Origin of the sequence: Pseudoalteromonas gelatinilytica (genome assembly GCF_001641615.1) — a bacterium.
In the GTDB taxonomy this organism is placed as follows: Bacteria; Pseudomonadota; Gammaproteobacteria; order Enterobacterales; family Alteromonadaceae; genus Pseudoalteromonas; species Pseudoalteromonas gelatinilytica.
Genome location: NZ_LRRU01000004.1, coordinates 288,358 through 346,028, shown reverse-complemented (window position 1 = coordinate 346,028; position 57,671 = coordinate 288,358). Strand labels below are relative to the sequence as shown.

The 57,671-nt window shown below is 40.4% G+C and carries 53 protein-coding genes (2 of these 53 only partly in view); 22 read left to right on the top strand and 31 right to left on the bottom strand.

The window, feature by feature from the left end; all coding sequences use genetic code 11:
* A protein-coding gene (gene zigA, locus NH153_RS02110) for a zinc metallochaperone GTPase ZigA (protein ID WP_063700489.1) crosses the window boundary here: on the bottom strand, window positions 1–336 show its beginning. The gene continues 861 nt to the left of window position 1, outside the view; 336 of the gene's 1,197 nt are visible here — the first part of the coding sequence; it begins with the start codon at window positions 334–336; its stop codon lies beyond the left edge, outside the window.
* Between the two features lie 172 nt (window positions 337–508).
* On the opposite strand from zigA, the gene NH153_RS02105 reads away from it, so the two are divergent.
* Complete coding sequence (locus tag NH153_RS02105; RefSeq protein ID WP_082873968.1) at window positions 509–1,498, top strand: Kelch repeat-containing protein; 990 nt, start codon at window positions 509–511, stop codon at window positions 1,496–1,498.
* Window positions 1,499–1,543: 45 nt separating this feature from the next.
* Here the strand turns inward: NH153_RS02105 and NH153_RS02100 are convergent, their stop codons facing one another.
* The 3 genes from NH153_RS02100 to NH153_RS02090 form a co-directional block, all read right to left on the bottom strand.
* Entirely contained in the window at window positions 1,544–3,721 is a 2,178-nt protein-coding gene (locus NH153_RS02100) for a hypothetical protein (RefSeq protein ID WP_063700487.1), read from the bottom strand.
* A gap of 133 nt (window positions 3,722–3,854) precedes the next feature.
* Complete coding sequence (locus tag NH153_RS02095) at window positions 3,855–6,653, bottom strand: TonB-dependent receptor (RefSeq protein WP_063700485.1); 2,799 nt, start codon at window positions 6,651–6,653, stop codon at window positions 3,855–3,857.
* Window positions 6,654–6,967: 314 nt separating this feature from the next.
* Entirely contained in the window at window positions 6,968–7,753 is a 786-nt protein-coding gene (locus NH153_RS02090) for an IclR family transcriptional regulator (RefSeq protein WP_063700483.1), read from the bottom strand.
* A 432-nt stretch (window positions 7,754–8,185) separates the two neighbouring features.
* On the opposite strand from NH153_RS02090, the gene NH153_RS02085 reads away from it, so the two are divergent.
* From NH153_RS02085 to NH153_RS02070, 4 genes are all read left to right on the top strand, one after another.
* Window positions 8,186–9,328 carry a Gfo/Idh/MocA family protein gene (locus NH153_RS02085; RefSeq protein WP_063700481.1) on the top strand — a complete coding sequence of 381 codons (1,143 nt, stop codon included), beginning with the start codon at window positions 8,186–8,188 and terminating at the stop codon, window positions 9,326–9,328.
* Between the two features lie 19 nt (window positions 9,329–9,347).
* A complete protein-coding gene (locus NH153_RS02080; RefSeq protein ID WP_063700480.1) occupies window positions 9,348–11,123 on the top strand; it encodes a sodium:solute symporter family protein in 1,776 nt (591 codons plus the stop codon).
* A 262-nt stretch (window positions 11,124–11,385) separates the two neighbouring features.
* A complete protein-coding gene (locus tag NH153_RS02075; RefSeq protein ID WP_063700478.1) occupies window positions 11,386–12,882 on the top strand; it encodes a hypothetical protein in 1,497 nt (498 codons plus the stop codon).
* A 269-nt stretch (window positions 12,883–13,151) separates the two neighbouring features.
* Window positions 13,152–14,153 carry a family 43 glycosylhydrolase gene (locus tag NH153_RS02070; protein ID WP_058585593.1) on the top strand — a complete coding sequence of 334 codons (1,002 nt, stop codon included), beginning with the start codon at window positions 13,152–13,154 and terminating at the stop codon, window positions 14,151–14,153.
* A gap of 67 nt (window positions 14,154–14,220) precedes the next feature.
* On the opposite strand, the gene NH153_RS02065 is transcribed toward NH153_RS02070, so the two are convergent.
* Window positions 14,221–15,033: a DUF2306 domain-containing protein gene (locus NH153_RS02065; protein ID WP_240494344.1), complete on the bottom strand. Its 813-nt coding sequence runs from the start codon at window positions 15,031–15,033 to the stop codon at window positions 14,221–14,223.
* Window positions 15,034–15,257: 224 nt separating this feature from the next.
* On the opposite strand from NH153_RS02065, the gene NH153_RS02060 reads away from it, so the two are divergent.
* Entirely contained in the window at window positions 15,258–16,394 is a 1,137-nt protein-coding gene (locus tag NH153_RS02060) for a helix-turn-helix domain-containing protein (protein WP_240494343.1), read from the top strand.
* Window positions 16,395–16,397: 3 nt separating this feature from the next.
* Here the strand turns inward: NH153_RS02060 and NH153_RS02055 are convergent, their stop codons facing one another.
* On the bottom strand, window positions 16,398–18,125 hold the full coding sequence (locus NH153_RS02055) for a response regulator (RefSeq protein ID WP_063700474.1): 1,728 nt from the start codon (window positions 18,123–18,125) through the stop codon (window positions 16,398–16,400).
* Window position 18,126: 1 nt separating this feature from the next.
* Window positions 18,127–18,666, bottom strand: a complete 540-nt coding sequence (locus NH153_RS02050) for a heme NO-binding domain-containing protein (RefSeq protein WP_063700472.1) — start codon at window positions 18,664–18,666, stop codon at window positions 18,127–18,129.
* 192 nt (window positions 18,667–18,858) lie between these two features.
* Between NH153_RS02050 and NH153_RS02045 the strand changes: the two genes are divergently transcribed.
* Both NH153_RS02045 and NH153_RS02040 read left to right on the top strand, forming a co-directional pair.
* Entirely contained in the window at window positions 18,859–20,463 is a 1,605-nt protein-coding gene (locus NH153_RS02045; protein WP_063700470.1) for a sensor domain-containing diguanylate cyclase, read from the top strand.
* 116 nt (window positions 20,464–20,579) lie between these two features.
* A complete protein-coding gene (locus NH153_RS02040) occupies window positions 20,580–22,166 on the top strand; it encodes an RICIN domain-containing protein (RefSeq protein ID WP_082873965.1) in 1,587 nt (528 codons plus the stop codon).
* Window positions 22,167–22,223: 57 nt separating this feature from the next.
* Here the strand turns inward: NH153_RS02040 and NH153_RS02035 are convergent, their stop codons facing one another.
* The gene (locus NH153_RS02035; protein WP_063700466.1) at window positions 22,224–23,372 is read right to left on the bottom strand and encodes a PA0049 C-terminal domain-containing protein; all 1,149 of its coding nucleotides are present in this window, start codon (window positions 23,370–23,372) and stop codon (window positions 22,224–22,226) included.
* Window positions 23,373–23,531: 159 nt separating this feature from the next.
* Complete coding sequence (locus NH153_RS02030; protein WP_063700464.1) at window positions 23,532–24,302, bottom strand: AraC family transcriptional regulator; 771 nt, start codon at window positions 24,300–24,302, stop codon at window positions 23,532–23,534.
* A gap of 156 nt (window positions 24,303–24,458) precedes the next feature.
* Between NH153_RS02030 and NH153_RS02025 the strand changes: the two genes are divergently transcribed.
* A complete protein-coding gene (locus tag NH153_RS02025) occupies window positions 24,459–24,707 on the top strand; it encodes a hypothetical protein (protein ID WP_054560719.1) in 249 nt (82 codons plus the stop codon).
* A gap of 44 nt (window positions 24,708–24,751) precedes the next feature.
* Here NH153_RS02025 and NH153_RS02020 read toward each other — a convergent pair whose 3' ends face one another.
* Window positions 24,752–25,402 carry a tellurite resistance TerB family protein gene (locus NH153_RS02020; protein ID WP_063700463.1) on the bottom strand — a complete coding sequence of 217 codons (651 nt, stop codon included), beginning with the start codon at window positions 25,400–25,402 and terminating at the stop codon, window positions 24,752–24,754.
* A gap of 182 nt (window positions 25,403–25,584) precedes the next feature.
* On the opposite strand from NH153_RS02020, the gene NH153_RS02015 reads away from it, so the two are divergent.
* From NH153_RS02015 to corA, 5 genes are all read left to right on the top strand, one after another.
* Entirely contained in the window at window positions 25,585–25,968 is a 384-nt protein-coding gene (locus NH153_RS02015; protein ID WP_063700461.1) for a hypothetical protein, read from the top strand.
* Window positions 25,969–26,135: 167 nt separating this feature from the next.
* On the top strand, window positions 26,136–26,348 hold the full coding sequence (locus NH153_RS02010; protein WP_054560716.1) for a helix-turn-helix domain-containing protein: 213 nt from the start codon (window positions 26,136–26,138) through the stop codon (window positions 26,346–26,348).
* A gap of 31 nt (window positions 26,349–26,379) precedes the next feature.
* The gene (locus tag NH153_RS02005; RefSeq protein ID WP_063700460.1) at window positions 26,380–26,994 is read left to right on the top strand and encodes a hypothetical protein; all 615 of its coding nucleotides are present in this window, start codon (window positions 26,380–26,382) and stop codon (window positions 26,992–26,994) included.
* A gap of 28 nt (window positions 26,995–27,022) precedes the next feature.
* Window positions 27,023–28,252 carry a serine hydrolase domain-containing protein gene (locus NH153_RS02000; protein ID WP_063700458.1) on the top strand — a complete coding sequence of 410 codons (1,230 nt, stop codon included), beginning with the start codon at window positions 27,023–27,025 and terminating at the stop codon, window positions 28,250–28,252.
* 121 nt (window positions 28,253–28,373) lie between these two features.
* A complete protein-coding gene (gene corA / locus NH153_RS01995) occupies window positions 28,374–29,330 on the top strand; it encodes a magnesium/cobalt transporter CorA (protein ID WP_063700455.1) in 957 nt (318 codons plus the stop codon).
* 60 nt (window positions 29,331–29,390) lie between these two features.
* On the opposite strand, the gene dps is transcribed toward corA, so the two are convergent.
* The 7 genes from dps to NH153_RS01960 form a co-directional block, all read right to left on the bottom strand.
* Window positions 29,391–29,909 (bottom strand): DNA starvation/stationary phase protection protein Dps, encoded by a 519-nt coding sequence (gene dps / locus NH153_RS01990; protein ID WP_063700453.1) that lies wholly within the window; start codon window positions 29,907–29,909, stop codon window positions 29,391–29,393.
* Window positions 29,910–30,136: 227 nt separating this feature from the next.
* Window positions 30,137–30,556, bottom strand: a complete 420-nt coding sequence (locus NH153_RS01985; protein ID WP_054551886.1) for a CBS domain-containing protein — start codon at window positions 30,554–30,556, stop codon at window positions 30,137–30,139.
* A gap of 79 nt (window positions 30,557–30,635) precedes the next feature.
* Window positions 30,636–31,541 (bottom strand): substrate-binding domain-containing protein, encoded by a 906-nt coding sequence (locus NH153_RS01980; protein ID WP_234003577.1) that lies wholly within the window; start codon window positions 31,539–31,541, stop codon window positions 30,636–30,638.
* A 213-nt stretch (window positions 31,542–31,754) separates the two neighbouring features.
* On the bottom strand, window positions 31,755–32,903 hold the full coding sequence (locus NH153_RS01975) for a GGDEF domain-containing protein (protein WP_082873964.1): 1,149 nt from the start codon (window positions 32,901–32,903) through the stop codon (window positions 31,755–31,757).
* 65 nt (window positions 32,904–32,968) lie between these two features.
* Window positions 32,969–33,439 (bottom strand): CC0125/CC1285 family lipoprotein, encoded by a 471-nt coding sequence (locus tag NH153_RS01970; protein ID WP_063700446.1) that lies wholly within the window; start codon window positions 33,437–33,439, stop codon window positions 32,969–32,971.
* A gap of 11 nt (window positions 33,440–33,450) precedes the next feature.
* Complete coding sequence (locus tag NH153_RS01965; protein ID WP_063700444.1) at window positions 33,451–34,143, bottom strand: RT0821/Lpp0805 family surface protein; 693 nt, start codon at window positions 34,141–34,143, stop codon at window positions 33,451–33,453.
* Window positions 34,140–34,631, bottom strand: coding sequence for an RNA polymerase sigma factor (locus NH153_RS01960; RefSeq protein WP_063700442.1), 492 nt, complete (start codon window positions 34,629–34,631; stop codon window positions 34,140–34,142). The genes NH153_RS01965 and NH153_RS01960 overlap by 4 nt, the downstream gene beginning before the upstream one ends.
* A gap of 170 nt (window positions 34,632–34,801) precedes the next feature.
* Between NH153_RS01960 and NH153_RS01955 the strand changes: the two genes are divergently transcribed.
* Entirely contained in the window at window positions 34,802–36,088 is a 1,287-nt protein-coding gene (locus NH153_RS01955) for a S8 family serine peptidase (protein WP_063700441.1), read from the top strand.
* Here NH153_RS01955 and NH153_RS01950 read toward each other — a convergent pair.
* Window positions 36,085–36,999, bottom strand: coding sequence for a surface lipoprotein assembly modifier (locus tag NH153_RS01950; protein ID WP_063700439.1), 915 nt, complete (start codon window positions 36,997–36,999; stop codon window positions 36,085–36,087). The two genes, NH153_RS01955 and NH153_RS01950, sit on opposite strands and share 4 nt — an antisense overlap.
* A gap of 47 nt (window positions 37,000–37,046) precedes the next feature.
* On the bottom strand, window positions 37,047–37,790 hold the full coding sequence (locus NH153_RS01945) for a hypothetical protein (RefSeq protein WP_063700437.1): 744 nt from the start codon (window positions 37,788–37,790) through the stop codon (window positions 37,047–37,049).
* 176 nt (window positions 37,791–37,966) lie between these two features.
* Between NH153_RS01945 and NH153_RS01940 the strand changes: the two genes are divergently transcribed.
* The gene (locus NH153_RS01940) at window positions 37,967–38,638 is read left to right on the top strand and encodes a penicillin-insensitive murein endopeptidase (RefSeq protein WP_063700435.1); all 672 of its coding nucleotides are present in this window, start codon (window positions 37,967–37,969) and stop codon (window positions 38,636–38,638) included.
* A gap of 31 nt (window positions 38,639–38,669) precedes the next feature.
* On the opposite strand, the gene NH153_RS01935 is transcribed toward NH153_RS01940, so the two are convergent.
* On the bottom strand, window positions 38,670–39,260 hold the full coding sequence (locus NH153_RS01935) for a LysE family translocator (protein ID WP_063700433.1): 591 nt from the start codon (window positions 39,258–39,260) through the stop codon (window positions 38,670–38,672).
* Window positions 39,261–39,359: 99 nt separating this feature from the next.
* Between NH153_RS01935 and NH153_RS01930 the strand changes: the two genes are divergently transcribed.
* Window positions 39,360–39,809, top strand: a complete 450-nt coding sequence (locus NH153_RS01930; protein WP_054551870.1) for an Lrp/AsnC family transcriptional regulator — start codon at window positions 39,360–39,362, stop codon at window positions 39,807–39,809.
* 98 nt (window positions 39,810–39,907) lie between these two features.
* On the top strand, window positions 39,908–40,717 hold the full coding sequence (locus NH153_RS01925) for a hypothetical protein (RefSeq protein WP_063700430.1): 810 nt from the start codon (window positions 39,908–39,910) through the stop codon (window positions 40,715–40,717).
* A 24-nt stretch (window positions 40,718–40,741) separates the two neighbouring features.
* On the opposite strand, the gene NH153_RS01920 is transcribed toward NH153_RS01925, so the two are convergent.
* The 9 genes from NH153_RS01920 to NH153_RS01880 all read right to left on the bottom strand — a co-directional run bounded on the left by NH153_RS01920 (window position 40,742) and on the right by NH153_RS01880 (window position 51,176).
* A complete protein-coding gene (locus NH153_RS01920; protein WP_063700428.1) occupies window positions 40,742–41,443 on the bottom strand; it encodes a (2Fe-2S)-binding protein in 702 nt (233 codons plus the stop codon).
* Complete coding sequence (locus NH153_RS01915) at window positions 41,418–43,817, bottom strand: GNAT family N-acetyltransferase (RefSeq protein WP_063700426.1); 2,400 nt, start codon at window positions 43,815–43,817, stop codon at window positions 41,418–41,420. The genes NH153_RS01920 and NH153_RS01915 overlap by 26 nt, the downstream gene beginning before the upstream one ends.
* Before the next feature lie 19 nt (window positions 43,818–43,836).
* A complete protein-coding gene (locus NH153_RS01910) occupies window positions 43,837–45,024 on the bottom strand; it encodes an MFS transporter (RefSeq protein ID WP_063700424.1) in 1,188 nt (395 codons plus the stop codon).
* The gene (locus NH153_RS01905; RefSeq protein WP_063700423.1) at window positions 45,021–46,313 is read right to left on the bottom strand and encodes a lysine N(6)-hydroxylase/L-ornithine N(5)-oxygenase family protein; all 1,293 of its coding nucleotides are present in this window, start codon (window positions 46,311–46,313) and stop codon (window positions 45,021–45,023) included. Before NH153_RS01905 ends, NH153_RS01910 begins: the two co-directional genes overlap by 4 nt.
* The gene (locus NH153_RS01900) at window positions 46,306–47,850 is read right to left on the bottom strand and encodes a pyridoxal phosphate-dependent decarboxylase family protein (RefSeq protein ID WP_063700421.1); all 1,545 of its coding nucleotides are present in this window, start codon (window positions 47,848–47,850) and stop codon (window positions 46,306–46,308) included. Before NH153_RS01900 ends, NH153_RS01905 begins: the two co-directional genes overlap by 8 nt.
* Before the next feature lie 467 nt (window positions 47,851–48,317).
* Entirely contained in the window at window positions 48,318–48,887 is a 570-nt protein-coding gene (locus tag NH153_RS01895) for a PepSY-associated TM helix domain-containing protein (protein ID WP_082873961.1), read from the bottom strand.
* Complete coding sequence (locus NH153_RS01890) at window positions 48,880–49,350, bottom strand: DUF4920 domain-containing protein (RefSeq protein ID WP_054560702.1); 471 nt, start codon at window positions 49,348–49,350, stop codon at window positions 48,880–48,882. The genes NH153_RS01895 and NH153_RS01890 overlap by 8 nt, the downstream gene beginning before the upstream one ends.
* A gap of 89 nt (window positions 49,351–49,439) precedes the next feature.
* A complete protein-coding gene (locus tag NH153_RS01885; RefSeq protein WP_054560701.1) occupies window positions 49,440–50,075 on the bottom strand; it encodes a response regulator in 636 nt (211 codons plus the stop codon).
* 3 nt (window positions 50,076–50,078) lie between these two features.
* Window positions 50,079–51,176: a sensor histidine kinase gene (locus NH153_RS01880; RefSeq protein WP_063700419.1), complete on the bottom strand. Its 1,098-nt coding sequence runs from the start codon at window positions 51,174–51,176 to the stop codon at window positions 50,079–50,081.
* Window positions 51,177–51,379: 203 nt separating this feature from the next.
* Here NH153_RS01880 and NH153_RS01875 point away from each other — a divergent pair, with 203 nt between their 5' ends.
* From NH153_RS01875 to NH153_RS01865, 3 genes are all read left to right on the top strand, one after another.
* The gene (locus tag NH153_RS01875; RefSeq protein ID WP_063700417.1) at window positions 51,380–52,192 is read left to right on the top strand and encodes a MipA/OmpV family protein; all 813 of its coding nucleotides are present in this window, start codon (window positions 51,380–51,382) and stop codon (window positions 52,190–52,192) included.
* 15 nt (window positions 52,193–52,207) lie between these two features.
* Entirely contained in the window at window positions 52,208–52,861 is a 654-nt protein-coding gene (locus NH153_RS01870; RefSeq protein WP_063700414.1) for a hypothetical protein, read from the top strand.
* Between the two features lie 111 nt (window positions 52,862–52,972).
* Window positions 52,973–54,340 (top strand): alkaline phosphatase PhoX, encoded by a 1,368-nt coding sequence (locus NH153_RS01865; RefSeq protein WP_063700412.1) that lies wholly within the window; start codon window positions 52,973–52,975, stop codon window positions 54,338–54,340.
* 760 nt (window positions 54,341–55,100) lie between these two features.
* On the opposite strand, the gene NH153_RS01860 is transcribed toward NH153_RS01865, so the two are convergent.
* Complete coding sequence (locus NH153_RS01860; protein ID WP_063700410.1) at window positions 55,101–55,964, bottom strand: SH3 domain-containing protein; 864 nt, start codon at window positions 55,962–55,964, stop codon at window positions 55,101–55,103.
* A 385-nt stretch (window positions 55,965–56,349) separates the two neighbouring features.
* Between NH153_RS01860 and NH153_RS01855 the strand changes: the two genes are divergently transcribed.
* Window positions 56,350–57,426 carry a hypothetical protein gene (locus NH153_RS01855; RefSeq protein WP_063700408.1) on the top strand — a complete coding sequence of 359 codons (1,077 nt, stop codon included), beginning with the start codon at window positions 56,350–56,352 and terminating at the stop codon, window positions 57,424–57,426.
* Here the strand turns inward: NH153_RS01855 and NH153_RS01850 are convergent.
* On the bottom strand, window positions 57,423–57,671 hold the 3' portion of the coding sequence (locus tag NH153_RS01850; protein WP_063700406.1) for an ATP-dependent Clp protease proteolytic subunit. It continues 447 nt past the right edge of the window; the window shows 249 of its 696 coding nt (coding positions 448–696); its start codon lies beyond the right edge, outside the window; its stop codon occupies window positions 57,423–57,425. The genes NH153_RS01855 and NH153_RS01850 overlap by 4 nt on opposite strands.

The following is a 57,671-nucleotide window of genomic DNA, read 5'->3' as shown; positions in this document are numbered from 1 at the left end:
AAATGTTTCGGCAACCGGAAGGGGCTCTGAAATACCGGTTGATTCGATAACTAAATAATCAAATTGGCCTGTTTGCGCTAAAGCGCGTACTTCAATGAGTAAGTCTTCACGTAGTGTGCAGCAGATACAGCCATTGCTCATTTCTACTAGTTTTTCTTCGCCGCGGCTAAGCGAAACATCGTTTTTAACTGTTGCTGCATCGATGTTTATTTCGCTCATATCATTGACGATTACAGCCACTTTTTTGTCTTCACGATTATTTAAAATATGGCTGAGCACAGTGGTTTTACCTGCACCTAAAAAGCCAGAGAGCACGGTGACGGGAAGTTTGCTCATAGTAGTGACCCTTAATAAGATTAAACAAAATACGCTAAATGTTTTGTTATAATATATCAATTCAATGTCATTTAGGAATAGTAATCGTTGTTCGAGTAAGACTATTTGGCAGTGTACGAATAGGTACAGCTGGCTTAGACTTTAGCTAATCAACTGCTTATTAAGGATTTATATGCGATTAACCAAACTGTTGCCGCTTTTTATGGCGTGTTTGCCTTATACGTTATCGGCAGAGGAGGTGCTAGCACCTGAGCTCCCTGAGGCTATTCAAGAAATTTACCCAGCAGTCATGAATCAACAGATTTGGGTTGCAGGGGGTATCTCTACCGAGCTGCCAGCATCAGCGGGTAAGATGACCGCAAAAGTCCATTTTTGGTCACCCGAGTATGCAAGTTGGCAATCAGCCCCGAGTTTGCCTGAAGGGCGTCATCACACGTATTTAATTGCTGTAGAAAACAGATTATTTGCCTTTGGTGGTTTTGTTAATAGCCAAGGCCAGTGGACCAATAGCCGTGATGTGTTAATGCTCAATGAAGGCGCTGACGCATGGCAAAAGGTGGCGAGTTTACCTTTTGCGTTGAGTGAAACGGTTGGCGCAGTGCTTAATGGTAAAGTGCATTTAGCTGGTGGCCGCAGCCCACACAGTGAAAAAAATGGGCAATGGCAGCATAGTTTAGATGTGAGTGCGCATTTAGTTTTTGATCCTAACAACTTCACATTTACAGAAGCCGCGCCATTACCTTCGGCTAGAAACAGTGCGGCAAGTGCACAAGTAAACGGCCGTTGGTTTGTGTTAGGTGGCAGAACCGTTGGCGGCGAGCCTATCACTGACATGCTCGAATACTTACCCGAAAAAGACATTTGGCAAGCACATGCAGCACTCCCTAAAGCACGAGCAGGGCATGCCGCAGCGGTTATTAATAATGCTATCTATGTGTTTGGCGGTGAACATAGCCAAGGAGTTGACCGTGAGGTTTTTAGTTATGATTTAACCAAGCAGCAATGGCGAAAAACTTTCGAATGGCAAACACCTCGTCACGGTTTAGGAGCCGTTACGTTAAAAGGCCAAATTTGGTTAGTGGGTGGTGCCACAAAGGTAGGACTTTCTGAAACGAGCCGTGAAGTTAATAATGCACAAGTGATGATAGATAATTTGAAATAGTTTAATTAGCCCCGAGTAGTGCTTTTGCTAAACGGGGCCGATTTTTTACTTAATTATTTGGTTAATCTTTAAAATAAAGTCAACATCGTTGTTCAGTTTAAAATGATAGCTATCATTTGTTTTTATAACCTTAGATAGGAATATGTTGTTATCTATAAACGATAAATCCATTACTTTATCAAAATTTTCAGAGTTATAAATTGCAGAGTATGTAACTATTAAATGGTTTTCTTTATCAACGTATAATATGGATGTATCATTGAATTTGTGTATTACATAAGATGGATCATAAAGATCCAATATGCGTGTAGGGGTATAAATTCTACCTTCTTCTTCTGAAACTAAAAAGAAGTTGTTATTGTTATATAATTCAGAATTATAAACATACTTTTCATTTGAGATAGCTGAATTATCTAGTAAAGTAAACTCTTGTATTTTAGATTCATCATAATGCATTGTATTAGCTAGGATGTATATGCTGTTGTTTGATAATGGGTTAGGTAGGACTCTATGAGTTAATGCGAGCTCACTATTCTCAAATACGGTGCCTTGCTTAGTAGAAAAAGTATATTGTTCGATTATAGCGCTTCCTGTTTTTTGTTTATAGTTTACGTCATTGCAATAGTTATCAATGCTATTTATTGTCATGAATGCATTTGGATATTCATCTAAAAGTTCATAGGTATCAATATCAACTTTAATGTGTTTCTCTCGGTAATCCTGTTCCAGAATGAGGTATTTATTTTGTTTGTCGTAACAAAGTCTTCCAAAAGAATTATGTCCATGAAATACATTAGTGATTTTACCCTGCTCATTTTTTTCTAACCAAGTGCTACTATTGGATGATAAAAATATATTTTTTGTTGGTAGGTATGTACCAAGGCCATAGCTAAATTCGCCTCGATTAAATCGGTCATAGGTGAATTTGTATATATTATGATCTATGGAAAACTTACTACCAACTTGAACTGTAATGCCAATTACATTGTCTTCTTCATTTTTTGGCGGTTTTATAATTAACTTATTATCTAAAACTTCAAAAGTAGCAGAGCCAGTTGAAGCAAAGTAGTTTTCAAGGTTGAATAAATCTATATATGCTTCATCAATTATTTTATTATAAGTGAGTTCTAATTGCTGTGAATCATCAAAAATATTGAATGTATCTTCATTGCTTTCAATAATGGTAAGGGGGGTTATCCTTTGAGTATTATCGGTTAATTCTTTATTTCCTTTTAAATACCAAAGAGTGTCGGTATCAAATAAGTCATATATTAGAGCATAGCCTAGAATATTTTGATTATATAATAAGCTCATTTCAAAATTGTCAGCGACTCCAACTACTAAATTGTTTTCGTTATTAATTGATGTTCTTCCTGTTGGTGAACCGCCGGCTAGACTAATTTCGTAATTACTCTCCATTTGCCAAGTTGTGTTATCAAAACCAGACAAAAATTGACCTTCTAAGGTCATTTTATAGCTTTCTCCATTATAATTTGTATCACTTTCTTCGAAGCTTTGAGAGATGTTGGTATTAGTTAGTGAGTCATAATTATTTGTAATAATAGGAGCGTAGAAAGATTCTATTATAATTTCACGATTGCGATAACCATCAGTATTTATATTATATTCATTAGTATTCCATTCTTGCTCTGATGTTAATGCAAACTCAAATTCAATGAAAACCTGTGGTCTATTTGGGAGGGGCTCGGAAATACTCAATACACTATGAGTTACATCCAAGCTATATTTTACCACCCCTGGTTTCCGATAGTCATTTAGGTTGGAATCTGTAGTGCTTAATATTTCGTAATTAAGAGTAACTTGACCATTAGCATTAAACCTTTCTTGTTCGTAACTTTTGTTCGGGAAATAAGTTAGTAAGCAGTTCTGAAAGTCTAGAACTAATTGACCTTTTGAAGGGGTTGTTGATGAATGATTCCAAGCAACCTTACCGTTGTTTTCACAGGTTCGGTAATTAATAATGTCATTAGATAAGTAAAAGTAATTAAACTCAGCACTGATAATGTCACTGATTTGTAAAGCACCCTCGGCTAAACTCATTGCACCTAAGAGGAGTATGATTGATTCATCATCTGTGTAGTCATTCTCTGGTTGAATTGAAATATTATTATTCGATGAATCGTCTGAGATTTCAGTGCCACCGCCTCCACCGCCGCAACCGAAAAGTAAGAGTAAAACGCAAAGGGTAAAGAGTATTTTCATTGTTATATCCCTATATTAAATTATTTATTCTATATTGTTGTTATTTCAGGTTCAATAAGAATACTTTCCTAACAAAAAAAGCCTCCTTAAGGAGGCTTTGGGTTAGGCTCATCACCTACAACAACATAATTGGTTAGAAGGTTCCGCGAATACCTACGAAGTATTGGCGACCTGTGAAGTTGGTTGTCGCAATGATTGATTCGTCGTTATTAAAGTAACGGTCGAAACGCTCATTGGTTAAGTTGGTCACATTAAAGGTCAATGAGTAGTTGTCATTGATTTTGTAAGACGTACTTAAATCAAGCTGTTGGTAGTCGTTTACATGACGAGGGCCAGCGAAGAAACCAAATGAAGGTTCTAGTAAGTATTTCTCACGGTAGTTGTAAGATAAACGTACTGACGCAGGGCCTTTTTCATAGTAACCAACTAAGTTATATACATTTTTAGACAAGCCAGTGTAGCTGAATGTTTGACCTTCAAAGCCATCACCGAAGTCAGTGTCACTGTCTGTGTAAGTATAGTTTGCTAACATACCTAGGCCATCGAATGGCGCTGGTAAGAAGTCAAAGGTGGTTTGGAAGCTAAGCTCTGCACCATTAATTGTTGCCGATGCCGCATTACGTGGACGGTCTACCGATGCCCAGTCAATTCCGGCAATTGTTTCTGGTGAGCTTGAGTTAAACACAAAGCCATCAATGTCTTTTTGGAACAAAGCAACACTCGCTAAACCTGTATCGTTGAAATACCACTCAAGTGATAAGTCGAGTGAATCAGACTCAAATGGTTCTAGAGCTGGGTTACCCGCAGAGCCTGTGAGTGTGGTGGTGCTAAAAGTAAAACGCGGCGATAACTGCGAAAGCGTAGGGCGCGTTACTGTTTTGCTAGCCCCAAAGCGTAAGTACACTTCGTCAGTTAATTCAGCATTTAAGCTTAAGCTTGGTAACACATTGGTGTAGCTACTGCCTGTTGAGCTGGTTTCACCAACTACATCGAAATCACCGGCACTGCGGATAACGATTTCAACTGGCAATGCACCTGTTGCTTCAACGTCGGTTGTTACCGCACGTACACCCACATTACCTTTAACTGGAATATCGGCAACATCAAAGGCCATATTCGCTTTTACGTACGCTGCTGCAATATCTTCTTCAACTTTAAACGAGCTGATACTATCGAATTGTCTTTCAACACCGTATTTATTGTGGAAATCAACCGGATCACCAATTACAAAGCTGCGGATAACATTAGCGTTTGGTGCTTCACCTAAAAAGTCATCAACCGGGAAATCAAGTAGGTTAATTGCTGAAGTAGGTAATACTGCTGGTACGCCATTTGAACCAGTAAAACTGTTGCCTACATAGGCTTTGATTTCTTTTGAGCGCTGAGTATAACGTACACCTGTTTCTAGACTTGTGATGTAGTCATTGTCTAAGAAATACTTAGCATCAACAGAAAACGACAGAGATGTATCTTTTACGTCACGTGCATTGGAGTTACCAAATGCCACTCGGTAGTTATCTGGGTCATTTAAGTCGGTGCCTGTAACATAAAGGTCAGGAATGCCGTTATCTGGGTTACGTGCATCATACACTACATCAGCAAACGCTTGTAACAGCACACTTTTAAGGTCGCGAGATTGCTCACCTTTAGAGTAACCAAGATCAAAGTCGAGGATCCAATCTTCATTCGGTGCCCAGTTTACATGAGTGCCCACGGCAAGTGTGTCTGATTCCATCTTCGTTAATTCAGATACGCTTCTAAACTGAGTTTGCGGTGCAACGGCATAAACCAGGTTATCGTTTTCTACCACAGCTTCGGTTACGAGGAATGGGAAAATACCGCCAACACCACGACCATTCGGGTCATTTAGGTCGGCTGCAACCCACAGGCTCGGGTCTTGTGGACCACGGAATTGGAAACGAGCAGGTAACTGTAATGCTGTTTCATCTACATCGAATGTTGCATATAAACCATCGAAGGTAATGTTAAGCTCATCGCTAGGTTGAAATTCAATTACAGCATTTAAACCAGTACGAGTGCGCTCATCACCATAGTATTGAGTCAGCGGTTCGATAGGGTAAAGAGAGTTAGGGTAATCGATACTGCCATCATTCGTACCACCTGGCACTGTGGCAAGATCAGGGCGAATTTCAACACCATCCCCCGTACCTGGGCCAAAGTTTACATTACCCCAAGAGAAGTATTCGTCTTCACGGGTTTGACGTTCTGAGTACGTGACACCAACCAGTACGCCAAGTTTTTCATCGTCTGATTTCCAGTTCACAATGCCTGAAAGACGTGGGTCGGTTGAATCTGGCAGCTCACTGTATACACCTTCGGCTGACCAAGCACCAGAAAAGCCAACTTCATCTGCATCCAGTGGTTTGCGGGTTTTAATGTCTGCATTACCACCAATACCGCCTTCTAGTTGATCTGCTGACACTGTTTTATAAACGTCTAACTGACCAATAAGCTCTGAGGGCAACACATCTAAAGAAAACTGACGGCCAATGCTACGGCCAGATGCTAAAGAGCGACCATTTAAAGTAACCTGCGTAAAATCAACAGGTAAGCCACGAATTTGTACATATTGCCCACCTAGTCGACCATCGGTACTACCATTGGTACCGCCATTTGGGCTACCGCGAGGACGGTCAATTGAAATACCTGGAACACGCTGCAAAGACTGCGCGACGTTTTCATCAGGGAATTTACCCATATCTTCAGCGGCAATTGAGTCGAGAATTTTGTCAGAGCCACGCTTGGTTGCGATAGCTTCTTTTAAACTTAGTCTCACACCGCTGACAGCGATTACTTCAATATCATCTTGTGCAACATCCTTAGCTGTACTGCTTTCCTCTGCCATTGCTGTGCTACCCATCAGGGATAAAGCAACAGATAAGGCTATTTGGCTTTTGGTGAATTTCATCATATTGACCCCCATCGCTCTTGGCGAATTATTCTCGTGAATGTTCAAATGTCCATTCAGTGATATATAAAGACTAAAAAACCGTCAACGCGCTTTGCAGTCTGCGTTATCTAGATTTCTTAGTTAAAATTTCGCCAAGAATGATGTTTTATAAATGAAACAAAATGGTTGCTATTGTGTTAATTGTTATTTTGGGAAAATTCCTAAAATAGTATTAATAAGCTAGGCATTCACCAAAAAAACTGCTGATGCCAAAAGGGTAAAAATAGGCATTTAAATTTGTACGATGGCGGGATCATTAGGAAAAAAAACATCCTTTAGGCCTCTTCGTCAAAGCCCATTTTCTGTGAAATAAGGTGTGAGGTTTCTTTTAACTTTTTTATCACATGTTCAAAATCTGCATTACGCGATTCGTCTCGGTACATAAGAATTGAGGTGAGCAGTACAGCGACAGCATTATGATAATAATCGAAAATAGGCACGCCAATATCATATACGCCAGCGAGAACTGGGCTTGGCATGGCTTCGTGACCTTGTTCTTTTACGCGTAGCCAAATATTTCGCAGTGCCATTAAATCGAGGGATAATTCGGGATGATTTTCTTGGTAGGCTTTGAGCATTCGTTCACGGTTATCGTACGATGCAAACGCTAATAGCACATGGCCTGCACAGTTATCGGTAAGGGGTCCTCTTCCTCCAACAGGTAGGGTTAAGCAGTTACTGTTAGTGTCGTAATCTTGATGCGATAAAATTAATCCACCACCATCTGAATACACCACTAAGTGACAAGATTGTTGAATGTCACTACACAGCTCTTGAATGATAGGGAAGGCAACATTATTCAGGTGGTGAACTGGTGCGTAGCGATGCGTAAGCCGATAAAGCTTAAGTGAGAGTCTATAAACACGTTCAGTTTGAAAAAACTCAAGGTAGTGGAGGTCATTTAGCACCGCCACCATACGAAAAATTTCAGCTTTTGATTTCCCTAATGAGTCAGAAATTTGTGTCAGATTTAACCCTTCCGGGGTTCTTGCGAGTAATTCTATTATCGCCATGCCTTTCTCAAGAGCGGGCGCTTTATATTTAGTTTCTTTCTCTGTCATTGGGTACTTCTAATTACTTATTCTTAGCTTAAAACCTTATACATAAGTGTAGTCTCAAAGAACACTTATGCACTGAAATATCACCTGAACTTGGTAATAAAGTAGTTTGTATATCCCAACTGTTTTGATTTGGTCAATAAACCGTTTCTGATTTTTATTTAAAAATTAAGTAGTTGAAGCCATTTCCAAATAATGATTTGCGTAAAATTTTTGTTACCAAAGTGAGTGAATATGCCGCCTCTCGGTAATTAAGGTTTTTTAACGTACAGCTAATTAGAGTTTGAACAAATTGAAGATTGTTTTGTATGTAAAACCCATGTTGAGCCGAATTTCATAAAAAAAATCCCCTTCACAAAGCGCAGACAAGTGATTGACTGTTTAAGCGCAAGGTAACTAACGTGAGTTATTAACGTGCCTTGTAGGAATAAAATTGTGAAAGTAGGAATTTGTGGTTTAGGTGACCGATTAAGTTATGTTGCCAAAGTGATGCATGAGCTTATTCCAAATTTTGATTTGGTAGCATATGCCGACCCTGAGTCTGTAAAAGTTGAGTACATGCAGTCGCATGGTATCTCGATGCGCGCTTATGACGAACTTGCAGATTTGTTGCAAAATGAGCAGCTTGATATGTTGATGATTGGCTCTCCAAATCATATGCATTTAGAGCACCTACGACTCGGCATTGAAGCAGGGTTACTCATTTTTGCAGAGAAACCTATTGTAATGTCTGAGCAACAGACCTACGACGTACTCGAGCTTATCGCTAAACATAATGCCTTCGATAAAATTTTAGTGGGTATGGTGCTACGTTATGCGCCTTTATATAAAGATTTAGTCGCGGCTTTATCAACTAAATTACTGGGTGAAATCACCAGTATTGAGGCATCAGAGCATATTCCGCCAGAGCATGGTGCGTTTTTTATGCGTGATTGGCGCAGACATCAGGGACTTTCGGGCGGCTTCTTATTAGAAAAATGCTGTCACGACTTAGATCTTTATCAGGGCATTGTGAAAAGTCGCCCAGCTAAACTTGCCAGTTTTGGCGGTCGAAGAACCTTCACGCCTGAGAACAAGCACTTAGGCAAGCATCCTGTCTATCATCAGCGCAAGTCGCGCTGGAATGGCATAGATGAAGTGTTTGATAACGATTCTGAGCTGGTGGATCACCAAACTGCACTGATTCAATATGAAAATGGCATAAATCTGAGTTTTCATACTAACTTAAATGTACCGAACGATTACCGACACTTTAGTGTATTTGGCACACTCGGTATGGCTGAAGGTGACTTTGTGCGTAACTATTTCAAAGTGCATGACTGTATTACCTCAGGGGCATTGATTGATAAAACGTACTTACACGATGATTCAATTTCGATGCACTACGGCGCTGAAGAAGAAATGGCGGCAGATTGGATTGCCTTTTTTGAAAGGGGGACTCCTTTACCGGTATCCATTGTTGACGCTTTGCAAGCGGGGCTCACCGCCATCAAGTTAGATGAAGCTAGGCAAACAGGTTCGATTATCGATATGACAGAAACATGGAAAAAATTTGATAGCTACCTAAATAAAAATTAAAACACATTGGGGGATTCACATGGTCTTAATTGATTGGTTAATAGTTGCATTTTATGTAGTAGCAGCGGTTGTTATCGGAATGCTCTTTACAAAAAAGGCCAGTGAAAGTACGGCTGATTTTTTTGTCGCAGGGCGTTCTTTACCTTGGTATATCGCAGGCACATCCATGGTGGCCACCACCTTTTCATCTGATACACCCTTGTTTGTAGCAGGGGCAGTGCGAGAGCAAGGCATTTACGCAAACTGGATTTGGTGGGTAAGTGTAATTGGCGTGATTATTTCGGTGTTCTTCTTTGCTAATTTGTGGCGAAGATCAAAAGCACTCACCGAAATTGAGCTAATTTCACAGCGTTATGATAAGAGCTTAGCCACTGATTTTTTGCGAATTTTTAAAGCTATTTTTGATGGTGTATTTGTTAACTGTATTATTATTGCTTCGGTGACTCTCGCTATGTCGAAAATTATTGTGGTGATTTTAGGACTCTCCCCCGAACCCTTGTTCGACATTCCTCTGTTTGGTGCCATTACAGCGACCACGCTTATTTTGATTGTGCTAGCTGTTGCAGCGGTCGTGTATACCGCGATGTCTGGCTTATATGGTGTTGTGTATACCGATTTAATTCAGTTTGCTTTAGCCATTGTCGGCTCTGTGGTATTAGCAGTTATCGTTTATGTCGACTTACAAGATCACGGTGGCATCGTTGCAGCGGTTGAGGCATCTCCTGGGTTTAATAGCGATACACTAAAAATGATCCCCGATTTTGAGTGGGATCTTAAAACTGCGACTTTTGTTATTTTAGTGTGTATCGGCTGGCTAAATTACGCGCCCGGGTTTGGTTTTTTCTTACAACGCACACTGGCTGCCCGTAGTGAAAAAGATGCCATGTTAAGCTTATATTGGTTTGCATTTTGCCATTTGGTGTTAAGAAGTTGGCCATGGATTATCGTGGGTGTTGCCTCACTGGTTTACTTCCCGTCGTTGGTAGATGCAGAGCAATCATACCCAATGATGATCGATGAGTTTTTACCTGTTGGCTTAAAAGGCATTATGGTTGCCTCTTTACTTGCTGCTTTTATGAGTACCCTTGATACACAGCTGAACTGGGGCTCGTCTTATTTAGTCAATGATGTTTACGAGCCTTACTTAGTAAAAGGCCGCGAAAAAGCCCATTACATCAAGGCAGCTCGCGTCAGTATGTTAGTACTAACTCTTTTTGCGCTGATTGTAACGACCCAACTTGAGAGTATTCTCGGCGCTTATGAATATATTTCGGTAATCATCATTCCCATCTCTGTGGTACTTATTGCCCGCTGGTATTGGTGGCGAATAAATGTGTGGTCAGAAATTAGCGCGCTTATTACTGCCGTTATTGTCGGTAATGCGATGATGTACATACTACCCGATGAAGGCGAGGCTAAGTGGTTTGCAGTGCGTATGCTAGCAACCACGATAACAACCTTGGTTGTGTGCTTAGTTGTTACCTTAATAACCTCAAGTAAAACCCCAAGCCCGAAAACTATCGAATTTTATAGCCGTTTAAAAATCCATGGCCGCGGCTGGAAAAAAGTCAGAGATTTAACCGGTATTGAACCGATTGCGGCGGGGATTAAAGATAACGCCATAGCCTGTGTTGCGAGCATTGCGTTTATTTATTCGCTACTGCTCGGTATTGGTAATGCCTTATTTGAAGATTGGCAAACCTTTGGCTATTACTTAATTGTGATTGTGGCCTCTGGTTGGGTTGTAAAGCGTAAAATGCCAAAAGTGATAGCCTCATTAAGGCAAGAAGTATAACAATTTAAACTCCTAGTTGTGTCGCAAGCCATACGTTGTTTTTAAACATGCATCGTATGGCTTTTTTATTAACAAGTTTTGATTGGTAAATAAGAAAATTCATATTGATAAGAATGTTTTATTTTTGAAATGCCAATAGTTTTAAAGTGTTAGATATGAAACGAATGAGTGGTAGTTGCTTGTTGTTGTGTAATTTAATTGTTGCTCATTTGTAAATTTAATAAGCTCGTTACATTCTTCGTTTTCATGTGGTTTAGTTGTTATGAATAGTAAAATCCATAAAATCATATCGGGTGTTGCCTTAGCAAGTAGTATTAGTGTGGGTGCTGCCGAGTTACCTAAAGAAGTTAAATGGATGCAAGATGCCAAGTGGGGGATTAGTCATCACTATCTTGCTGGTGGCACGTTAGATAATGCATGGTATCAAATCACAGACTATAACGAGTGGAATAACTACGTTAATGGTTTTGATGTTAACCAATACGCGGATAAAGCAGCCAAACTTGGTTATCGGTATGTAATTTTTACCATTACCCAAAACCGCGGTTACCTGTCGACGACCAGTGATATTTACGATTTGCACTCACCGGCATGTCCAAGTAAACAGATTGCACCGGGTTGTATCACACAGGTTAATTCTAATCAGGCTGATTACACGCCAACCCGTGACCTTGTTCTGGATCTGGCGCTGGCGCTTAAAGCAAAAGGCATCAAGCTAATTGCATATCTACCTTCACACTTAGGTGATAGATGGACGGGCAAAAAAGTGAAAGCGCCATACCCAGACTGGTTTATCAATGGCTTTGTGAGTGAAAGAGCACAAACGTGGGGTGACAATATTGCCGGTTGGTGGTTTGACGGTTGGTATCAAGCCCAAGAGTCGGAGCAAGAACTTGCGGCTAATAATGCTTACCCTGTTGCAGATCAGCTTGCGAAATCAGTGCGTAGTGGTAACCCGAATGCTGTGATCACGATTAGTGATGGTTTTGAGTACAGCTTTATTCCAAACGATCCGCAAAGTAACTACACCCAAGGTGAGCATAATGAACTGCCGCCTATTCCAAAATCAGGTGAAGTAACCACGGCGATCGGTACAAAAGTACAGTGGCATGGCTTTACGTATACCTCACAAGAAGACCCATTATTTGGTGGCTGGGGACAAGTTAAACGCAGCTTAAAATACAGCAATAATGAAGTAGCAAACCGAGTAAAAGACATTGCAAGGGCTGGGGGGGTGACGACCTTAGACGTGGCCATTAATCCAAATGGCAGTTGGTTAGTTGACCGCTTAGTGCAAATTCAAACGGTAGGAAACACGGTAGGCACAACAAGTGATACCACCTATTCAGGCCTCGAGCTGATAAACGATAATGACCTTCGAATTAAATATAGCGAAAATGGCAACTGGGTGAGATCTGAGCAAACTAATACTGGCGAATACCAACAAGATTTGCACATGACTACTGTCAATGGTGCGTCGTTTAGTTATGACTTTAGTGGTTCGAGTATTGTCTTTGCGACTTCGAAAGACATTAACCATGGTGACGTTGAAGTTATTTTAGATGGTAAATCACAAGGCATATTCTCTATTTTCGATGGTAATAACTATCGCCAAGTACAAAGTATTGTGTTTGAAAAACATGATTTAGCAGCGGGAGCGCATACCTTAACAGTTAAAAAAGTGTCGGGCGATGTTATGCCTGTTGATGTAGTGCTCTCGAAAAAAGCCAAGAAAATATATAAAGCCAAATCGCTCTAGCGATATCTAAATCAAGGGTGGATGGGGATCCCCCTTTTTATTCAAGCAAGTTTGAGGTTTTAGTTTTCCTATAAAGCCTTAAGCTTGCTGCTCCATGTTAAACCTATGCCGTGTAATGCTATTCCTTAACTTTCGCCAATAAAACTTGGACAGCTTATAGTTTGTCCTTACATTTCTTTTCACTGTCTGTTAAAAATGATGTTATATTTGTGTTCTTGTTTAAAAGTAATAAAATAATACAAATTAAAATTTAACGATCAGGTTTCAAGATGACATTACAAACAAATAGTCCGTTAGTAGAGCAGCGTGCCGATCCATTTGTGCATAAGCACAGCGATGGTTTTTATTATTTTACCGGTTCTGTACCAACTTATGATCGCATTGAACTTCGTAAGTCTGCGACATTAGAGGGCTTAAAAGACGCTGAAACCTTTGATATTTGGTTTAAACATGACAGCGGCCCGATGAGCCGTCATATCTGGGCGCCTGAAATTCATTACCTCGATGGCAAATGGTATATCTACTTTGCAGCCAGTGAAGAAGATGATATCTGGGCATTACGCCCGTATGTGCTTGAGTGTAAAGGTCAAGATCCGCTAAATGATGAGTGGGTTGAACTTGGCATGATGCAAGCGGCTGAGGGCGATGAAAAGTCGTTCACTGATTTTTCTTTAGATGCCACTATTTTTGAAAATAACGGTAAGCGTTACTTCTGCTGGGCAGAGAAAACTGGCGGCCAGTTTGCGGCATCAAACCTGTATTTAGCTGAGATGGAATCACCTATTAAACTAAAAACAGCGCAGTTTATGCTGACGACACCAGATTACGATTGGGAACGTGTCGACTTTTGGGTAAACGAAGGCCCGGCAGTGCTTAAAAATAACGGTAAAATCTTCATTGCTTTCTCTGCAAGCGCAACAGGTGCATGTTACTGCATGGGTTATATGGAAGCCGATGAAAACAGCGATTTACTTGATCGTAACTCGTGGACTAAAACACGTATGCCTGTGCTTGAAACAAGTGTTGAAAAGAACATTTTTGGACCAGGTCATAACTGTTTTACAGTGGCTGAAGATGGTGAAACACCACTGTGTATTTACCATGCTCGTGACTATGAGCACGCAGTTGGTGAACCAAGTGTGGTGCCAAAAACAGACACTCGTCCACTTGAAGAGATTGTAAAAGATCCGCTTTACGATCCAAACCGCCATGCTCGTGTTATGGAAGTAAAATACGACGAAAATGGCCGTCCACTATTTGAACTGTATTAATTTTATAGTGACGTAAATGAAGTTCATAAAGCCACCAACTTAGGTGGCTTTATTGTATGAGAGTTATTTAGCCAGCAATCGCAGGGTACCAGTTTGCCAAAGTCACCCCAAATAAGCCGATTAAGAACACGATTGATATTAGTGTCATCAAACAGGCAGTGCCGATAGTGATAAACGTAATATTTGTGCGAGCTGCATAGCGGACAAGTTCGGCTATTAAAAGTGGTACTAAGTAAGAGCAAAGGCTAACGGCAAGCACGGCAGGCCCTGTAAATGTAGCGGTATCGACGCCTAAGGTGCCAAATACTAAAAACCATGCAAATATCAGTAATCTAAAAAACAACACACCATTAGCCGCAAGATATAACCGTATAGTCCACTTTTGATGGGCATTGAAGTTACGCGCCCGCGCAGTTTTCACTGCAAATATACTTGATACAATAACCACTAAGCCGCCAAACATTGTCAGCGCATGCATTAAGGTATTACCAACGGTGCCCCTTACTATCATTAAATACATGCCAGCAAATGAAATACAGCAAGCTAAAACAACAAATACACGGCCATTGTAGCGATGAAATGCTCTGTATTTTGCTCTCAATTTTTCAATCAGCTGTAAGCTTCCGCCAAGGATCATCGCTACCGCAAATAATACATGCACTGCATACATCAAATTCCCTGTGGCATCATTAGCAACATAGGCGGTGTTATTAAGTCGGTTCCAACCTGACAGACCTGTAGTTAACCCTGTCATTCCATAACCAAGAATGAGGTAAATCACAAAGCAAGTTTGCGCCATTAGCAGGCTAATAAACCAAAGTTTTTTACTGTATTCGAGCGCTTTAAAAGGTGTGAGTTTGCTATTTTTGTTAAACATCATCAATTCCATTACATTTTTCTAATGCCGCTAATATAAAGGGCTAGAGCAAGATTTCTTCTCAAATTCGAAATTTGATCAATGAAATATTGTGTTTATTTATGAGAACTCACACAGGGTTTGACACATTCACTAACAAACTCTTTTTGCTATGTTGATTTTGAAAAAGTAAGATTACCTGATTGGTAAATAATTCATCAAACACCCAATTTAAGGTATGCCGAGTTATGCAAAATACTTCCCCTTATTACGTGCTCGTTTTTGTCTGTATGGGGCTCATGCTGCTAAATGGCATGAAAAAAGAGAAGCAGCTTATTCATTATCTGTTTGCTGTATTTTGTGGTTCGCTTTGCATGGTTGGTGTGCAAAAAATCAGTGCGCCAAGTATTGGTGTTTATAGTTATTTGATCGGCTTATTTACCTGCGCAACTTGTAATATGTCTTGGCTTATTTCACGCACTTTATTTCGTAAACACACGCCTATTTCTAAGGTACATATTGCTGTAGCAGGCACTATTGCAGGTTTAATTATGTTCAACCAAACTTGGCATTACTTGGTTAGTGTTGATGTGCAATTTTTCCCGGATAGCCAATTCATGTGGCGTTTAAAGCAAGGTATGGCCGAAATAACGGTGTTGCTATCGTCTAGTATTTTGGTGCTCTCTTTTTGGGAAGCATTACGGGGTTATAAAGAGAAAACACAAACACAAAAGTTGCAGGCAAATATTTTTGCTAGTTGCTACTTTTTAGCGGTATTTAATGCCAGCATTCTGCCTAAGTTTTTATTCAGTGAAAGTGAATTTCAACAATTTGAACCGCTTATAATTACCTCATCTGCATTGTTAATTGTACTTGCAATGCAGTTAGTGATGTTTTTGCAAAAACGTGCCCACAGCAGCGTGCCTGAATCTGATGATATTGAAGTGTTGAACCCTGAAAAGGTAGTGAAAGCTACCAATCAGGCTGAACAATCTGAAAATAATGAGGTAGAGGCTGAGCTTATTACTGGCATAGAAGCACTCATCAATAAGCAGGTTTATTTGCAAACTAATTTGAAAATTTCTGATTTTGCCCAAGCATTAGCAGTACCTGAGTATAAGATCAGCCGGGCTATTCGTTATCATTTTAAAGCCGCAAATTTTAATTTATTTATTAATCAGTACCGAATACAGCATGCGCAAGGGCTGTTACTAAAAGACGAAGCAACTCATTGGAGTATACTCAGTATTGCAATGGAAAGTGGTTTTTCTTCGCTTGCTACCTTCAACCGTGTGTTTAAAAGTATCGTTGGGGTTAACCCAAATGAGTTTCGTAAGCAAAACAACTCATTAGTAGAGCAAAAAATCATAGAGCTTACTGACTAGAAGTTACAGCTGCTTTTGCGTTAAATGCTCTGCAATGACCTCAAACATGGTTTGCACTTCTATTGGCTTGGCTATGTAACCTTGCATTCCTGACTCTTTCGCTTTTGTAAGGTCGGCTTCCATAGTGTTGGCGGTCATGGCGATAATAGGGATATGGGCAAACTTTGATTGCTGTTTGATTTTATTCGCTGCGGTATAACCATCCATTCTTGGCATTTGGCAGTCCATCAAAATACAATCGAAAGTGCCTTTTTCTACAGCTTCAATCGCTGCTATGCCATCTTCGGCAATATCAACCACAAAGCCATTTGAGCGTAGTATTTGCGATGCAACTTGTTGGTTAAGTGGGTTGTCTTCAACAAGGAGTATTTTTGAGCCTGCGAGCTTTTTAAAGCATGTGTTGTCGACACTGTTATCTTTTTTCGTGGCAATACCCATCACATGCTCGAGGGTTTTTAGTAAGTTTCCTTTAATAATCGGCTTTAATAATATTTCTTCAACGGTTTTATACAGTGTACTCAGCGTGTCTTTAACTTCTTGGTTTTCATAAGATGCGAGGATAATGGTTTTTTTAATGTCGATAGAAAGCTGCTTTTTGAGGTTCTCTAGAATGTTATTTTGTTCGCAGTTTAATACGTGCCAGTCTAAAAAAATAAAGTCGTAGTTGTGACTAATATCACCGTTAGAAAGCTTTTCATCCATGCAATCAATCGTCTGTACATTGATGTCTAATGCATTGAGCATGGTGTTTAAAATAGCTTCAGGTTGGCCGCTTTGCTCAATAATAAGAGCACGTTTATGTTTAAAAATGTCTTTGTCGTGGCAGCTTTGCATAGCCGATAGCGCAAATGACACGTCAAAACTAAAGCAACTTCCTTTGTTTAATTGGCTTTTAACCTCAATATGACCACCCATAAGCTCGATAATTTTTTTACTAATTACAAGGCCAAGACCTGTGCCACCAAATTTACGGGTTGTTGAAACATCGGCTTGTGAAAAAGGCTTAAACACACTATTAACTTGCTCTTGAGACATGCCAATACCTTGGTCAATGACTTGAAAATTAATACAAATACTGGTATCGGTTTGTGATTTTATTGTCATTTTTAGCGTGACATTTTGCTGGTTTGAAAACTTAATGGCATTGCTCAGTAAATTTAATAAAACTTGATTGAGCCTAAGAGCGTCACCGATTAAAAATTCGGGTATGTCATCGTCAATTTCAAAAATGACTTCGATGTTATTTTTCTCAATTAAGCTACTGGCTAAATTAGCTAGGTTAGCGAGAAAGTCGTTCAAGTTAAAATCACTGTTTTCAAGTTCGAGCTTGTTGGCTTCTATTTTAGAAAAATCGAGAATGTCATTAATAATCCCAAGCAGTGATTTGGCCGACAGTTGGATTTTCTCGACGTAATCATATTGCTTGTCGGTTAATTCAGTATCGAGGGCGAGGTGTGCCATGCCTAAAATTGCATTCATAGGGGTGCGGATTTCGTGACTCATATTCGCTAAAAACATTGATTTAGCTTGATTGGCTGCATCGGCCAACTCTTTTGCTTTATTTAAATCTTGTGTGCGAAGAATAACTTCCTTTTCTAGATTTTCGGCCGCATGTTTTAGCGTCATATTGGCTTCATATAACTCTAAGGACTTCTGTTCTAACAAGGCTTCGGCTTGTTTTCTAGCCTGGCGCTCTCGTTCTATTCTACGTTTGTAGAGTTCTTCATCCACACTAATCTTCTTTTGTTAGAGTAAAGGTTGCCGACATATGATCAGCGCTTATATCCTTTTTAATCGTAATTTTTTCATTAAATTTTTCACACGCACCTTCAATTAATCCACCTGCTAAACAGGCGAAAGGGTTTCCAGAGCGATAGAACATTTGCATTTTGCGCTCACTAATACGTTTTGTTTCAAAGCTTGGTAACTCAGCGTCGCTATAAAGCTTTTTAACTTCTACATGAACATGGCGGTCGATGGTATCTAAAAAGTCAAACGTAGTTGAAACACTGGTGAAAAAGTGAGGAAAAAGGATAAAAAAACGATTTAATAAATACTTACCATAGTGCGTGGCTAATTGTTCTGCAGGCGTATTGACGTGCTTACTTAACGAAGTAATAAGCATGATCATTTCAGCGTTGTCGTAATTACCAACACTGGTATAGGCCCCATTTGAAGCAAGTGAGTTTTCTTCAATGATTTTGTCTGCCACTTCATAAGAAAATTCATTTTCGACCATTTCTAAAAACTCGGTAAAGACGATACCTTTCATACAGTAGCCCTTCAAAATTTCATACTAAAAGTTTAGATATAAACAGGGATTTTACAATTTATCAGTCACCAACTTTAGTAGAGGTTCTGCCTTTATGAGGCTGATTTATTAAAGCTTGGCAAGCAAACTGAGTAAACGTGGTTATACTTTTTAATACTAATGTACTTATTATTCTGCTTGGTTTGGTATTTTATGGTGATTGGTGCGAGGCTCAAAAAACGCTTATTACTTGCTTTCACCGCGGCGTGCTTTGCTATTTTGTTGGCGCAAACAATTATTCGGCATTTTTGGATTTTGCCAACGTTTGAAGCGATGACAAAACAAAATGATCGGATTGATATTCAGCGCGTTGAGTCACAACTTCAGCAAGAGATTGATGCGCTGTCAAAAATGGTCTTTGACAGCGCTGCTTGGGATACCATGTATGAAGCTGCACAGCAACGTGATACCCAGTGGTTTAATAGTGACTATGTTATTGCAGACGCATTACAACGATTAGACGTAAATGGTTGGTATTTATATGATACACAGGCAAATATCATCGGCGGTGGCAGTTTTAATAATGATTATAAGCCTTACTCACCAACGATTTTAGAAACCCCAAATTTGTTGATAGAAAACAACCTAATAATCTTATCTGGCGATATAGATAATAGCCAATCTGAGTTAACTCATAAAGTCCGGTTTATTACCATAGATAACACGCCTGCCGTCACCGTCGCTTACAATGTAACGAAGTCCGATGGCACAGGTGAATTTGTGGCGACATTATTGCTTTGGAGCTTTATTGATGAAGACTTTGTCGAAAATCTAACACCAGGGTTAGCAAATGATATTAGCTTTTATGGCACTGATGAAGCACCAAAATATAAGGAACATCTAATTAGGGTGTTTGGTGAAAAAAGGAGTGCAGTCGAGACGACTCAATACAATCGGCGGCTTTACTTAGGAGTCAATGACCAAGCAGGAGACTTACTGTTTGTACTATCTATCGCATCTCGTGAACGGACTTACGACCGAAGCTTGTTTGATAGCTCTCTAATTACCGGTTTATTGATCTCTGGTTCTGTATTTATTTTGTTTTATTTATATATAAATCAACAGGTTTTAAGGCCACTCAGAAAGCTCTACATATTGGTAAATTCAGCAATCAGAAATAACGACTTTAGCGCTCGGGATGAGTATTTTGGCAATAACGAATTGCACCAGCTCGGGCGAGGTATGAATGAGTTATTCACTCTGATAGAAAATCAACGTGCAGAAATACTAGAGCGCCACCAGAAGTTAAAACATATCAGTAATACCGACTCAATGACGACGCTTGCCAATCGTCGGGCATTGGATAAACATTTTGCAATGCTTGCCAGCGATACAGATTTAGCTTCGCAACCTATCTCAATGATTGTCGCCGATATCGATCATTTTAAACTCTACAATGACTACTATGGACATGATCAAGGTGACAAAGCGTTATGTGAAGTCGCCAATCTTCTTAAGGAAAATACCCAGCCAAGTAATCACTTTGTTGCCCGTTATGGCGGCGAAGAATTTGTAATTGTGCTCAGCAATACAGATAAGCAGGAGGCACTCAAAGTGGCTGAAACGCTACGAAACGCTGTTGTAACGGCACAGATTACCCACCAAGGTCGTGCAGACTTAAGCTATGTTACCTTATCGATAGGTGTTGCCAGTAAGGCTGCTAATGAGGCGTTTGATTCAGATAGCTTGTTTAAAATAGCAGATGACGCGCTTTATAAAGCGAAAAAGCAAGGTCGAAATTGCTGCGTTGCTGGGTGATTTTTAACATTTGTTTACATAAAATAAACATAAATGAGTGCTTTTGGGTACGGATAAATTAAACTATCTCTTTAATAATGTAATTTTATATTACAAATATAATAAAGGAGATAGTCTTGAAGATTTTAAACCAAACTAAACTGTTAGCATTATGCCTACTAGCAGTTGCGTGTTTTGCTCAGAGTGCTGTTCATGCACAACAGTGTAGTGCTATGCCTGAATCTGGCACTGTATATTCCATTATTAATAGAGGCTCTGGCCTTGCACTTGATGTAAATACCAGTGATTCTAGCTCAGCCCCGAATATTATTAGCTACGAATACTGGGGTGGAAATAACCAAAAGTTTCAGCTTATTCAAGAAGCAGATGGCTATTGGATTATACGCTCTAAATTTAACAATAAAGTTCTTGATGTGTTGAACTCATCGCAATCAAATGGTGCAAATATAATTGCTTATGATGATTGGCAAGGGGCTAATCAACGTTGGTTGTTAAAAGCATCTTCATCGGGCGGCTTTAATATCGTCAATAAGTTAACTGGTAAATCTTTGACAGTTGCAGGCTCAAATAATACTGCAAATGTTTATCAAAATGATGATGCTGGGATCAGTTCACAAAGATGGTTTATTAATCCAGTAAATGGCGACTGTGGGACTACCGGAACCACTCCCAGTGACTTAATAGGCTTTGCATCTCAAGCAGGTCAAGATGGATTGAGCACAACGACCGGTGGTGGTAATAACACTGCCATCACAGTATATAGCTGTGATGATTTAAGTACTGCATTGAGTTCTGGCTCTGCTGCGGTTATTCAGGTCCCAGATAACACAGTGATTGATTGTCGAACCGCCAATAGAACGGTACCGGCTTGTCCACTTGATTGTGGTCAATGGGGAGATTACGGTAAAACGTGGTACAGAATTCCCGTTGGTAATCAAAGCTGTAGTGAGTTGGGAAGTAGCTCAAACTCAACCGTGAATGTTACCCGTAATGATAGACGTATCATTGTGCAATCAAATAAAACGCTGCAAGGGTTAGGTAAAAACTCGAAAATAATTGGTGCCAGCCTCGTTATTAGCAAGCAGCGAAATATTATTATTAAGAACATTATGCTTGAGGATATTAACCCTGCGCTTGTTGAAGCAGGTGATGCTATTTCAATAGATGATAGTAGTCATGTATGGGTGGACCACATGGCATTTAATAAAATAAGTGATGGATATATTGATGTCGACAATAGTCAAAACGTTACTTTAAGTTGGAATCGTTTTTATGGATATAACCCTCAAGTTTGCGCCAACCAGCATTGGTATACCCATTTATTTAGAAACTCTCAAATAACAGCACATCACAATTTTTGGGATACAGCAGCAGGGCGAAATCCTAAAGTGGATGGCTATAATTCACGCGTGCATATGTTTAATAATTACTGGAAGAACATTACTTATTTCTCAATTAGTGCGGGGAATGGCGCTGAGGTTTTAGTGGAAAATAATTACTTTGAAAATTCAGCGAAACCTCACTGGAATCAAGGCTCTGGTTATTTTAGTGCTTCAGGAAATATTTACACTGGAAGTTCTGCAACTGATCAATATCGTGATAGCGGAGCAACAGTATTTGGGGATATTCAACTCTACCCATATCGATTGGATGATCCAAACTCTTTGGGCAGTAAAATGAATGGCGGTACAGGTCCACAATAACTATCAATTGTGAGTTGGAAAAAGCTCAGCTATTGCTTTATAGCTGAGCTTAACGCTTTAAATTGCAACCAAGCTTTGCTCAAGCATTGCTTTAATTTGCTTAACAATTTTTGCTTCTGTTTCTGGCTCAAATTGTTGAATACGTGGGGTGTGAATATGCCCTGTAGGGATGTCTGAATTAAGCTCATCACGTAGGCGAATACTACGATACGAAATTTCATTTGATAAGTAGCCGCCGCCACCGCCTTTTACTGCAATCGCACCTTCTAATTCTTTAAGTGATTGTGGCTCAAATGCTTTTTCAAGCGTAACGACTTTGTGATTGTCGTTGATTGGGAATGGCCCTTTGGCTTGTTGCATCTGCTTAACTGGTAAGCTGAAAGTCACAAACTCATTGCCTGGAAGAGGGCGGTCGTTTAGGCTCGAAATTTTCGGTGCGGTGGCTGTGCCGCCATACACAATATTGGCGTTATCGGGTGCCGTTACACTGCGGCGTTTACCCGGAAAGCGTTCAAGATCAAAGTCTTTGCTGCCCATACTGATAGTGGCAATCATATCGACATTGTTAAGCGCGTAATATGGCGCAAGTAATGATTCGATAATACCTTGGTCAAAGTCTTCGTAGCGTACTGGCACCATCACCGTATTGATCTCAGCGCTAATGCCATTGTAATTAATCACTTGGCCATCAAGTAATAATGCCGCAACACCTGATGGGTTACTTTGATTAATATTTCTATCTAATAAGAAGGGATCAAAACCTGTAATTAAAATGCGTTTGTCGGTTTTTTTACTGTAATCAAGGTCGGTGCGGCCACGACTGCCATTTTCAAGCATTGTTAATAACGCGGTTTGTTCACTGTCGGTCATTGCAAACTGGGGTTTGCTGGTACGAATAATTTTGCTTGAAAGTAAACGCGCCCAATATAGCTCTCGGTCGTCAAAGCTGTTGGTTTTAATTATACGCGCTTTGGCATCGCGCCATAATTGTTTGGCGTAATCATCAATAAGATCACTTGCTTGCTGATAATTAGCGGCAGCTTGCCACTGTTTTTCAAATTGGTTCACTTCATCAGAAAAAGCATTTAACACCTTTGGCATGGCTTTGCTGGCTTTTTCAATACGCAGTTCTTCAACGGTTAAATTGGCTGCAAATGCAGTAAATGACGAGGCGATTAAACCGGTGGCAAGTAAAACTTTTTTCATGATTATCCTATTTAGTTACAGCACGTTTAGTAGGCTTGGCTTAACTATCCTATGGATAAATGCCAAGCGCAAATAAAATCGCTCAGTATCAATTCTGTCTAGCACAGAAAATTAAACAGCCCAGTGGTACTTTAATTATTGGCTTCGTTATTTCGGGGACTAGCGCAAAATAAGCTTTGTTTGTTTAGTTTGAGAGTCTTTTAATAACTTGCGGTATTTTGCTGGGGTGATGTGCATTATCGCTTTGAATTCTTTAATTAAATGAGGCTGATCGGTAAAGCCACATTCAAGTGCAATGTCTGCAAAACTCATTTCAGGGTTATCTTTAATTGCTTGTTTAGCAAGTTTTACTCGGTAAATACGCTCAAAATACTTAGGGGTAACGCCGCATTGATCCTTAACTTGCCTTTCGAGCTGACGTTGACTGAGAGGGGCTAGTTGGTAAGCAGTTTCGAGTGGCGTTAACTCAATAAGATTGCGGATAAGGTGCTTTGAGTGTCTGTTACTGTGGTTAATACTTTTATTATCAGTAAAGTGGCGGCTAATAAGCGCAACAAACACGGCTAAGCTGGCTTCATTTTGCAGACCTAGTGCAATTTCAGATAGGGACTGTTCTGCAAGGAGTGGGTGAGCATTACGCTTTAGTTCAGACAATACGGTTGGGTTAAAACGAATACCACAAAACTGCGCATCGTGTGAAAATGTGACTTTAGATGCTTGAGTCGATGTTTCTTGCACTGCATAAGGGGCAGCAAGCGGCTTGTCATCAAGTAAAACTTCACCAGCAACAGGAAACACAAGCCCTGTGGCACCATCGCAGGCAAGCCATTGCTCTCCTTGAGAGTGCGCTGTGGCATACCAAATAGCTTGGATGCTATCGGCAAGATTGCCCTTTGGGGTCATTAATTCGAGCGTTAAATGGTTACTCATTAAACTTTACTGTCTCTGTCGATAGCGAAAGTATCATCAATTGAATAGCGTTGTGTCAATTTTTAGTCCAAAAGTAAGCTACTTTAAGGGCTGTTATTCGCACCCTGTTTTTAATCCTGCTATGCTACGCCCATTAGCAATCACTGAGTATTTGAGATGATTAACGATAACGATGTAATTGAAACATTAGACGAGTTAGAAACATTTTTACGCCTAGTTGAAACTGGCGGTTTAGGGCTTGAGAATGTAACCGGTGTTGCCCTTGCAACCAATAATAGTGATGGCCGCCCATTTATTGCGGTACTTGATGATAAACATCAACTTTTACTTGGCCGTTACGTGACTAGTGAAGTGTATGAAAACGGTAAAGATATGGTGCGTTACGGCACTAAAAAACCGCATTAATCATTACTGGTTACGAGTTAAAGTGGGGCGAAGACGCCCCATTTTTATTGGTATTCGGCAAGCTCTCTGTGAATGCTCATTACCAGTTCACTAGGAATGCATAATTGATTAGCGAGCGTGTCTAAGTAGTGTTTAGAAATAGCTTGGTTTAAATCAATTGCGCTGGCACTAGCTGCATATACTTCAATACCCATTTGTGCGTTAGGCACAGCGGCAACTAACTCTGACAGTTGCATTGGCTTTCTTAGCTCATCGAACAGCATGGCCTTTTCTTGCACAGACAATTGCATTGTTTCTACTTGTGCGAAGATTTTTTGTCTTTCGGTTTCATCAATGTGGCCATCAGCATAGGCGGCTGCAATCATAGCGCGCATGAGTAATAATTGCCCATCACTATGGTTATCGTCGATGACATCATTAAATGACTGCTCGGGCAGCGTGGCGGGGGTAAAATCAAAACCACGAGAACTAGTTTGCTGAACTGGAGCCGCTTTTTGTTCTGAGTATTGTTTATAGGCTTTCCAAGCAAGGCCACCGACAGCAGCAAGCGCACCATATTTTACGGCTTTTTTACTGCTCTTTTTAGTTTTTCCGCCCATTAAGCTCGTTAGTCCGCCGCCAGCAACGCCTCCTAAAAAACCACTCAGCGCACCTGATTTATTTAAATTACCCACTAACTTTTGTAAGTCTTTCATTGTTCTCTCCTTGCAGTTATGTGCCCAGACTAGGTGATTTAAAATGAAAAGGAAACGAGATTAATGTTACAAAACACATCAGCTAACAATTATCTGCTTTAGGTACTTATCTTTAGCTTGCTTAAAATACACTCAGTACTATAAGTTAGGGTTTCTGTTTAATTAATAATAAGGAAAAACTCATGACAGATAATTACACACCACCTGAAGCAAGCCTTCAGATGGCATCTGAAAATAACTCAGGGCAGGGGAAGGTAGACGATTTACCCGAGGGCATTAAAGGCTTTAGTTGGGGCGCTTTCTTGCTAAGTTGGATTTGGGCAATTGGCAACAGCACTTGGATTGGCTTATTGGCCTTAGTGCCTTATGTTGGTTTTATTGTATCGGTGTATTTGGGCTTTAAAGGCCGAGAAATGGCATGGCAAAATAAACGTTGGGATAGCGTTGAGCATTTTCAACGAGTACAAAAACAATGGTCATTTTGGGGCGTATTGATCATTGGTGGCATATTTTTATTGGGTATTGTAGCGGCGATAGCTATCCCTGCTTACCAAGCCAATGTCTAACTTATAAATAGAGCGAAAAGCCAGTATTTACTGGCTTTTTTTATGCCTGAAATGGTCAAAATATGGGTTTAATTACTTACTGAGTTATTATGTTTTTCATTCTTTATTTTATGATAATCGTAAAATAAAGTTTGACAATCATAAATCCGCTGTGTACTTTTTAGACTATGAAAATACGAATCAACCTAGATATAGAATTGGCAAAGAACAAAATGCAGCTGAAAGAGCTATCTCAGCGCATTGATATTTCTATGACCAATTTATCATTACTAAAAAACGGAAAAGTGAAAGCGATCCGCTTTAGTACCCTTGAAGCTATTTGTGAAGAGCTTAATTGCCAACCCGGCGATATTTTGGTGTACGAACGCGATAGCGAATAACTTTACAACGCAACAGGATTTTGGAGGGCATATGCTCAACCGTGACTATTTACTACCCGGCATAGCAGCAGGATTACTTGCTGTGATTTTTCCCATGTACTGGATCTCAGTTTTTGGCGAAACACTTGATGGCTTAGGAGAGGCGCTTAAGCTCGATTTACAAAGCTTAAACTTTTCAGACCTTGTGTTCGTGCTCATCGGTGCACTTGAAATTTACGTGTATCTGAGTTTACGCAGGGCATTAAAAGATATGTTCGATGTTGAAGGTGTACGCATACTGTTATGTGTGTTGGCGGTGCTGGTATTAGCTTTTCATGCCACTGTGTTATGCGATGTTTATCTTGCTGTTGCAGGTGATAAAGCATCGAATGATGTAATAGAAAGTATTTCAATTATTGCCATGGCGATCTCTGCTGGGAGTTTAGGCTTGTATGCGTTAGTGGGTTTGATAACAGCCGCGTTATTACTAACAAAACGCCATGGTATGTCATCGTTGCTAACGGTGTTTTCAATCCTACTGTTGCTGATGTGCGTCTTACAATTAACGGTGATTTTTGCTTATTTAAATGTGTTTTTATTCCCAGCAGCATTATTAATTTTAATGGTGTTCTTTATCAAAAAGCCTGAACAAATCGAAGTGATTTAACAACGCGTTGTAATACAAGGAATAGGGTATGAGCAGGTTTAAAACGATTTTGTTAACGCTATTTTTGTCATCTGTTTGGGCTGCTACCTGCGTATATGGTGGTGTCAGTGGCTGGTTTTTAAAACCTATTGCCGAAACGGGCAACACTGAGCAGTTTATTACTAATAGCCAGGCGCTGATTGCCAACAAACACGCAAATATCGCTTATGTTTTGATTGAAAATGGCCAAGTGATTTTTCAAGATTACTCAAAAAGCAAAGATGAAATAACCGCCAATACTCTGTTCCCCGTGGCATCACTGAGTAAATTTATTACCGCCTATGGCGTGATGAGTCTGGCTGAGCAACAACAAATTCGTTTAGATCGCGCGATTAATGATCAACTGACGGGCTGGCAGTTACCTGAATCAGAGTTTGATAATCAAACTGTTAGCCTTGCTCATCTGTTATCTCATACTGCGGGGCTTGGTGATGGTTTAGGCTTTGCTGATATTGAGCTAAATGAAACCGTACCAAGCTTGCTTGAGTCACTAAACAAGCCGCTATCATCAACGGGTGTGCGTGAAATTAAAGTCACCAAGCCTGTGGGCGATTTTCAGTATTCTGGGGGCGGCTATTTGATGCTGGAGCTGCTGGTAGAAGAGAAAACGAATCAACGCTTTGCAACTTGGATGGCTGATAACGTCTTTAAGCCAGTCAATATGACTGATGCCAGTTACGATGTACTCACTGAGTTAGACAATATCGCACCTGCTTATGATAAAAGCGGGCAAGCTGCTGGGCATTTTCAATACGCATCGGCAGCGGCAACAGGCTTACTGGCAAGTAGCCATGACTTAATCGCTTTAGTGCAAGCATTAACATCACCTCAAACAGGGCAGTTAAGCCCGCAAATGATCAGTACCATGCGAGAGCCATTGGCTATTAGCTTAGGCGCACCAATTTGGGGGCTAGGTACCATGCTTTATGCGCCAACAGCATCGGGAGATTTTGTGTTTGGCCATGACGGCGCAAATGAACCGGCAATAAATAGCACGCTTCGTATTAACCCAGATAACAATGATGCAATCATCGTACTTAGTAGCGGCGGTGAACATATTGCATCAAAGCTCGGTTATGAATGGACGCTTTGGCAAACCGGTTACCCCGACTTTTTAGCGTTTGATGTTGCCCTGCAAAGTGCTTTTATACCTTGCTTATTAGGCCTTGGCATCATCTTGATAGGTATGCTTGTGGTGCGCTTCAAAAAAGCGAAATAAGCAATTGATGTTAGGTTTAAATTATTTTTCTGCTTTACCCGGTAATTAGTAGCATTGTCATTGTTCATTAACGTGAACAGCTATAGTATTTGCTATACATTGATTATTCAGGGTAGGGCGCATGTTACGATTTTTTTCTATAGACCAAGGTGTGATCACAGAAACTGAGCCAGCTTCTGATACGCCTCTTGCAACCGCCATAAAAAATGCCCACTGGATTGATACCATAAATCCGACCGAAGAAGAACGGCAAGCACTGGCAAGCACGCTTAATATCACCTTACCCGGTGCTGATGATGTTGAAGAAATCGAGGCCTCTTCCCGTTGTTTTATCGACCATGAAGGCTTGCATGTGCATGCGCTTTTCATGTCACCAAATGAAGGGCGCTTTAATACGGTAACCGTGGCTTGTTTACTACAAGACAACTGCTTGCTGACAATCCGCGATGATGAACTAGCCGATTTTCGTCTTTTACGACTGCGTGCTCGGAAAGGGCAGGTAGCGTGTGATAATCCAAAGCAACTTTTGGTGACTTTATTTGACCAAAAAGTCGAAAACCACGCTGACATGCTTGAAGACATGCATCACCAGTTAGAAAAACTCAGTGCCTATGTACTTGAAGAGGATGACTCAGACTTAGAAGAAGCTGTTAGTCGAATTTCGCGCCTTGAAGATAATAACGGTAAAGTGCGTTTATGTTTGATGGATACGCGCCGGAATATCTCGTTTTTACTGCGCCACCTAGGAGCGCCGACAGAAGACCGCGAATCACTACGTGAAATTGTACTCGATATTGATACCCTTATGTCTCACTGTACATTTTTGTTTGATAAGGTGAATTTCTTAATGGACTCGACTCAGGGTTTTATTAACATCGAACAAAACCAAATTATAAAAACCTTCTCTATTGCCTCAGTGGTGTTTTTACCGCCGACCGTTGTCGCCAGTATCTATGGGATGAATTTTAACAGCATGCCTGAACTGCAATGGGCATGGGGTTACCCGTTTGCAATTGGCATTATGTTGCTGTCTGGCTTTGCACCTTACTTGTTCTTTAAACATAAAGGTTGGTTGTAACAAAGCATAAAAAAGCCCAGCAAATGCTGGGCAAGGGGTCTTCGGATAGACCTAGGGGGTTTAACCTTTCAATTCGCCGGTAGACGATTCGATATGTGCACGAACAAACCATTGGAATTGTTCTAAGTCAGCCAGTTGGCCGGTGATCATATCTTCAGAAACTGGATCTAGCTCACCAAGCTTATCGATAGCTGCACGGTGGTCTTTATTAACACCGTTATACACTTTATCAAGCGCTGTTAGGTGGTCAGTCACTAAGCCTTTACCAATTGAATAATCTTGCCAAGTACGGCGTTCTACAATTGATTGAGGTGTACCAACAGGTACGCCGCCCATGGTTGCGATACGCTCTGCAATCGTGTCAGTCATCTCTTGCACTGCGCTTACTTGTGGATCAAGCATTTCGTGTACACCAATAAAATTAGGGCCAACAACATTCCAATGAATGTGTTTTAAAGTGAGGTGTAAATCGATTAAAGCGACCATGCGCTGGTCTAGAATAGCAATCGTGTCCGCTGCAGCTTGGTCTTTAACACCCGGTGCTGTAAATTCTGCGACTTTTGATGATGAATTACTCATTACTCCTCCGAGATTATCTGTAAATTTCCTTTCGCTTTTAATCTAAAAAGCATGTGTAATTACATAGAAGCAAGCGTTGTGCCTGATAATTATAAAATTATAAATTGTTGAATATAAATGGTTAATTTGATTTTTATCTTGGGCTGGAGTAGTTGTGGCTATGAAAGAGTATGAAAACTCTGCACACCTTCTGTAAAAAATTCAGTGTGCAGATACAAAGTTACGAGTTAAGAAAGTAATGCCGCCGCTAAACGAACAAAGTCTGATGAAGTTAGAATTCCCACTAGGTTGTTATCTTTATCAACCACCGGCATGCAGCCATGACGGTTTTCAACAAAAAACTTAGCAACTTCGTGTAGCGGTTGCTCTGGCGAGATACTGGTAAAATCGGTAGCCATAATATCAACTACTTTGGTTTGCTTTTCCTTGCGTTCAAGAGCGCTGGCGCTGTAATTAGCCATGATATTCATTACCTGAGCAATCATGATTTTTTGCGTTAACATGCCAACTAAACCACCGTGCTCATTGATCACTGGGATATGACGAACATTTTTCTCTTTCATTAGATTATGAGCATCATGCAGGGTATTTTGCGCGCTAATGGCGAATGGGTCTGGCGTCATCAAATCACTAACTAGGTGTGTCATGGCTACATCCTTACAATTAATCAAGTTGTGGTAAGTCTAGCGCTTATCGAGTTAATTGCACTTTAGTGAGATCAAAGTTTTAGTGATTAACCGTGCAAGTGCCAGCATTACTTTGCTGACAATAATGAAAGTCTAAATAATAGTGAGACTTAGCTGGGCGTTCACCTTTAGTGAGGTATTGATACATCAACTCGGCAGAAAGTCGGCCCATTTCAAAAGGGTTTTGACCAATATTGGCCGATGATAATCCTTGCTGTAATACTGCTAATTGCATTTGCTCAGTATCGGCAGAAACAATCACCACTTCTTGATTGGCAATACGTTGTTTATGTTTAGCAATCACGTTTGCATAGTTAGGGTTAAATTGAGCAAAACCGGCTACCGCTAGAAATAGTGGTGGATTTTCAAGGTTAAGCAGTTTGTCGAGTTGACCGAGTGACACCCCTCGCTTACCTAAGCTATATAAAGGGCAACGGTCAAATTCACTCCAGCCATTTTCACCGCTTAAACGTTTCTCTGTTTGCCCTGATAAGGCATAGCGAACGCCTTCAATACGCTTGTTTAAATTAGGCGTTGTTGAATGCCCTGATTGAATACACACTTGATTATTTGCCTTGTTGGTGAATTTTTTTAATTCGTTCCCCAAGGCCACACCATAATCAAAATTATTGGTACCCACATAAGCTAAACGGTACTGCTGATCTTCCTCAAGCAGATCAGAGTCAAAAGTGATCACTGGGATCTGGTTATCGTGTAACTTTTTTAATGCTCTTTCAACAAGGTAATTGGAATCTGTGGTTGCGATTAATAAACCACTAATATTATTTCTGCGAACAAGATCGGTGATCACTAATACTTGCGTGCGAATATCTTGAAAATCTTTGGGGCCGTCGTAAATACATTCAAAATCGAGATGCTGTTTTGCAAATTGCTCACAGCCTTTAAAAGCTTGCTGATAAAAGCTATCGTTTTTAGTTTTACCCACAACAGCCACCACATATTTAGCCTGAATTGGTAGGGAAAAAAACCAAAAACTGGCGCACAAAAACACCCAGTTTAATTTAAAATTTAATAATACTTTTAAAGACATAGCACTACATATTGCAAGTTAAGTATAAGCACGAGCTAATTATAGTGGCAGAGTTCGAATTTACAAGATTGATAGAAAGGTATTTGTTTTCGTAGTATCCCTAGTTATTTACTCCTTGTTTTGGCTGTTGGTTTCTATGCGATTACGACCATTATTCTTCGCTGCATAAACAGCTTTGTCTGCGCGGTTTACTAAGCTTTCAAAGCTGTCATTTGGTTGCCAATTGGTTAAACCAAAGCTAGCAGTAACCGATATACGATGTTCTCGATAAGCTATTTGACTGGTTTCAAATGTTTTACGTAGGCCCTCTAAAAATTGCTTAGCCGAGCTGATGTCGGTAGCAAAGAACAACAGTAAAAATTCTTCACCACCAAGGCGGCAACATAAGTCACCTTTATTTAAATGGTGTTTCATTAGATCAGAGAACACTTCGAGGACTAGGTCACCGCCATCGTGACCATAGCTATCATTAATCCGTTTGAAGTAATCAATATCAACAACGCAGGCAAATAAACTAGATGTTTGGCTTGGGCTGAATAGTTGCTGTTGTTCAATAATGAATTGCAGCCCGCGGCGATTGTAGAGCCCGGTAAGCGGATCTTTTAAAGACAATTCCAAATAACGCTTTTTTTCATCCACCAACAGGGTGGTGATGAGACCTAGCCCAGTCATAACAAACACGGTTGCATGGGCAATGACGGTCAACGAATACAAGGTCGCTAAGTTATGTTCATGGGTAATAATACTTAGCTGTGAAATGGGCACTAATAGTAAAATGCATTGCGCCATTGACAACACTGTGTTGCCAATATTCTTTTCACATACAGCACGTTTAGTGGTGAAGTAAATAAGTGCGGGTAACACGCTTAATGTAAAGCTGGCTTCGACAAGGGCGAGTTGATTTATATTTTGAGTGAGCAGGGCAAATACAGAAAAAATAGCACCATGCGCAATAATTATCTTATTAAATCGGCTAGGTTCGTCGTGGTTATAAATGGATAATTGTAGCAACGTCATGGAAATCATATAAATCACCACGCCAGAGCGAAAACTTGGTGCAAGGTCTAATAAGTCTTGGATCCACAGCCATGCAAAGCCAATGACACCGAGGTAAAAAAACAGGTTAAATAAGCAAATCGAGCGGTTATTAAAACTACTGCGCATCAGGCGCGTGGCTATAATGGAACAGGTTACTACCGTGATAAGTAAGAAGATAAAAAAGCCGTGGTAAAAGTAATTCTCTACGTTACTAGCCATGAGTTGCACTGAAAAGCTCTAGGTAAATAAAGCTTAGCACAAGAAAAATTACCCACCTTTAAATGTTAGTTTTGTGTGTTGTCGCCTCCCTCAATTAGCGTGTATGCATCATGCGCTTTTTCACTTGGTTTTATGCCTTTTCCTAAAATGATTGTTAATCGTGTGACGATTGTACGCTCTAATAGCGTTGACACATGCAGTGCTGGCGAAGTTTGACTTGTGCACGTTAACAAACCGCATTGGGCTCTTTGCTCGAAACGAGGTTTGTTAGTGGGCTTGGAGCGTTCTACATCAACTGCCTGCTCGGCAACGAGAAACCAGTCATAACCGGTGTCTATCGTAATGTTGGCGGCTTGCAGCATACTTTGCTCAAGCGCTGAGCGCTTTGAACCGTGACGAGTTTCGTATCGAAGGATATATTGATTATCTGCGAGCTGCTTAGTTGTTAGGCCTGGTATACTTTTATCGGTCGAATGTTGGCTGCTGGTGCAGCCAATTAATACAATGGCGAAATAAGCTAATAACACGTGTTTCATGATTGTCTCGCTTATTGCCAATGGTTAGTCAGTGCTTGTTGTTCGGCGTTACGATCTAACGGCTGGCCTTGAATGTGCTCGTCGATGTAACTATCAAGCGCAGGTGTTTTACTTGCTAAGCGATAGCTTTGGCTTGACATTGCGCGTTGCTCGCTCGATGCATGAAGCTGCCAAATTCCTTGTTGTTTACAAGCAATATGTGTTTGCTGGGTACTTTTAGAATACAGCGTGTATTGACGGCAAAAATCGCCATTAGTATTAACAAAGCTAAGCTGAGCAGTTAGGCTTCTGTTTGTATCTATTACCGTGTTGTCGCCACTCAATTTTTGATCTAATGCGTTGGCAATGGGTTGTTCCAAACCTTGTTGTTGAACAAAGCTAGCAATAGCGACTGTAAAAAGCACTGCAATACTTGCTGCAACGGCCATTTGTTTGCGTCCGGCAAGTTTAATTTGCTGCCATTTGGATAGCGAAACGACATTCTCTTTATTATGTTGCTCGATTGTTTGTGCAAGTTCATCAGACAAGGGCATTATATCAATCTGCGCTGCGTGTTGTTTAACTAGCATGTCAACTTCACATAGTTCAGCTAGGCGTAAAGCGAGTTGCTCATCTTCAGCAATTGCATTACGTATTGCTTCCATTTCGTTTGCTGGTAATTCATTGTCTAAAAAAGCACTGAGTGTTTGGTCATCAATCTTCATGCGTTTTCCTTGGTGAAATCAGGCTTAATTAATTGATAAAGTGCGGCTCTGGCTCGTGACAATTTACTCATCACAGTGCCAACAGGTATCTCGAGGGTGTGCGCAACATCTTTGTAAGCCATACCTTGCACTGCCACGAGAGATACTATAGCGCGCTGTTCATCTGGTAAGCTTGTTAAAGCGTTATTTACTCGTTGCAAAGTCTCTTGAGTAGCGAAACTCTCTTGTTCATCGTCACAGACGGGTTCTTGAAGTTCAGTATTTTGAACTGCCTTTAAGCGCACTTTTTGCGAGCGGTATTCGTCGATCCAAACATTTCGACAGATCTTGAATGCCCATTTTAGTGGTTCAATATCATCGGGCATGCCTTTTTGTAAAAGTTTCTCGATGGTCATTTGTACAATATCATCGGCATCTGCTTGATTGCCGGTAAGCGAAAATGCAAAACGTCGCAGCGCTGGTAATAAACTGGTTACTGTATTTGTCATAGTTTCCCTTATTGGTTAGGGCAAGGGCCGATTAATGAAACAACTCATCAATGATTCAGCCAACTCACACTACTATAACGGGCAAGAAAAAGTTTTATTCCCAATAAATGCAATTTTTCTTTCACTGAAACGTTATAGTAATACCTAACTAAATGAGAAGTCACTGTAACATGAAATTGAAATCAGTCATTTTAAGTAGTTTGTTGTTTACTTCAAGTACGCTATCAGCAGCGATTATTAAGCCAATAAATGGTGTGATAGAGCAGATAGATCCTGTTGTTAATAAACTTGAACCGCGCATCACTAGCCAAGTAGAAAGCATACGCGAACATGAGTTAATCGACGACGCAACAGCAATTGTGACCTCGCTACCTAAAAGGCTAGAGATACTCAATCAGTTACAGGCTCCTGCATTTGTTGAAGTCGATGTAGAGCATGGTTTTCGTGCAGTTGAAAGGCAGTGGATAATGCTGGCGAATGAACAGCATCAGGGAAAACTCTTACAAATTGGCGCACAAATTATCGTCACTAAACAATACACGTCATTAGGTTTGTCATTAGTTCGGTTTGTTGTCCCGGCCAATTACGATTCAAAAGCGCATTTGCAACGTTTACTTTCACTCGATGATGCATCGTTATTGGATAGAAATCATATTTATCAAGCGCAAAATGGTTCTCAGCAAGAAGCGCCTTCATCAAAGCCTACAGCAATGTGTGACTGGTTTGTAAAAATAGGCATGATAGATAGTGCGATTGACACGACTCATCCGGGATTTAGTAATACACAGATAAAAACGCAGTCATTTCTTACAAATGACTTAGTATCACCCGATTTACACGGCACTGCGGTTGCTGGCGTTTTGGTCGGTAAGTATGGGCAGCTCATGCCGTTATTAACTGAGGCAACATTATACAGCGCGGCGGTGTTTTATCAGCAGTCTGATTTATCACAGGGGGCGACATTAGCTGCAATAGTTGACGCACTTAATTGGTTGGTTGCTAACGAGGTGCCTGTTATCAATATGAGTTTTACAGGGCCCGACAACGCTATTCTAGCGGCAGCAATTAATGCCACAGCGGCTAAACAAGTAACTTTAGTGGCGGCTGCAGGCAATGAAGGACCTGCTGCGCTGCCACTTTACCCTGCGGCATACCAACATGTCATTGCTGTCACGGCACTGGATAGCCAAAACCGAATTTACCGCTGGTCAAACAGAGGTGATTATATTGATTTTGCGGCATTAGGCGTCAATGTCATGACGTTAAAAGCTGGAGGGGATCTTGGTCGGGAATCTGGAACCTCTATTGCCGCGCCGCGTATTTCAGCGGCGGCTGCATGTTTAGCGGCAAAGCCTAATACAACTCCTAAAAACATTTACCACGCGTTACAGCAACAAGCGAATGATTTAGGTGAAGTGGGCAAAGATACGGTGTTTGGACATGGTGTAATTGATTAAAAGCTGGCTTTTAATGACAGCGAAGCAATGCTTTGGGTATAGGTGTTTGCTGCCAACTTAGATTGATAATCGCCGTACTCTGCTTCAGTAACAATTTGCAAAGAGTCAAAAACAGAAAGCTGCCAAAATGCGCTGACTACACTGCGACTTTCATCCCGTGATGGCTCGCTTTGTGTAAGTGATTGGTTGATAACTTCTTGGTAGTTTTTATCTTGATAGCGCCAGCTTAATCCTGCTTTATTGCTTATATCAAACGCTTTAAAACGATGAGTGATGCCCGTATTTAAGCCCCAACTTTTAAAGTTAAATTGCTCTGAGTCAGCATTTTCTCTATCTAAACTAGCGCCTAAAAGCAGCATCGTTTTACCCTTATTAATAAAGTAATACAGGTTTGAATCAAGCCCTAACCCTTTTGCATCGCGCATTGACTGTGTGGCGAATTGTTTATCTGATGCCCTAATCGCAGTGCGCAGATAGGTTGTTGGATTAACGTAATGGCCAACATACAAACTTACCTGATCCAAGGTTAAAAATGTTTCTTTTGCTACTTTTGCTAAAGCACCGTCATAACGTATACCTACATCAGTACCAGAAATGCTATAGCTAGAATCAAGGCTATATTGATGCAATGCCAAGTCATACTGGTCAAGCTGGTGATAATTGGTTTGCTCGTATCGATAACTTGGTGTGAACTTGAGGTTGTCAGTTGCATGTAACTCAGCACTAACACCAGCTTTAAGTATTGAACCTGTATCACTTTGTGAAGAAATATCGTCTAACTCTTTAATGGCTAAATCAGAGTTAGTTGTTAAGCCAATTTGTGCATCAGCATGAAAAGTTGCATCCGTAGCAAACACTTGAATGCTTGTGGTTAACGCACTTAAGGTGATGAGCTTATTAATTGTACGCATAATAATCTCCTAAAGGAGCGCCGAGTGATAACCCGGCACGCTATTGGTTAAAGGCCTAAGTTCAGGCTGTTTTGAATGTTATTAACGACTTCGGTAGTTGTCGCTGCGGTTATTTGCTCAGCAACTTGTTGGTTAACGCTGTTGCTAACAGTTGATGAAATGCTTTGCTCAACACTACTTTGTAAAGAGTTCATTGCAGCTTGTTGTACATTGCTAGTCAGTGATGATTGTAGGTCATTAGTGATTTGCGAGGCCTGACTTAAGCCTGCAGTGCTTAGCTCACTAGGCTCTAAAGACGCTAATACATCTGTTTGCTGACTCAATTGATTTTGCATTGCGTTGGTTATGTTCGAATTTGTGTTAGCGACGGCCACATTACTAACAGCAGTTGTCGCAGTTGACAGCATTGACTCACCTGCTAGCGCTACGGTATTGGCTGCTTGAGAAGCGCTTGATACTGAGTTTGTTAAACCAAGCTCGGGCATTGTTTCAGCAGGCTGCTGTTCATCGTTTTCAATCGTTGTTTGATTATTTGCTTGTCCGCTATTTGAACTTTCAGTATTCACACCAACTGATGAATTTTGTGTTGTTGCAGAGCCTGACAGTTGAGTTGATTGCATCATTGTCGTATTCGACGATGCTTGGTTTGAACTAGTCGAAACTTGATTATCACTGGCTGTTTGCTGTTCAGATGCGACTGATAGTTGCACGTTAGCTGCTGATGAAGCCGCTGAAAAGCCTGTTGCAGTTACGACACAGATTGCGATAAGTGATTGTTTTAAATTTGTCATTGTCTCGTCCTCTTTTTTGCGAATTGACATAGAGGTAACGAGTGGGCGAAAGGTTTATTCCAAAAAGTTTTAACTTTTTTCAATCAAATTAGCTAACTTATTGAAAGCTAGACAGAGATTTCACTTTTTGTTCATTCACAGGTCGCTAAACTTTAAATTTTAAAGATACCACTGCGATGAAAAAGAGTTTTGTTTTAGCCTTATTTTTTTGTTCTGGGCCAGTTTTGGCCAACAGTGTATGTGGTGGAACGTCTGCCAATGGCTATGTACGTAATGCAGTAAAACTACCCAGCAAAGGTAACAACTTTACCAGCTACAGCAAAGTGGCTGAGCTGGCAGGACGTACGTATGTTCATTCGCAGGTAAAAAACATTATTGTTGATGCCTACCAAGCGCTCCAGAAATCCCATCCAGATAAACGATACAAATACGCTGAAACGGGCTTAGAAAATGGCGGGAAATTTAGTCCGCATAAAACCCATCAAAATGGTTTGTCTGTTGATTTTATGACACCGGTTGTTAACGAAAAGGGGCTATCAGTTCATTTGCCTACACATGTGTTTAATCGTTTTGGCTACGATATTGAATTTGATAAACAAGGCCAGTTTGAACAGTTTAAGATTGATTACACCGCTTTAGCAGCTCATATTGTTGAGCTGCATAAATCGGCAACAGCAAAAGGTTACGATCTTTGGCGAGTGATCTTTGACCCAACCTTGCAAGCTGGGCTTTATAAAACCAAGTATGCCGACTATTTAAAAGCGCATATTCAGTTTTCAACTAAACCATCCTGGGTGCGACATGATGAGCATTACCATGTCGACTTTTTAGTGCCGTGTGAAATATAAGCCAAGCCAAGCAAAGCAAAGCTTGCTCAAATTAAAACAAACTAAACATCACTGAAGCGATTAATAGTATTGCCATTAGGTAGTTAAATGCTTTTAAGCGCTTTGGGCTAGCGAGCCAGTGTTGTAGCTTTTCGCCAAGTAAAGTCCACGAGCTGACACACGGCAGGTTAATTAAGCCAAATACGAGGCTTACGATTAACACTGAGGTGAGGTTTTTGTCTGGGGCATATAAGCTTACCGCGCTTAATGCCATTGCCCACGCTTTTGGGTTTACCCATTGAAATAGTGCAGCCTGAATAAAAGTAAACGGCTTACTCTCACTACTGGCTTTTTGTTGTATGTTACTTGTGGCAATTTTAAACGCCAGATAGAGTAAGTAAGCAATACAAAATACTTTTAATATCAAATAGCTTGGTGGATACAAGTCAAATAGCTGCATGATGCCAAGGCCTACTAAAACCAGCATTAACATAAAGCCAAGCGTCACGCCAAGTAAGTGTGGTGTGGTTCTTTTAAAGCCAAAGTTAGCACCTGAGCTCATCAACATTAAGTTATTTGGCCCTGGGGTAATTGATGACACTAAAGCAAATAATGCCAAGGCTGTTAAAATTTCAAAACTCATCGCTATCTCTCCATTTGAATTTAGATGCAATTATAAGTTGTAATGCGCGCAATTTTTGCGCTTAATGTTGTTGTGTATATTTAAAGTTCACAATCAAAAATGAAAAAAGATAAAATTAACGACAGAATATTGCATGAGCTTAAACGCAATGGCCGAATTGCTAATGCCGAGCTGGCAGATAAAGTGGGTTTATCACCTTCGGCATGCCTTCGTAGAGTGCAAGAGCTAGAAAAGCTTGGGGTTATTGCGGGGTATCGGGCGGTTATAAATAATCAGGCTGTTGGCCTAGGATTTATCGCTTATGTTGGGGTTGGTTTAAATGAGCACTCAACAGTATCTCAGCGAGCATTCGAACACGCTCTTGAGTTTATTGATGAAGTAAAAGAGTGCCACAATGTAACTGGCTCGTTTGAATATTTGCTGAGAGTCGAGACGGCGGATCTTAAGTCCTATAAAGCGTTTCATGCTGATGTACTCGGCTCAATACCACAGGTACGCACCATTACAACTCATGTCGTGATGGAATCACCCAAGGACGAACGCGCTTAATAATAGAGTTTGTACCTTTTTTGTTATTAATTTATTGCGAGCTATAAGGCCTTAGTCTAGAATCTTCGCGTTAAAATAATAATATATAAGGAAATTACGTGAAAACGTTAAAGCCTTTTTTGGCGTTTATAGCTTTAGGTTTATTAGCAGGCTGTCAATCGACAACCGAAACAGGTGTATCGATGGCCCGCTTTGAGAGCCCAGAGATCAACAGTGATCCCTTTCATTTTCGTGCAACTGTCGGTACAGATACAAGCAAGATCATTGCGAAAGATACCAGCGAGAGTACATCAACGAGTACAGCGTTAACGACTTCGATGAGTATGACCTTAGGTTATTCGACGGAGCTTACCGTAGGGGTTGGTATTGGTGGCGATCATGATTATGAAAAATACGCTATTAAGCATCAGTTTTATGGCAGCCCTTTAGAATCGGCCGTCGAGAAAAACTTCTCTATGGCCGTCAGCCTAGGCTATATTCGCAGTGAAGATGCGGGGTATGGTCCACTATTAGCGGGTAATTATGATGACGATACCTATGATTGGGATTTGTCGCACGATACTTATGATATTGCACTTATTTCAGGATACCGTTTAAGCTCAAAAGCCTTGCTATACGGCAGTGTCTTTTATCAAAAAGGCTCTATTGATGTTGATTATACCCAGATGTATTACCGTACAGAGGAAGGTGATGTATTTTTATCGGGAGCATGCAGTGATACGCCAGAGCAATGCCTTGATTTTAGCGCTGATCAAGACGGTCATAATGCAGGTGTCAGCATTGCACTTGAATATGCATTTACGCATTGGTTCGCTATTACAGGTGAAGCAGTTTATAAATCGATGAACTGGTTTGATCGCAGTGAAAGCGAGACTGCGGCAAATGTAAACGTTGAATTTAGGTTCTAGGTTCGGTTTTTCGAGAAAAAGGCATTAGCAAGCGCTAGTGCCTTTTTTGTTTAACGGGCAGTTAGCGCAATAATCAGCGGCTACAAGTTGATAGTGTAAGCAGCAGGTTTTACGCATAAATGTCAGCGTATTGTTTTGATCACGAAAGCGATGTTTACCACATAGCTTTTGCCATGGTTGAAAACGTTTTGCTATAAATTCTATCGATTTCTCTGGCCAGCAAGCGATTAACGCTGCGTGGAAAGTATCACTTTGTAAACGCTTTAATAACCCTTCATTTAACCTGTATTGCAATGGCAGGTTATCATTCCAAGCATGCTGGTGATCAATTAAATGATTGGCTGCCAGTTCTATCAAATCTGCATTATTAAAAGAGTCATGTTGAACCATGATATTTAAATTAGCCAAACCATAAATATGTGAGCCCGTTACCCGCTGCTTAATATTTACCAGATCAGGAATGCAACCAAGGTGCTCTACACTGGCTACTAATAAGTAAATAACTTGCCAGCTCAGTTGTAAGTAGAGATTGATTGCGACATATCCCTCAGTAACATTTGCCCCTCTTAACTTTATAGCGTTAGCCAAATCGGTTAGTTGCTTGCTAGTTAAACATTGACTGCTAAACCATTGTTCATCGTTTGTTGGAGTTAAGAACATCAGCAGTGAACACTGCTGACGTAAGGCTAACTCAAGCTTATTATGCTGTTGTGTTTGCAAGTGCATATTGCGCCAATGGGTTTTGCAAATCACCTGCATACTGCAAGCTTGAAGCTGGGTCGGTTATATCAACCATTTGTTGATTATTACGCAGCTGTAAGCGGTTTAAGCATGACAATGGGAATGACTCAGCAAATAAATCATGCTCAGCAAACTTGTCTTTTAGCGCTGGGTGGCTCGCCTGATACTGAACAATTGTATTGGCGACGGCTTGCCAAAATTGTTGTTCGGTCAGTAGGCCATCAGTTACTAAAATTGCCGAAAGGTAGCGGAAGAAGCAATCGAAAATGTCAGTAAAAATAGACAACACGGCAACGCCTTCTGGAATGGTTACCTTAATCCGCTTTATTTCATCATTCAGCTCGATGTTACTATTTAATAAGGCAATTTCTTCACCAATGTCTTTAATGAATACGCCTACCGGAACATGATTGTTAAATCGAACGATGAGGTTTTCACCATGTGGCATAAAGACTAAATCATACTGGTAAAAACAATGTAGCAATGGTGTCATATAAGCCTGTAAGTAGTGGGTTAGCCACTTATCAGCACTGAGCCCCGATTTGGCAATTTTAGCACTTACAAATGAACGGCCTTCGCTATCGATATGAAGCAGACTTGCCATAGTGGCAAGGCTTTCATTCTCGTCCATGTATTGAGCGGGATTTTCACGCCAAAGAGCCGCCATCATTTTCTTATAAGGGTTATCGCCAAGCGCAGGATGAGTGTAATACTGCTCATCAAAGCCAAGGGTTGCGACTTCTCTTAAAGGTTGAAACTTCAGAGATTTTAAATAGCTATCTTGGTTTACTAAGTCGAACAACCATTGATTTATTGCTGGAGTTACTTTCATATAGGCACTTGATAGGCCCCGCATAAAGCCCATATTTAAAATTGATAGAGCGGTTTTAACATAGCATTTGTGTGGTTTGCTGATGTTATACAGGGTACGAATTGATTGCTGCGGTAAATAACTATCGTGCGAGTAGCCTAAACACACAATATGTTTTTGCGAGATGTGATAGCTATAAACATGGACTAATTTGTTAAACCACTGCCATGGGTGCATAGGAAATAACAGATAGTCACTTGGCTTTAAACCTTGCTCTGTCAGTGCTTTTTCAAAGCGTAAACGCTCAGCTACATCAAGCTCATCGGCAATCAAGCTCTCGTATTTATAATCATGGGTACTTTTAAAGGTGGTATGCTGTTTGTGACACGCAAGCCATATAATTTGAAATGGGTTTGCTGCTTCCGGCGTATATTGGTGAAAATCTTGTGAGTTAAAACCAATGCGGCCATTGTTGGCAATAAAGCTTGGGTGACCCATGGTCATTTGGGTTTCGATCACTTGAAAATCTGCGTCTGCTAATTGCTGGGCACTATAGCGATTATTTTTAAATTTAAATGCAAAGCCACTGAGTGTACTCGCGAGTTCTTCGAGATAGGTGCCAAGCATTGATTTGTCTATGTTTAACTTGTCATTACACTCAAGTACAAACGCGATAGCGTCTAATGGTTGGCTGTTGTTAAGCGCCATTTTAGTAATGCTATTTGGCTCAACTTGCAGGTGATTAAGCAACATAGGCTCACCTTTAAACTGATAGCTTTGTCCACCCATGGTATGCAACACATAATGGTTAGGTTTTTCACTGTCGTAGCTAAATAGTCGTTCGTGATAAAACTCACTGAGCATTTTGGCAATGAGCAAACGATTTGCGTATTGCCACGCTTGTTGGTCTAGATGTGGGGTACTGCAAGATGGCGTTGCTTGTTGCACTGCGGGACCTTGCTGTGAAGTGTCGAATCGAGACGAAAGATGCTGTAAGTAATTAAAATGATCTTTTTCTAAACTACCTAGTAATGCAGTTTTCTCACCTAATTTAATAACTTTATGATGGCTGAAACCTGCCTTTAAGTTAAGGCGATGAATTTTATGATTGGCTACATCTGGCTCCACAATCACTCGCTCACATGAGAGGGTATTAAACATAAACTCTAATACCGACTGCATAACAGCAAGGCTAAACCCTGCAACAGAGAACTGCTTTGGAGCGAGTAAAATATGCATGCCCAAATCGCCGTTTTTAAGCGCTAGGTGGTTCTCAAGTTTCAGTATTTGAGGTTTGTAAATTTCAATTAAAGCAATGGGTGTTTGGTTTATTTCAAGCAAATAGGCTTGTTGAGCCTCATCTTTATTGAGTGTTGTATAAAATTCTAAAATTTCTTCGGGTGAATGTTCCATTGCTCCCCAAAACTGAGCTTGGGGGTGTTTAAGCCAAGGGGTAATAGTCGTTAGATCGTGTTCAGGGTTTAATGTTCTGATTTTTACATCACCAAGCAAAGCGTGCTTGATAGGAGTTTCAGTGATGTTTTTCATAATCGTGTTCTCTTAAAAATTAATAACTGTGAATAGGGTCTGTTGAGGTATGTTTGTTGCGTAAAAAAAGCAGATAAAACAAACATAAAGTGATGGCAAAGCCGACAGAACCCGTCAGTAATGGGGTGTTAAGTTCAAAGCGAGATACTAAATCTCCCGCTAAAAATGAGGCGCAGATGACACCGATATTTTGCATAAAATGAAGCTTGGCAAAGTCGCTTGAGTAAAAACGTGGTTCGCTCATTGCAAACAACATGACTTGTAGACGCACGGTTAGTAAAAATAGCCCAATAGCAAATACAACACGGCCGAACACAAGCCATTGCCAGTGTGAACTAAGTTGTATAAATAGGCCGATACTGCTTAACATAAGTGCATAAGCAATTGTTTTACTGTGCTTATTGGTTGCAGCCTTGTTTTTGGTTGTAATCAAAATGACAAGTGCAACCCAAGCAGGGATAGCAAACACAGCGCCAGCTAAAAGTGCATTGCTGAAATCACTTACTTGTTGCCAAAGTAGCGTAAAGTATGGCGTTGCTAAGAACATGCTGAAGTACACGCCCATAGATATAACCCCTAAGCGAATAATGTAGCCAGGGAAGCGCTGTCGTTTTACTGATGATGCGGTTAATTCGCGTGGCTTGTAGCTTACTTTTAATAAGTAAATTAAATACAAGCAGAGCATAACCTGTAAGCAGTCACCCGCAGCCATCACTAAATATAAAAAGCGCGGCTCAATACTTTGAATGATCAAGCCACCTAATAAAGCACCGCCAATACCACCAAAGTGTAAAAGCACGCTAAATAAAGCAACCACACCGAGGTGCTGTTGTTTTTCTTCGATACTTAGAACAAAGGGATAAATAAGCAGGTAACTTGCTTTAAATACCAGCATGAGCTGTGATAACAGCCAAAAGCTCCACACGTTGTCGCTGTAAAAGCACGCAACACCCAATAGCCCTGCCATTATTTGGGTGATCACCCACAAATACAGTTCGTGCACGTGCTGCGCTATTTTCGCCCATACAGGGAAAGCACACATCACGGTGATGCAGCAAACAGCAATATAGGCACCAATGTGATTACTTGATTGCAAACCAAATTGGGCACTAAAAAACTGCGGGTAAAAGGGCAAAATCATGGTGTCGCAAACAACAGATATAATCGTCAGCAGCACCAAGCTTGACTTTAATGCGGGTTGTTTCATGCTATTTGCTTCTGTTTTTCGTTGATAACATCGGGTAAACCAAACTCTTGAAAGGCAATTTGCGTTTCAACAGGGTAGGGGGCATAACCTAAAACAGAGCGCAAAATATGGCTGTTTCGATAGCAGGCCATGCCTAGATCTGGCGTTACAAAACCATGACTGTGCAGCTCAGCATTTTGTACAAACAGCCTTTGTAGCTTGTCGATACTATAATTTCGTTCAACAGCAAAACACCCGTTATCTAGCCAATTTATTTCGCTCATTAAGCCACTTAGAAAATCGGGTAACTGATAACTAAAGCCTGTTGCCATAATGACCTGATTACTATGTAAGCTAAATTCAGCCTGTTGTTCACTGTGTCTAAAAACTAACTTACTGCCTTGTTTTTTAATGAGCTCGCTGTTGGTTAGTAACCTTGCGCGGTTCACACCTTGAATATCAAGTTGATAGAGCTGATCATAAATCTGATTAATTAACTCTGAGTTGATGCCTTTGTATAAATTACGTTGCTTGGCTAGTAACTCCTGTTTGGTTGTCTGTTCTAGGTTATAAAAGTAATCAACATACTCAGGAGAGGTCATTTCTAGCGTGAGTTTCGTGTACTCAAGAGGAAAGAAACGCGGCGCTCGCGTTACCCAATTGAGTTGGTAGTTATGCTGTTTAATGTCACACAACAAATCATAAAATACTTCAGCAGCACTTTGCCCTGAGCCAATCACAGTGATGCTCTTGCTATTTACTAATTCATCCCGTTTAAACAGATATTCTGTGGCATGGCAGAGCTGTGTATCTTCAGCCTGAACAGCGGGTGGGTAATAAGGTGAGGGACCTGTGCCCAGTACCAAGTGACGACAATAAAGCGTTTTTGTTTGCTTTGCAGATTCAACAGTGAGTACATAGAGCTGCTTTGTTTGATCAAACTGGCTATGAATGACTTTATGGCCAAACTGTATGTTACTTAATTGGCTTGCTGCCCACTGGCAATACTGGTTGTATTGCTCGCGCAGTAAAAAGAAACTTTCTCGAATATAAAACTGATACAGCTTACCTTGTTGTTTCGCATAGTTTAAAAAGCTGTATGGATTGGTTGGATCTGCCAATGTAACTAAATCCGACATAAACGGTGTTTGTAACGTAACACCATCGAGCATAAGCCCAGGATGCCAATTAAATTCATCACGTTGCTCTAAAAATAGCGAATCAAGTGTTTCAATTGGTTCAGCTAAACATGCCAAACTGAGGTTGAACGGACCAAGACCCACGGCAATTAAATCGTACACTTTATTCATGGCTAGTATCCTCAACTTTTAGGCGTGCCTTGATGCTGTAGGCGCAGGCTTTAATATCAGCTGCAATACTTTTAATGTCTTCAATCTGTGTGTTTGGATTAAGTAGCGTGAACTTTAAGTAGTTGATACCTCTAAATTTGGTGCGAGCAATGGCACACTCACCTTGTTTGAATAGCTCATCTTTAATTTGATAATTAAGCAGGTTTAATTGCTCATCACTGAGGTTTTTATCGTTAAAGCGAAACACTAAAGTGCTCAGTTCAGGTTGGTGAATTAGCTCAAATTCAGGGTCTTGTTTGAGTGCCACATAACTACTACGGGCTAATGCCATGACAGAAGAAAACACTTTGCCAATCTGTTCGTGGCCCATAATGCGTAAAGTTAGCCAAAGTTTTAAGGCATCAAAACGGCGAGTCGTTTGAATGCTTTTATCAACAAGGTTTGGCGCTGCTTGTGGGTTGTCGTTAAATGGATTTAAATAATCAGCATGATGAGTTAAATGTTTAAATTGTTTTTTATTAGCAACAATAAATGCACTGCTACTGACAGGTTGTAAGAATGATTTGTGGTAATCTAACGTCACCGAGTCAGCCTGTTCAATGCCATTGAGTAAGTGGCGGTGATCGTCTGCGGCAAGTAGTCCACAGCCATAAGCGGCATCGACATGAAGCCATAAATTATCAGCTTTGCACCGCGCTTTTAGCTTATCTATAGGGTCTATTGAACCAAAGTCAGTTGTGCCTGCAGTAGCAACAAGCGCTATAGGAATATTGCCTTGTGCTTTACACTCATTAATAGCTGTATCAAGTGCGGTTAGGTCCATTTTAAATTCTTTATCAACTGTAACCGGAACAACCGCGTTGTAGCCAAGGCCCAGTAAAGCGGCTGACTTTTGAATACTAAAATGGCTGATTTCAGAGCAAAAAATACGGTAGCGATGGGCATCAGGACTTAAACCAAAATCGCGAATAAGGTGTCCAGACAAGCGCTCTGCAGCATGGTCTCTAGCAAGTAACAGCGCCATTAAATTAGATTGACTGCCGCCACTTGTGAATATGCCATCGGCAGTAGCACTTAAGCCAATGCGTTCGATACTCCAGTCAATTAACTTTTGCTCAATGAGCGTCCCGCCAGCACTTTGGTCCCAAGTGTCTAACGAAGAATTTATAGCAGTTAATAACTGTTCGGCTATTACCGCAGGGTAAGCAACGGGGCAGTTTAGGTGGGCAACATATTTTGGATGATGAAAGTAGACTGCATGATCTAAATATAGAGATTTTACTTCGCCTAGCGCTTGCTCAACGTTATTGAGAGGTTGATTTAGTTCAATACTGGCAATTAGTTTACTCAGCTCCTTATGACAGACACCAGAATGAACTTGTTTTGCTGAACGCAGTGCTTGATGGATAAGCGACAGTGTTTGCATTGAAGCCATCTCATATTTGAGCAAATTATTTTCGTTAAAAATAAATGCTTGGGGTTGTTCATCAACATTTATTGATGAATGAGTATTAAGCACGGGGGCTAATTGATTCACGACTCAATTCCTTCTCAGTTAATTTGAATCGGGATCGTAATGATAGTGATTCTCAATATCAATAATGATAAATCATTAATTTAATTTACAATTTAATTACCTTTTGTAGGTTGAAGGTGTTTTGTTTTTTATTTTATCTAGTAATAAATAATTGTAATCAGATCAAAGATTATAACTAAATTAATCCCTTTTTTAGGTTCTAATTGGCAGCGTTGTTTTACTTTTTCGATGAAAATGAGCACAAATAAAAGCAATAAAGCCATCATTTAAGAAAACTATAATAGGTAGGTGAGAGGTTTTAATCGCTAAGTAAACACACTTTGAGCTGCTATAAAATGCGTAAGCAAAGTGAGGATTCTGCGAATAGTTATTTTAAAAAAGCTGGGTTACAAAGTGGGTGAGGATTAAATTAAATGAAAATAATCTTGCCATTGCTCTTTACGAGAATGGCAACAGGAAACTTTAGCTTATAAAAACACATAAGCAGCGGGGAGTAGCATACCGCTAATGACTAATACAGAGCGGCTGCCCCATGGGCTATTTTTACCTTTGATCATAAACAAGCCGCTGATTGCTAAAAACAGCAGCAGCCCAGCAAAAATATCAGAAAAAATTACCCACGAAGCGTTTGTCTCGTTCAAGTGTAAGCGGTTAAATGCTTGAAATACATGACGAGGCTCAATGGCTTCATAGTTTATGATATCTTGATTGAGTTTAAGGCTGAGGTTGTTACCGTTTTTTAAAAACACCTTAAACTCTTGCGGCGACACCCAATAAGAGGCCTTTACCGGCTCGCTTACATCAGCATGAGAGATAATTTGCTCAATCAGCAACTCGTCATTATCTAATTGCCAAGTTTCACCGCTCACACTGATTTGCTGGTGGCTTACTTTGTAGTTTGGGTTCCAATCATCTTTGTGGTTCACTGCAATGCCAGAAACCGCAAAGATAATTACTAAACCAACACAAAAGTAACCAATATCGCGGTGTAAGTTTCTGTTTAACTTAAACCAGTTGATACTTGATTTATTACTCAATGATTTCAACTCCGCTCGGTACGAGCTGATAAATAGCCATTGCTTCAGTCACTGAGTTTGCATCAAAACTTTCGCCGGCTTGCTGCGCTTTGTGAGCAAGTAGCGCTTTAGTGCGGCCAAGGCTAAGCTGAATTTTATCGAGCTTACCAGTTACGATAGCTTTACTTCCTTTAGCCGTCATCGGGAATACCATGTCGCCATCTTCAACTTTGATACGTAAGTTTTCAAAGCGTTTGTCAGATGCAAGCGTCATCCAGCAACCACGTTTTTCGCAAACCCCAGTGATAGTCCCTTCCACAGTAATTGGACTTGCAAGGTAATCGTCTGGTGAGGCCATAACCGTCGAAATTTTAATGAGTTTGTCACTGTCGACTGGATTGCCAAATTGTAAGCTAAAGGCGTGTTGGCTAAAGCTTAAAAGCGCCAATGAAAATGCAATAAATGTTTTTGATTTTAGGAACATAGCGGTTGCTTCTTGAAATAAAATTAAGCCTTAGTTTAAGCGATTTACTTGTATGATAAAAGCTTAATGAGATTAAAAATGATTTGCAATTATATCAAGCCTAGATCAATTGCTTTTAATGCTGCACGGGTTCTATCACGTACATCTAGCTTTCTGAGAATAAAAGACACTTGATTACGGATAGTCCCTTCAGACTTATAAAGTGCCTCGGCGATTTCACTATTTGAATAGCCTGCAGCGATTAAATTGAGCACTCTAAGCTCGCTTTTACTTAATTTATCAGGAGTTGCTAAAGAAGTATCGGTTGTTTTAGTGGGCTTATTCAAAATTCGCTCGGTGATCGCAGGAGCTAGCGCTGAGCCACCTTTAGCAAGTGTTTCGATGGCGCTGACCAAGCGCTCTAAATTAATATCTTTTAACGCATAACCTTTAGCACCATAGCGAATACATTCTAGCACTTGTTCACTATCATCAAAGGTCGTGAGTACCAGTACTGGTTGCCTCAGCTGTTGTGCTTGCATACTTTTCAGTACGCCAATACCGTCTAGAATAGGCATGCGAATATCAAGGAGTACAACATCAATAGAATGTTGCTTGAGCATCTCAAGAGCTGTTTGGCCATTGTCAGCCTCAGCCACGACTTGAATATTTGCTTTAAGGGCGAGTAAGCTTTTTAAGCCTTCTCTTAATAATGTTTGGTCATCAACGAGTAATACCCTAATCATTTTTTACGCCAAAGTATGTGGATTAAGTTTATGAGGTAACGTTGCAGCAATCGCAAACCCATTATTATTTTGTTCAAACTCGATTGCCCCTCGCACTAAAGCTAAGCGCTCTTGCATGCCTGTTAAGCCATTGCCTAAGTTCAGCTTGGGCATTTCGCCGCCGTTATCATAAATAGTGAGATGCACTGAATCAGCTTGGAGGTCTAAGCTTACCGACAGCTCGGTCGCATCACTGTGCTTAATACAATTCGTAATCGCTTCTTGCACAGTATGAAATAACGTTTGTGCTAATAACGTATCACTTATTTTTATATTTTCATCGTAGTTGAGTGTGACATTTAAGCCTGTAACATGGCTGCACAATGAATTCAGCGATGCATGTAAATCAATGGTTTGGTTTTCTCGCATTGACGAGACAGAATCACGCACATCATTTAATAACAAGCGGGTAATTTGCTGTGCTTTAGTTATGTGTTTTGGTGCTTCATGGTTAGCACAATGATTGGCGACTTCTAAGTGAATACTGAGTCCTGTAAGGTGGTGGCCAAGGGTATCATGTAAATCTCTGGCAATACGAATACGTTCATCGCGAGTTGCGGTGTCGTTTAAAAGTGCTTGAGTTGCTTTTAATTCACGTAATAAATGGGCTGCTTGTTCTTTGGCTTTACGCTCAGAAATAAGCCGAGTAGCAAAGCGATAGGCAAAGCTATTGTATAAAGTGAAAGCCAACCCGTTGAGCAATACAAATTGCTTATCAAAGCCATAGTGAAGCGTCAGCGCCATCAAAAAGGGCAGGCAAATGAGTAAATAGAGGCTGGCTTTGTTTGGCTCGTAATCGCTGAATTTAACTAAGAAAATGATCAATAGAATTGCAACAAAGCCAATATTAAATAGCCACATCAATAGCACAACATTAGCGATAGTGAAGTTCAAAATACGGGTTTGATAGTGCTTAAGTCGTGATCTGAAAAACTCAAAATAAATTAAAAAAGCAAAAAAGCTTATAAATAACACACTGATCAAAAACGTATTTATTGTACTAAAACTTAGCTGCGCCGATTCTGCTCTTTGCGACCAAGCGTGCAGAGTATAAATAAACACAAACCCCCAGGTGATAGCTGAGAGTATGAAATCGCTTCGATGTATCAACGTTTGCAAGAGTTTGTTCATACGCTTAGTTTAATCCGCAATTATTCGTTTATGTATATGACAAATGTCACGATTAAATATGTGACATTTGCTGCAAGTCAGCCCTAATGGTGAGGCGTTAAACTGCATTAAAACACCAATATAGGGACATTATCATGACCAAACATGAATTTCTGCGAAATAGTCTTTTTTCTTATCTGTTGATCACAGCTTATTGTTTAGCTGCATTATTTGTTGATGATGCCAAGGCCGATGAGCAATCACAGCAATGGCAAATGGAGGTCGGTGCTGCACAATTGGCCATTGATACAGCATGGCGAGATTACGATATTCAAACCATGGTCTTGCCATACTTCAACGCCCGAAAAGGCAACTGGCGCATTGGGCCTAAATATGGCTTAGTGCAATATGCCTTTTTACAAGGCGCAGAATTTGAAGCGTCAATGGGGCTTAGTTTCCGAGATGAAACCTACGATAGCAGTTTAATCTTTAGTGATGAGTTGTCGGATGATGAGGTTTTCACTGACTATAAAGACGGCAAAGGTGAGCTAACCTTCAGAACTCAGCTGCAATATAAACAGCTTTTTGTTCGTTTAGCGCAAGATATTTCGAATCATTCCGATGGACTTACGTTTCTTGCCCGCTATAACCTACCGATTTATGGCCAAGGATTAGGGTTACAGCTAAGTGCTGATCTCGGTTTTTATTGGCAAGATAAAAAATACACTCAATACCTGTATGGCATAGCTAATGGCAATATCGCCCCTGAGTTTGGCAGATATGAATATCAGCCAAGTGCAGCCCTTAACCCATTCACCTCGCTAAACCTGACTTATGTTTTTAATAAGCAGTGGTCTGTTTTTACGAGCTTGCGGTATGAGCAACTTGACTCAACTATCAAAAAAAGCCCGCTAGTGGGAGAAACTGCCAAGCAGCAATTCACTGCAACTATAAATTATCGTTTTTAGAAAAAGGGATGAGCAATGAATTATCTACTGAGATTATGCATTTTACTCTTACTTACTGGTTGCAATAGCTCTGAAGAGGAAGTGTTTGACGAAGACGATTTATACCAAGGTGTCTATGAAAATGACTATTATGTTTATAACTTTAGCGAGTACCCGGTTGATTTTTATATGATGAACCTACGAAACAACACACCAACAAGCGCAATTTATAAGGAGCAGAACTTCCAACAATCAATCGATGGCTACGGTGGTTTTGAAAAGCTTAACTTTAAGCGGTCTGTGGTCGGAAAGGTTGGCTTTGCAGCTTTTTATGATGCTGAAATAAAAGCTCATCTACAAAAGTGGGTTGTTAGTGATATAGCTAATTATGTGATCATTTATATGGATGGCGAAACGCTGAAACTGGCTTTTTTAGCACGCACTGAGGCTGTAGATAGTGGTGATTACCCTGTGGTTAGGCTGGTTAGTTTTATCGGCAATACGAACTACAGCTATAAACTTGCTAATAGTGAATTAACTGAAGCAACAGCAACAGCTTATATACCGCTAACTCATTGCGCTAGTGACTTACAAATTGCAGGTTTTGAATTTGATTTTTGTAACTTAGAGCAGCGTGGTTACTTAATTGTGCTGCTACCTAATGAGCAACTAGCAATCATCAAAGAGTAGTGCTTTATGACAATTTCGTGAATATTGTGATAATGTAACTTTTTATCGTTTCATTGCTTTATAATGCCTTTTTTATTTGTATGATAAAGCTGGTTTTAGCTTGGAGTTAGCATGGTTTCACGTCGAGAATTTTTAGTAGGGGCGGGCACATTGGCCTTTTTAGGGTTATCAAAAAGTGCCATAGGAAAAGTGTCGTTAGGTGATTTAAAAACAACGGCTGTCGGTTTTGGCCCGTTAATTCCCGATCCAGATAAACTGCTCGACTTACCCGAGGGCTTTAGTTATCAAGTCGTTTCAAGCCTTGGTGAGAAAATGTCTGATGGGTTTACGGTACCCGATAAAGCCGATGGCATGGGTTGCCTAGCGCTTGGTAATGACCGTGTTGCATTAGTGCGAAACCATGAGCTAAAACCAAAAGATTTAGCGAAAGCTGAGGCAAGTATTGCCAACCATAAAACGCCGCTGGCTTTTGATACTAACAGTGACGGTGTGGCGTTGCCGGGTGGCACAAGTCATATCGTTTATAACCTAAAAACCCATCAAAAAGAGCAAGAATACTTGTCATTGGTCGGCACTATTCGTAACTGTTCTGGCGGTATCACGCCTTGGGGCACCTGGCTTACGTGCGAAGAAACCACAGATACCAAAGCTGATGGATTTAACCAAGATCATGGTTATATCTTTGAAGTTCCCGCAAATAGCAAAGGCTTAATTAAACCTGAGCCATTAAAAGCCATGGGTCGATTTAACCACGAAGCGGCTGCCGTTGACCCGCGCACCGGCATTGTTTATTTAACAGAAGACAAAGGTGATAGCGTCTTTTATCGTTTTATTCCAAATGAATATGGCAAGCTGCATAAAGGCGGGCAATTACAAGCTATGGTGGTAAAAGGTAAGCCACAATTCGATAGCCGTAACTGGAATAATAAAGCCATGGGGCTACATCAAGAGCTTGAGGTTGAGTGGGTCAATCTAGATAACCCTGAAAGCCCGAAAGACGACCTACGCCTACGCGGCTATAAACAAGGAGCTGCACTGTTTGCTCGCGGTGAAGGTATTCACTGGGGTGATAAAGAGCTTTATTTTTGCTGTACCAATGGTGGTAAAAAACAACTTGGTCAGGTTATGAAATATCAGCCATCAGAATTTGAGGGCACAGATAAAGAAGCACTGCAACCTGGTAAAATCTCGTTGTTTGTAGAAAGTACCAGCAAAACCTTTTACAACTTTGGCGATAACCTTACCGTGTCACCTAATGGTCATTTAATTATTTGTGAAGACCAATACACCGATGTGGTTGATAATCATCTTCGCGGTGTGACACCCCAAGGCCAAGTTTATAATTTTGCCCGCTTAGTGGCGCAAACCGAGCTGGCAGGTGCCTGTTTTTCACCAGATGGTAGCACTTTGTTTGTGAACGTTTACTCACCGTCAAAAACACTTGCTATAACAGGCCCATGGCATCAGTTTAGTGTTTAGTTAAAGCCTATTTAAAATAGCCACTGCGAAGCAAGGCATTAACCCAAAGAGGGGAATGTCAAAAAGTTAGATAGACGAATGGCTTATTTAACTTTGCTTACAAAGGAAATTATGCAATCAAAATGCCTAGAATATATTTTCTAGGCATTTTTTTGCTTGGTAGTCAGCCTGTGACAAGGCTTTTCACTTTTTTGACAAGTCTTCCAGTTGTGGTTTTCTAATATCTTTTAGGAGACCATCAATTGAGTAACGCATTATCAAATCAGATAAAAAAACTTCGGGTACCCTTGCCGTTTAAAGGGTTTCAATTTAACGGCTGCAAAAATCCTGCATGTCGTAACTTCATGGTGCCCCCTATCTGCGAAGGACACGGCAACAGCGTAAAAGACGGTTATGCCCTGACAGGAAAGGTAGGCCATTTGCAACGCAAAGTAACGAAGGTCGACTGTGGCATGGTATGGCGCCCTATAACCCACAAATCATACGAAGGTACTGGACATCTATCGCGTCTATAATAATTACGTCAAGTTAACTCGGAATAGAAAGGGAGGGTTCAACAACAAAACACAAGCGATGAGGCTAGGGCTAGCTAGAGGTCTGGTAAAAATGGAAGATATTTTGTATCAGCCTTAAGTTTTAGCCGCGACAACAATCTTCTTTTGGGAACTTTTAACCAATGTGAGAGTTGGGCAATTTCATTTGAAAGCCGAATGCCGGCTCCGTTCCATAAGCGGACTATATTAATCACATGGGAAATTACTTAATGTGACTTAACTAGCGGTATTTTTTTAACTACTAAACTCAACGTTCTCTTTTCAAGAGGGGCGGTATCCATCTGACTATCGCTGTCATAATAGAGTTGAGTTCCTTCATAACTTAAGTCCTCTAAATTAAACCTCAACTTAAAACTTTCATAATCACAACAACTGCTATACGATTTCCCTTCATAGATTAGGGTATCGCCGTCTACCAGTAAGCTATTTGAGTCCGAGGATGTGAACGTAGGTAAGACAAAAACCTGCAATTCAGTTTTAGTAGGTATTGCTAAGTAAGGCGTATAATAAGTTCTATTTCCAGATTCATGCCCTGTTGCCAGGTAGATATCACGTTTAGCATAATCAACTTTGTATAGATGACTTCCAATTGACGCATATCCACTTCCATTAATAGGTCCATAACTGGCTTGACCATGCAGACTGCTCTGATAGTTTAAGAAGTAGCTACCTGGTAAATAAGAGTAATGCCAACCTGACATAGAAAATACAGTACTATTATTGCTATTCATTGAATAGCCGATATCTGCTTTGTATAACTGTTTGATAAGTGCTGATTGGTGTACATATGCGCGGTCTCCATTAAATTGAATGCGAGCCCAATCAGAGTCAATTAGAAACTCAGCTCTAATTGACCTTCCACCTTGCAATAATCCAAGCTTTTTTCCTTCTTTGGACGGCTTTGAACGTATATTTACATTCGACTGAACAATGGCGGGTAGAAATCCACTTGCTTCTTTGATTTCAATGAGCGCATTAGATTTCAAATCGTCCCAGGAAGCGTTTGTAGAAGGAGACAAAAACGTTAAAGCCGTGATAAGCCCTGAAGTAAAAATTGAAAACTTGAACATCAACAATCCCTATAAAAACACCAAGTTAGAACAATAACTTTAAATCAAATTAGCTGCAATAACATACTTACGCGAATTTCATTATTTCTCTTTTAAGTCAGACACTTAAATTCATCTTTTGGCAGAATGAGTTTACTCTAACCTCCGCTTTATGAATGTTAGGATGAACTCTGCGACCTCCACATATTGCCCCAACAAAATGTCCCCCCCCTAAATCAGCAGTGTTTTGAACCATTAGTTTGGATACGACAGGAATTAATGCCTTGACTGCGAAGTGGCTTTTTTTGTACCACGAAAATTTATGTTCCTCTTTTTATAATCAGCTGTTCTAGTTAGAATCACTTTGTTTTACAGGAAAAAATAATAAAACGAAAACGGAGTTGATATGTCTGTTACTGAGCAGAGTCGAGAGCAAGTTAAAGCAAAACTAGTTAAGCAAAGTCCACTTGCAGCCGCAATCGGCGTAGCTTGCTGGAGTATCCCAATCATTATTTTATGGATCACAGTATTTTCAATTAAAAGTGCTATTGGGCCTGTAATGTTAGTGATTAGCGGCGTACTCGTTGGCCTAGCCGTTCGTATTCATGGGCGTGGCTATGATCGTATCTTTTCAGTTATTTCACTTATTGCATACCTATCTGTAATCGCTGTTGCGCTCAGTTCAGAGGTTTTGATCAGCGGTACATTGTCTTTATCAATTTATGCTTTGTTATTTGCACTTGGCTCTTGGTCAGCAGCATTTATTGCACGTAAAAGCATTCCATTTATTGACCATAAGTTATTTGCTGAGGTGTATGAATCCGGTGAGCTGGCAGGGTATAAAAAAATTAAAAATCATTGGTTGGTAGTATTACCGAGTACCCTAATTGCCACATCATGTTTGAGTTTTGCAGGAGCCGTTGGTGCATTTGCTCACCAGCAGTATTTGTCTATTGAAAAACAGGTAGAACAAGAGCAACATCAAGCTGCTAAGTTTAGAGCAAAACATATTCCGACAGATGATGAGTTTCTTGCAACCTTGTCTGACAAAAAAGCATTTAGCTATGCTTTTGCCTATTATTCCGGTCGTCACTTTGATGAACGAGGCGTTTATCAGGGGAAATTTCCGCAAGATACATTTAAATCAGAAACTATTTTACGTTATCTCGTTGAACATAAAAATGAACCTAGAGCGCAATTTATTCTGGGAAGAATGCTTGCTTTTGAGCGTGGTGAAGCACTAATGGCAAGCTCAAGGCAGAGCGGTGATCAGTTCGCTCGGCTATATGACATTTATCAATTCGGTTGCCATATAGATGCAAAGCAAGGACGTACGCTATTGCAAAGATTTAAAAAGCTCGTAACAGAGCAGTCGGTGATCATCGATATTCAGCAAATGCAGAGTAATGATTTTCGTGATTATTGCGACATTCTAGATGACACCGAATTTGATTACCGTTATATCCGTGATTACAAAAGCTAATCCCCAAGCTCACTAATTATTAGTAACGGAAAGTTCTTTGCCGAGCGGGGCTGCCAATCTGCAAACTCAATATTGCTGACATTCAGTGTATTGAGTGCTTTTTTTGAGTAGCTCCAGCCTCTGGCTTTTTGTGCCACAGCTGCACGCTTTAGCTCTTCAGATAAACCAATGGTTAGCAAGTCATGATTAACACCGCGTTTTGCATAAAAAGCTTTTTCACGTGCCACGGCTTTTGCGATTATTTC

Excerpts from the sequence above, each read along its gene's own strand:
- NH153_RS01865 (WP_063700412.1), top strand. The coding sequence starts at position 52,973 with ATGGTTTCACGTCGAGAATTTTTAGTAGGGGCGGGCACATTGGCCTTT.
- NH153_RS02030 (WP_063700464.1), bottom strand. The coding sequence starts at position 24,302 with ATGAGTAACCATTTAACGCTCGAATTAATGACCCCAAAGGGCAATCTT.
- NH153_RS02025 (WP_054560719.1), top strand. The coding sequence starts at position 24,459 with ATGATTAACGATAACGATGTAATTGAAACATTAGACGAGTTAGAAACA.
- NH153_RS01965 (WP_063700444.1), bottom strand. The coding sequence starts at position 34,143 with ATGAAGATTGATGACCAAACACTCAGTGCTTTTTTAGACAATGAATTA.
- NH153_RS02045 (WP_063700470.1), top strand. The coding sequence starts at position 18,859 with ATGGTGATTGGTGCGAGGCTCAAAAAACGCTTATTACTTGCTTTCACC.
- NH153_RS01975 (WP_082873964.1), bottom strand. The coding sequence starts at position 32,903 with ATGGCTAGTAACGTAGAGAATTACTTTTACCACGGCTTTTTTATCTTC.
- NH153_RS01910 (WP_063700424.1), bottom strand. The coding sequence starts at position 45,024 with ATGAAACAACCCGCATTAAAGTCAAGCTTGGTGCTGCTGACGATTATA.
- NH153_RS02100 (WP_063700487.1), bottom strand. The coding sequence starts at position 3,721 with ATGAAAATACTCTTTACCCTTTGCGTTTTACTCTTACTTTTCGGTTGC.
- NH153_RS01870 (WP_063700414.1), top strand. The coding sequence starts at position 52,208 with ATGAATTATCTACTGAGATTATGCATTTTACTCTTACTTACTGGTTGC.
- NH153_RS02000 (WP_063700458.1), top strand. The coding sequence starts at position 27,023 with ATGAGCAGGTTTAAAACGATTTTGTTAACGCTATTTTTGTCATCTGTT.
- NH153_RS02015 (WP_063700461.1), top strand. The coding sequence starts at position 25,585 with ATGACAGATAATTACACACCACCTGAAGCAAGCCTTCAGATGGCATCT.
- NH153_RS02105 (WP_082873968.1), top strand. The coding sequence starts at position 509 with ATGCGATTAACCAAACTGTTGCCGCTTTTTATGGCGTGTTTGCCTTAT.
- NH153_RS02090 (WP_063700483.1), bottom strand. The coding sequence starts at position 7,753 with ATGACAGAGAAAGAAACTAAATATAAAGCGCCCGCTCTTGAGAAAGGC.
- corA (WP_063700455.1), top strand. The coding sequence starts at position 28,374 with ATGTTACGATTTTTTTCTATAGACCAAGGTGTGATCACAGAAACTGAG.
- NH153_RS01905 (WP_063700423.1), bottom strand. The coding sequence starts at position 46,313 with ATGAATAAAGTGTACGATTTAATTGCCGTGGGTCTTGGTCCGTTCAAC.
- NH153_RS01970 (WP_063700446.1), bottom strand. The coding sequence starts at position 33,439 with ATGAAACACGTGTTATTAGCTTATTTCGCCATTGTATTAATTGGCTGC.
- NH153_RS01930 (WP_054551870.1), top strand. The coding sequence starts at position 39,360 with ATGAAAAAAGATAAAATTAACGACAGAATATTGCATGAGCTTAAACGC.
- NH153_RS02005 (WP_063700460.1), top strand. The coding sequence starts at position 26,380 with ATGCTCAACCGTGACTATTTACTACCCGGCATAGCAGCAGGATTACTT.
- NH153_RS01935 (WP_063700433.1), bottom strand. The coding sequence starts at position 39,260 with ATGAGTTTTGAAATTTTAACAGCCTTGGCATTATTTGCTTTAGTGTCA.
- NH153_RS01875 (WP_063700417.1), top strand. The coding sequence starts at position 51,380 with ATGACCAAACATGAATTTCTGCGAAATAGTCTTTTTTCTTATCTGTTG.
- NH153_RS02070 (WP_058585593.1), top strand. The coding sequence starts at position 13,152 with ATGACATTACAAACAAATAGTCCGTTAGTAGAGCAGCGTGCCGATCCA.
- NH153_RS01950 (WP_063700439.1), bottom strand. The coding sequence starts at position 36,999 with ATGCGTACAATTAATAAGCTCATCACCTTAAGTGCGTTAACCACAAGC.
- NH153_RS01920 (WP_063700428.1), bottom strand. The coding sequence starts at position 41,443 with ATGCACTTGCAAACACAACAGCATAATAAGCTTGAGTTAGCCTTACGT.
- NH153_RS01885 (WP_054560701.1), bottom strand. The coding sequence starts at position 50,075 with ATGATTAGGGTATTACTCGTTGATGACCAAACATTATTAAGAGAAGGC.
- NH153_RS02010 (WP_054560716.1), top strand. The coding sequence starts at position 26,136 with ATGAAAATACGAATCAACCTAGATATAGAATTGGCAAAGAACAAAATG.
- NH153_RS02060 (WP_240494343.1), top strand. The coding sequence starts at position 15,258 with ATGCAAAATACTTCCCCTTATTACGTGCTCGTTTTTGTCTGTATGGGG.
- NH153_RS01945 (WP_063700437.1), bottom strand. The coding sequence starts at position 37,790 with ATGACAAATTTAAAACAATCACTTATCGCAATCTGTGTCGTAACTGCA.
- NH153_RS02080 (WP_063700480.1), top strand. The coding sequence starts at position 9,348 with ATGGTCTTAATTGATTGGTTAATAGTTGCATTTTATGTAGTAGCAGCG.
- NH153_RS01855 (WP_063700408.1), top strand. The coding sequence starts at position 56,350 with ATGTCTGTTACTGAGCAGAGTCGAGAGCAAGTTAAAGCAAAACTAGTT.
- NH153_RS01955 (WP_063700441.1), top strand. The coding sequence starts at position 34,802 with ATGAAATTGAAATCAGTCATTTTAAGTAGTTTGTTGTTTACTTCAAGT.
- NH153_RS02050 (WP_063700472.1), bottom strand. The coding sequence starts at position 18,666 with ATGAAAGGTATCGTCTTTACCGAGTTTTTAGAAATGGTCGAAAATGAA.
- dps (WP_063700453.1), bottom strand. The coding sequence starts at position 29,909 with ATGAGTAATTCATCATCAAAAGTCGCAGAATTTACAGCACCGGGTGTT.
- NH153_RS02035 (WP_063700466.1), bottom strand. The coding sequence starts at position 23,372 with ATGAAAAAAGTTTTACTTGCCACCGGTTTAATCGCCTCGTCATTTACT.
- NH153_RS01915 (WP_063700426.1), bottom strand. The coding sequence starts at position 43,817 with ATGAAAAACATCACTGAAACTCCTATCAAGCACGCTTTGCTTGGTGAT.
- NH153_RS01985 (WP_054551886.1), bottom strand. The coding sequence starts at position 30,556 with ATGACACACCTAGTTAGTGATTTGATGACGCCAGACCCATTCGCCATT.
- NH153_RS01890 (WP_054560702.1), bottom strand. The coding sequence starts at position 49,350 with ATGTTCCTAAAATCAAAAACATTTATTGCATTTTCATTGGCGCTTTTA.
- NH153_RS01940 (WP_063700435.1), top strand. The coding sequence starts at position 37,967 with ATGAAAAAGAGTTTTGTTTTAGCCTTATTTTTTTGTTCTGGGCCAGTT.
- NH153_RS01860 (WP_063700410.1), bottom strand. The coding sequence starts at position 55,964 with ATGTTCAAGTTTTCAATTTTTACTTCAGGGCTTATCACGGCTTTAACG.
- NH153_RS01960 (WP_063700442.1), bottom strand. The coding sequence starts at position 34,631 with ATGACAAATACAGTAACCAGTTTATTACCAGCGCTGCGACGTTTTGCA.
- NH153_RS02020 (WP_063700463.1), bottom strand. The coding sequence starts at position 25,402 with ATGAAAGACTTACAAAAGTTAGTGGGTAATTTAAATAAATCAGGTGCG.
- NH153_RS02065 (WP_240494344.1), bottom strand. The coding sequence starts at position 15,033 with ATGATGTTTAACAAAAATAGCAAACTCACACCTTTTAAAGCGCTCGAA.
- NH153_RS02095 (WP_063700485.1), bottom strand. The coding sequence starts at position 6,653 with ATGATGAAATTCACCAAAAGCCAAATAGCCTTATCTGTTGCTTTATCC.
- NH153_RS02075 (WP_063700478.1), top strand. The coding sequence starts at position 11,386 with ATGAATAGTAAAATCCATAAAATCATATCGGGTGTTGCCTTAGCAAGT.